This window comes from Bacillus cereus group sp. MYBKT111-2, assembly GCF_051915205.1.
In the GTDB taxonomy this organism is placed as follows: Bacteria; Bacillota; Bacilli; order Bacillales; family Bacillaceae_G; genus Bacillus_A; species Bacillus_A paranthracis.
In genome coordinates this window covers 1-56,476 of the sequence record NZ_JBQAEG010000012.1, presented here as the reverse complement: position 1 = coordinate 56,476, position 56,476 = coordinate 1, and the positions used below count along the sequence as shown (strand labels likewise).

Here is a 56,476-nt window from a genome sequence, read left to right as displayed (position 1 = left end):
ATTTTTATAATTCATTATCGCATATTCGTTAAAAAGAGATTATTATATTTTTGTAGAATGGAATGATGGAGGATTGTATGAAGAGACTGTATGGCAAGTTAGTAGGGGTTATCGTTGCAATCGGCTTACTAGCAGGATGCGAAAGTTCTATGAAGAGTGTGAAAGAAAAAGAAGTGTGTAAAACAGACGAAGAATGTGTGGAAATAGGAGATAAGAAACTTCAAAAAGTATATGAAAAAATAGATGGATTATCTGAGCTTGAAGCAGTAGAAGATTATGAAATAGAAGAGCATGAAAGTGCGGATATGAAAGAGGCAGAGCAGAAAAAAGAAGATGATGATGAAAATTATTTCTTTTTAGCTTCTTATTATATTGATGGTGATGAAATTGTAGATCCTTATTTTGAAAAAATAGAACGGAAACGTTTAAATAAAGTATTTGCTGAAGAGAAAGAAGCGAAAGAAGAGGTGCTACAACAACGTCAAGATAGAGGGTATCATGAAGATTTATGGGATATGTATCGCACGCTTATTCCAGCTAAATATCGCGGGAATATAACAGAATTTGATTTAATAACGGATGGTTATGACGGTGTTGTTGCTCACGTTATGCCTAGTATAGAGAATCCGAAAGAATGGACTCTTAGCTTAGATACGCTTGATTCTGCGGTAAATATTGATGAAGTGATGAAAACATTAATTCATGAGACGGCTCACGTGTTAACGCTCGGGCATAAGCAAATACCAGTAGATGAAAACTATGTAAAGGATTTTGAAGAGGATAAAGATATTTCGACGTACCGAAATAAATGTGGAAATCTTTTCTTACAAGAGGGATGTGCGGAGGAAAACTCTTATATTAATCAATTTTATAATTCTTTCTGGAAGTCTATTGAGCAGGAGTGGACAGAAAAGAAAGTAGAAGAAAGTGAAGAAACGCAAATTGAATTTTTTAAAGAAAAGCATGATGAGTTTGTCTCACAGTATGGAACGACAAATGTAGCGGAAGATATTGCAGATACGTTTACAGCGTTTATTTTACAAGACTCAAAAAAGGTGAAAGAAGGAACGGAGTTAAAATATAAAAAAATCGCCTTTTTCTATCAATTCCCCGAGCTTGTAAAAATGAGAGCGGAAGTGTTGTCGGGATTATATGATATTTCGAAAACGATTGAACAACAAAGTGGAAACTAATGTGAGTTATATATGTTAGTTAAGAAAACGTAAAGAATTTTAGTTCTTTGCGTTTTTTATGTTGATAAAATTGAAAATTCTGTCTTTTTATCAAAAAGAAGAAGGAACTATCACTATAAAATAGAATTAGTATAAAAATGTCACAATTTAGACACAATTATAATGCGCGTGTTATAGGGGCTATAAGTTTACTCTAGAGGAGGTAATGAAACGTATGAAAACGATTCTTGCTGTTGCTGGTCTCATTTGGGTAATGTCTCACGGTTTTCCGATTTTTGAAGGGGAGCAAATTCGTAGTGCATTGGATAAAAAGTTTAGTGATTATCATGTAATAGATCGAAAAGATAATGTCGTTACAGTACGTGTGAAAGATTGTTTCCATACAGTTACGGTTGCGGATGGAAACGTTAAAAATGAAACAAAGATGTGTGATAAAAAGTAAAAGAAAGAAGCTGACTATAGTCTATCGCTCTAAGTCAGCTTCTTTTTCGTTTCCCAATTAGAAGTTTTTCAAATGCCTCAACAAACACATACATAAGTGTTGCGAGGACGCATGTGAGTAGTACGCTTAGTAAGACAAGTGTGAAATTAAATACTTGGAATCCGTAGCTAATTAAGTAGCCAAGGCCTTGTTTAGAGACGAGAAGTTCGCCGAATATAACACCGACCCACGATAATCCAACGTTCACTTTTAACGTTGAAATAATGGCTGGGAAAGATGCAGGGAGAACGACTTGTTTATAACATTGCCATTTATTTGCGCCAAATGTGTCCATCACTTTTATATAGTTAGAATCGACTTCTTGGAATGCGCTGTAAATAACGAGAATGGTAATGATGATAGAAATGATTACTCCCATTGCAATTGACGAAGAAATATTTGGGCCGAAGATTACAATGATAATTGGCCCAAGTGCCACTTTTGGCATGGCGTTTAGGACGACGAGATATGGATCAAGTACGCGGGCGAGAAGTGGTAGCCACCAAAGGAAAGTAGCGATAATGGCTCCGAGCACTGTTCCAAGAATGAAGCCTACTCCCGTTTCAAGTAATGTCGTCCATATGTGGACCCAAAGCGAACCGTCCATCCATTTATTAAGGAAGAGATCCCAAATGCTTGAAGGAGAGCTAAAGAGTAAAGGGTCAATCCATTCTTTTTTGCTAGCGATTTCCCATAGTGCAAAGAAAAGAATGAGCAGTAAAAGCTGCAAAGAGCGTGCTAACCATGCGCGCCTGCGTTCTTTTTTCCGAAACTGTTCATGTAGTTGCTTTATATTATCCAAGACGCTCCAGCTCCTTCCATATATTTTGGAAGAGGGATGGGAAGTCATGGTGATGGCGTGATTCTAACGGTGATAAGGAACGGATGCTTTCTGGGACGATAAATGTTTTTGCAATTTTTCCGGGATTCGCTTGTAGTAAATAAATACGATCACTCATCGCAATTGCTTCTTCAATATCATGCGTAACGAGTAGTGAAGTTTTCTTATATGTGTGTAGTAAGCTGAAAACGAGATCTTCTAGTTTCAATTTCGTTTGATAATCGAGCGCCGAAAAAGGTTCATCTAGCAATAAAATTTTTGGATCGGTCGCTAATGTTCGAACGAGGGCGGCACGTTGACGCATACCACCGGATAGTTCACGAGGGTATTGCTGCTCTACATCATGTAGACCGACTTGCTTTAAAAGCTGTAAAGTATGTTCTTTCGTCTGTTCATCATAAATGTTTCGGATATGAAGTCCAAGCATAATATTTTCTTCAATTGTCTTCCAAGGGAACAAGTAGTCTTGCTGCAACATGTACCCCATAGATGAAGTTTTCGTTGTAATGGGCTCACCATCTAAAAAGACGATACCTTCAATTGGATCAAGCAGCCCGGCAATAATGGAGAGGAGTGTCGTTTTGCCACAACCACTTGGACCGAGTATCGAAATGAATTCGCCTTCTTCCACTTGTAAACTCATATCTTCAAGAATCAATTTGGCATTCTCTTTTGCGAAAAAGCAGTGAGAAACGTTACGTATTTGTAAAAAGCTCATACACTTCGCCTCTATTTCTTAATAACGCTCTCGGCAATTTTCGTATTGACGAGCGCTTCATGTGGAACTTCTTTTTGTAATTCGCCAGCGTCTTTCATAATCGTTTGGAGCTGTTTCCATTCTTCAGCATCTAATAGCGGATTTGTCGCATAAGAATGTTGCTTTTTATACCGTTCAATTACTTTTACTGTAATGTCTTTTGAAGTGTCTTTAAATAACGGAGAAACGGCATCAGCAATTTCTTCTGGGCTATGAGTATCAACCCATTGTTGTGCTTTATAGAGCGCCCGTGTGAATTTTTCAGCAGCAGCTTTATCTTTCTTTAAGAAACTTTCTTTTGCCATGAACGATGTATACGGAACAGTACCAGATTCATTTCCGAACGAAGCGACGATATATCCTTTTCCTTCTTTTTCGAATATACTTGCAGTCGGTTCAAAGAGTTGGACAAATTCTCCCGTACCAGATGCGTAGGCATTTGCAATATTAGCAAATTCGATGTTTTGAATTAAGTTTGTATCTTTGTGAGGGTCAATGCCATTTTTCTTTAAAACGTATTCTCCAACCATTTGCGGCATACCGCCTTTACGCTGTCCTAAAAACGTAACACCTTTTACGTCATTCCAATTAAAAGAGTCTAATTTTTTACGCGAAACTAAAAATGTTCCATCTGTTTGTGTAAGTTGTGCGAAGTTAATGACGGGGTCTTTTGCGCCTTGTTGATGAACGTAAATAGATGTTTCAGAACCGACGAGAGCAATATCAATCCCGCCAGATAATAAGGCAGTCATCGTTTTATCTCCTCCAGCTGTTGTTTGGAGGTCAACATGTAATCCCTCATCTTTAAAAAATCCTTTTTCAATCCCGACATATAACGGGGCATAGAAGAGAGAGTGGGTAACTTCGCCGACGCGAACATTTTGAGTTTGTTCTTTCGTGTCTTCTTTTTTACTACTGCAAGCAGCAAGTGTGAAGACAGCTAGTAACATGATACAAAAAACAGCTATTAATTTTTTCACTATATAACACCTCCTAGAAGTCACTCTACAAGCATGATATGTAGGTAAGTGCCCACATGTGAGTGTAGATAGCAGGAATTTTTTTGGTGATAAAGAAGTACAAATATAAGGGGTGATAAAATGGAGTACGAATATGATGATAGCGTACATTTACATCTTGACTATTTCGGAACAGAATGTGATATGGAATCGATTGCTTATAAACGGAAGAATGAAGACGTGTGGGATGTATATTTTAATTTTGGAGCATATGGTCTTCAGAAAGATGGGATCGAGACGGGTAAATTTATGGACGAATATGCTGGCTATTACGTTTTTTCTGTACATGCTCGTGATCTTAGTTGGGAATTTGGAAGTGCTCAATTTGAAGAGTGGGTTTTGAAAAATCATATCGTAGAAAAATCGCTGCAAAAATAAGGAGGAATTTTGTGGTCGATTTTCTCATTTTCTTATTCATTTTTGTAGTGGGATTTTTTATTATGCAAGTGCTCATTTACCGATTTGCAAAGAAAAACATCCAAAAATATACAAAAACAAAATGGATTCATATGTGGCTAGAGATGAATATGAAAAAGGGTCCGAGATTAGATTTTTTTGATTTTGTAGTTATTGTACTCGTATGTATCGTATGGAAAATATGGCTGTTTCCTTTTATATAATACACATGCTAATGATTTTTTCTTTTATCATAAAATAACGAAAAGAACCTGTCTTGTGGCGGGTTCTTTTCGTTATAGTAATAGTTGTAAAAATTTGCATTTATAAGTGAAATAGTGAGTAGTATTGTGAAAGATATTTTGACAAATACAGAAACATATACATACGGAATTAAAGTGTGATTACAGAATGGACAAATTGGCTGTGTGCAAAGTGTGGGGTAATAAGAAAGAGGTCGTCCACCGTTGGACGACCTCTTTCTTATTATGCTTGGTTCGTGCGGAAGAATGGAAGCTTCTGCACAATGTGAATTAATCCGTATGCAAGAATTAAGCACATAAGAGGATTAATGAAAAATCCATAGCGATTAATTGCTAAGAATAAGTTTGAGAAGATAATGTAAATAATAGAACTTGCTACTAGCATCATAACGCGTTTATGTTTAAATGAATTTAGCATGAAGCAGAAGCTGCTCAAGAATGTACCGATGATAAACACTCTATGACATAGTTGCATAAAGTTGTGAATACGGTATTGGTCTACAGCAGGAGCTGTTTTGAATAATTCAATTGTTTTACCGACAGTGAACCAAGAGAACCAATAAGTGAAGTCCGTCTTAAAGCCGTTCTTGATTAATTCTTTTGCGTATGCCCCTTTGTCATCTAAGCCTTTGGCTCTCATTTCATTTACTATATTTTCATATCCAATTTTATTAAATGGATCAGCACCCGCAATTAGTGGATCAGCACCTTGGGTTGAGAATAAAATAAATTGGTTGAGTGCTAAATAGTTACGAACAACCCATGCACCAATAATAAAGAAAGGCCCGATAAACCATAACAATCCGATTCGAATGGAGTCTTTAAATCCATATGTAAATAACACAACAAGAACAGGAATGAGCATCATTGGAGCTGGATTTGGACGGAACATAAGTAAAATTGAAACGACAATTCCAAACCATATATGGAATTTCACTTTATTGTATTTCCATGCGAGAACAAATACATATACACATAACGCTAATAAGAATATGGATGGAACTTCTGTTAGCAATGTACGGAAGTATGTATAGTTACTTGGATAAATAGCATATAAAATACTTGCAACAATTCCATAGATGTTTTTTTCGAACAATTCTTTTCCTATTAAGAATACTAATAGCACTGTGCATAGGTTCATAATCATGTTAATAACAGTTGCTACGTAATAGTAAGGAATTGATGTAATATCAGAAATAATCATAGCGCCAGCTAATAGTAATGGCTGACCTGGTGTGATATATGCATTTTTTCCTGGAACTTCACTAGGTTCTAAATACACATAACCAAATACACCATGTTTTAATAGTTGTTCAGCTGTTAACGAATAGTTAAAGGCATCATTTGCACCATATGTTACTTTGACTAACTCTCCATCTAATCCTGGCTGTTTTACTAAACAAAAAACGTGCAACAGGAAAGAAAGCGCCAAAATTGCATATACCGCTTTAGGCAAACTCTTAAACTTAGTAAGCAAAAATGAGCAACTCCTTTTTTATTAATTCTTTCGTATTTTCATGTGAAATCTTTAATAGTATTAAGGATTTCCAAAACATAGTTATTATATCATAAAGTGGAATGCTGAAATTAAGTTTTTCAAGAATGAGTAATTTGTATGCCATAATTTAACTGTTTACTAAGGGAATATTAAGACAATACATTTATGATAGAATCAAGTATGCAGAAGAAATATGTCATATATGTTATTTTAATAGAAATAGTTCTTTCGATGCGGGGGAAATTAAGACATAGAAACGAGGGAATGAATTGAAGTATGGTTCTACACTTTTTGATCTTCCAAAAAGAAATATATTAATTTCTAGCATTATAAGTAGTATGGTGACTTTATTAGTAATAACTATGCTGTTTATGCTTTTAAAGGTTTTTAATTTAGACATAATGAAAGCTCATTTAAATCAAAATCTTGTTTTAATTGTTATGATGATTTTAATATGGGGCATAACATTTTATATTTCACATTTTAATAAAAAAGAGATGTCTACACTTAGGGCATCCCTACGAGTGCATTTTGTATTATTTTTACTAGCTCATACAGTAGCGTTATTTTATATTGTCATGCAAGTTAATATGAGTTTTATAGAGGCAATGAATTGGATTTACTTGTATAACATGCAGTTTATATTAAGTTTTGTAGTAATTTATGCAATATACATTCTTGTTTATAATTTAATAGGCAAGGTTTTTCTAAGTATGATTTTAACGAGCTGTACGTTAGTCATTTTAGGTATTGTGAATTATTTAAAGCTTATTTTTAGAGGTGATCCGCTGTATCCTTCTGATTTCACACAAATTATGCATATGCAATCTGTTATACCGATGGTGATGGACTATTTTAGCTGGAGTTATATTTTTGTCATTATCTTAAGTATCGTGGCTTGTATTGTAGCAGGGATATATATGAGAAGGTATATTCAAAATGTAAAGACTCATCTAGGAATAAGAGCCTTATTAGTAGTAGGATCTATTTTTGTTCTATATGCGTACGGTAATTTTGCGAACACATTTATGAATAAAGTATTTCAAAAATCAGGTGTAGATTTTGTTTTGTGGGATCAAAATGAGAACTATGCTTCAAATGGTTTTGTACTTGGGTTTATTAGCAATTTAGATACAACAGTTATGGAAAAACCCAAAAATTATTCTAAAGAAAATATGCTTCAAATAGCAAACGATATAAAAAAACAATATAGTGGAAATATAGGGAGCCAAAAGAAAAAAGAGAAACCGAATATTATTTTTGTAATGAGTGAATCGTTTTGGGATCCGACGAAAGCAACTAACCTTTCTTTTAGTGAAGATCCTGTACCAAATTTACATCATTATATAGAAAACTTTCCTGGTGGACAAACTATTTCTCCTACATTTGGGGGAAATACGGCGAACGTTGAATTTGAGGCATTAACGAGTTATTCAATGAGTTTGTTAAAGCCAGGTTCTATACCATATCAGCAGGTTATTACAAATAAGAAAGAAATTCCATCAATCCCTACGGCGTTGAAAAAAGAAGGGTATTACACAAGTGCAATTCATTCATTTGGTCGCACATTCTTTAAACGTGATGATGTATATAAGGTGTTAGGATTTGATAAATTTAATGCAGCTGATACGATGGAAAATGTAGATGTTGATGGAGATTATATTAGTGATTTAGCGATGAGTAAAGAGATAATTGCTGAGTTAGAGAAACAAAAACAACCTACATTTATTCATGCAGTTACGATGCAAAATCATTTTCCATTTACAGAGGGCCGATTTGGTGAAAACCTAATAGAAATTAGCGGGCTAGAAAATGAAGAATCAAAGGGAGAATTAGAAACGTATACAGAAGGGGTAAGACGTTCAGATGAGGCCCTTCAATATTTAATAGAGCAACTAGATAATTTAGATAGACCTACATTATTAGTATTCTTTGGAGATCATCTTCCATCATTAGGAACAAATAAATCTTTTTATAAAGAGAATGGGTATATAACGAATGAAAAAACACCGAGCGAACGTTTAGCGATGGCCCAAACGCCGCTATTAATGTACGCAAACTTTGATATGCCAAATGATAATTTAGGTGTAGTAAGTCCAATTTATTTTTCTAATCTTATTTTTGATTATGCAGGATTAAATAAATCTTTATTTTATCAATTTTTATCGGGATTTTACAAGGAAATACCGGTGCTTAGAGATGAATTAAAAGTTGATAAAAATGGAGAAGTAATCAATGATTTAACAAAGAAACAAAAAGAAATGTTAGAGCAATATAAAATGCTTCAGTATGATTTACTTGTTGGAAATCAATATAGTAAAGATATCCTCTTTAAATAAAGTGAAACTTTAATCAGTGGGGGTTTTCTTCATCCCCCACTGATTATTAGCCTTCACCAATCGGACTTTTATGGGCAGCCCGACCCCCACCTAACTTCTTTGCTTTGCTGAATTTTGAGGTGGGGGTCTTACTGCCCGTTAAAGCGGGATAAAAGAAACAAAAAGAACTTGTATAACGATACAAGTTCTTTTTTATAGTATTTAACGGGGTAACCAGACAAGCTGGGTTTAGGGAGTATTACCTGTACATTTAGTATAAATGAAAATATAATCGTTTTATCAGTTGATTTGTGAGAAATGTGTGAATTTTAACGTTTTTGAAAACTACGTTCCTATCGATACGATTTGGCATAGGTTTTTATGAATGCAAAAACTTTATAAGATCTTCGTTTACTTCATCCGCTAGGAGTGTAGGATTTCGTTCTATTAAGACACCAAACTTTCCTTCATTCTTACGTGTGAAAGATTGTAGTTACTTATTCCTCATCAATTCCCCGTAAAAGCCCGATTAGTGAGGGATAGTTAATTTACCACTTATATAAAATCTCTCCCACATAATATACGTATTATTGTTTATAATTTTTATGATTACATATCGTCTGAAAATATTAAAACGTTGGGATGATTTTCCTCAAATGTTCGATTTATCTTTGTTTGTATAAGAAAATCATTTATTATAATAAATGGTATTCTTCGAGATATTATGTTGAAGGGGTGTTGAAGTGAAAGAAAGTTTTCTATCATATAAAGAAGAAGAAAGGAATGCCAAAATCCTTTTGTGGGTGCTATACGTCATTGTTGTTTCATACCAAATTTTCTATGCAATCGTATTAGAAAATAAATCACTAACGGATAAGGGACATAGCATACTATGGCAAGTTATTTGCGGAACTGCAATACTCGGTATGAATGTATATTTAATAAAAAAAGAGAAAGTGAATTTTGTGAAATATGCATGTGTATTTGCATACATAGGAATAGAAATTGCTAACATATTTTCGTATATGCTTTATAATGAGGCGGCATTTGATGGGGGAAATATAGTAGAAATTATTCTTATCTTCTTTGTACCTATATTTTTAAATAAAAAATATTTTGTGTTTGTACTTTCAACTATTGTAGGGAAATATGTAATTTACTTATTTGTATTAAAAGAAGTAAAAGGATTTATGTTCCTCATTATGTATACACTCGTATTAATAGCAGCATACATCATTTTAAATCGATTTATACAATACCTTTCAGCGGTAAAGGAAAGTATTAAGATTGCTAGTGAATCACAAAAATTAGCAGTAATCGGAAAGATGGCAGCGACAGTGGGACATGAAATTAAAAATCCACTTGCTTCATTGAAAGGGTTTACGCAATTACAACGAGAGAAGCATGAAGAGGACCCTATTTATAAACAGATGATTTTTGAAATAGAAAATATGAATAATATGATAAGTGAATTGATGGAAGTTGCTACATGTAAACCTTCTATTTATAAGAAACATAATATAGGTGAAATTGTATTACAAGCAGTAACAATTCTTCGAGAAAAAATGAATGAATCTAGTATCCAGCTTATTTCTAATATCGAAGAAAAGATGATAGAAATTGAATGTGATGAGCGGAAAATGCGAGGAGTTTTTCTATATGTCATAAAAAATGCTCTGGAGGCAATGGAGCAAGGTGGCACATTAGAGTTACGGTTAGAAAATAAAGGACAAGATTATGTAATGCTAAGTGTAATCGATAATGGTTACGGTATTAAGAAAGAGAATGTGGCTCGTGTTACAGAAGCTTTTTATACAACAAAACAAGATAAAATTGGTTTGGGACTTACGGTAGCAGATCGAATTGTCAACGAACACCTTGGTACGTTACATATTTCAAGTGAAAGAGATAAGGGAACGAGAATAGATATTATTCTTCCAAAAAAGTGTGGAAATAATGAAATCCAATTGAGAGAAAAGCTAGGAGTTACCATATGAATAAAGACGGTATATTTAAAAATGAAGAAATGAAGGCGCTGAAAATATATTTAAGTTTATTTTTCATTATATTTTTTGTATACGATCTTGCCTACGAATTTATTGTACCTTTAATAGGAGGAGAGCAAGAAGGAGTAGGACAATTTGAAGATGGTTTAGGTTTATGGCTTTATTTTCTGATGGTGGTTTTATTTTGCATTGGAATATACTTTATGAAATGGAAAAATCCATTTGCAGTAAAGTATATTATTCTAATTGGGTATAATCTATTAGATTTTATCCATAATATTATGATTTACTACGGTAGTGATACTGAGTTTGATGGTGGGAATATAGTAGAAGGATTTTTTATTTTATTTGCCCCACTTTTTGTGAATAAAAGATATTTTTGGTTAGTTCCGAGCATACTTGTTGGAAAATATGCTCTTATAGGAATCATGATTCACTCATCACTCGTTTTAATTCCGATGGCATTATATAGCGTATTTACTATCATATGTTGGATTATGTTTTTAAGGTTCCAATCTTACGTTCGTACGCTTGAGATGATGAATAAAGAAATACAACAAACAGAAAAGTTAGCAACTGTTGGAAAAATGGCTACAGTTATTGGTTCCAAAATTAAAAGACCTTTAGCTAATTTAGATAAATTTGTAAATAAGCAAGCAGTTAAATATCCAGAGGATAAAATATATAGTGATATTATGAAACAAGAAGTAGAACGAATTCATACAATCGCTACAGAACTTAGTGGATTTGAGAAATCTAAATCAATAGAATCAGAAGTTCATAATATAGAAGAAATTATCGCTTATGTTATTCGAGTTATGGGGAAGCCTGCTTTAAATCAAGGTGTGCACATACAAGGTATTTATAGTAAAGACATACCATCGATTACATGCGATGAAAAACGATTAAAACAAGTGTTTTTTAATTTAATTAAAAATGCGATTGAAGCAATGTCAGTTGGCGGAACGATTACGATTAAAGTGACTGTAGAAGATGCAATCATTGTTCAAGTTAAGGATGAAGGTTGCGGCATTCCAAAAGACAAAATCCCGAAGCTAAATGAAGCCTTTTACACAACAAAAGAAACGGGAACAGGTTTAGGTTTAGTAGTTACAGAAAAAATTATTAAAGATCACAACGGTAAAATGAGTTTTGAAAGTGAAGTTGGGGTTGGAACGACGGTGAAGGTTATGTTGCCGATACAATAAAAAATGTATTTTAAAAAGGGAAATCATTTATTTGAGAGTGATTTCCCTTTTTTGTGAATAAAAATCCGGAAGTGTTTACACTATTGGTGCATTATGTATAATTACGAATCTAAGATATGGGTATTTTTATGGTGGTAATATAGAGTGAGTTTGTTAGTTGTTGACCTAAATTATTGAGGCTTTTTCTGTTGAATAAATTATTTTTAAGAGAGAACTAAATATTTGTGATTAGAAAAACAGAATATACAGCACTGGTAGTAATTCCAGGATTAATATAAAGGGATATAGCATCTCCTCTCGAAACGAGGTTTCCGGTTGTAATGCTACTCCAAGTTACAGTAGCTGGACCTACAGCTGAAGTAGGATTAAATACTTGAAGTTACCCCGATCCAGTAATTTTGTCAGTAGTAGACTACTTATTTTGAAAATGTAGTATTTAATGAGATGAGAAAATCATCTGTTTTCTTAATAAAATAATCTGGTTGTACAGTAAATGTAGCAGATTGATAGTTTGGTAACCATTGTACGCCAATCGTTCGTACATCTGCCTGTTTTCCAGCAAGTATGTCAGCATCACTATCCCCAATAAAAATTGCTTCGTTTGCATTTACATGTAATGTATTTAATACAAGAAGAATACCTTCAGGATCAGGTTTTGGCTTCATTACATCATCTCCAGCTACTATACAGTCGAAGAAAGAAACTAATCCTAATACTTTTAGAGAAATGTCCAGGCTTCTTCTTGCTTTTCCAGTTACGATAGCTAACTGAAACCCTTGTTTTTTTAAATGTATTAAAAGGTCTACTATTTCATGATTTTGCTCTACGTAATCATGATGCTTTTCTTCATAACATTCATAGTATCTTTCAACTGCTACTTCTTTTTCTTCAGAGAGTAAGTTCTCATGGATAATACCAATTTCACTTGGGCCAAACATAGAAAGAATCTCTGCTTCAGTAATTTCTTTATTATCAAATTGCCAAAAAACGTTTTGAAACGAGTAATAACATAAAGGTAAAGTATCAGCTAGTGTGCCATCAAAATCAAAAATAATTGTACGTAGCATTTTCTCACTCCTGTTTTAAGTTATTTTAAGGTTTATTTAAGGATTTATGTTGTGATATACTTAAAATAACTTAAAAGTACTTAAAAGTAAATAAAAATGGGTGAGAGTATGAATCAAGAGGAACGTTTAATAAAAATAATGGAGTATTTGAATGAACATAGGACGATGAGTTTGAAGATAATGTGTGAGCTATTTCAAGTCTCCAGAGATACAGCAAGAAGAGATATTGTAAAGTTAACAAATGAAACAACAATAGTGCGAACCCATGGTGGTGTAGCTTTATCATCTTTCCACCATAAAATATCGGATTATGTAAATCGTGAGGAAAAAGAAATTGAATATAAGATATCTATTGGAAAGCGAGCTGCTTCTTTTGTAGAAGATAATGAAGTGATTTATCTTGATGTTTCAACAACTGTTAACTGTATGGCTTCATTTTTGACAGCAAGTAACATAACGGTTGTTACAAATTCAATTGATACAGTAAATCATTTAATGGATATGGAGAATGTAAATATTCATATTTTAGGTGGAGAATTAAATAAACACTCACGTTATATGACGGGTTTTTCTGCAATGGAGAAACTAAAAGATTATCATTTTGATAAGGTTTTTATTGGATCACCCGGTCTTACAGAAGATGGTGTCTATTATGCGTATGAGGAAGATATTCATTTTAAGCGTCAAATTGTTAAACAAACAAATGAAGTGTTTTTACTTGCTGATGAGACAAAAATGAATCAACGTCAAAACTTTAAGGCGCTGTCATTAGAATCGATAGATACAATTATTACGAATGATGCTATACCTGGCGATTTAGAAAGAGTAGTGAAAGAATATGGAATTGAGCTAATCGTTGGAGTGAAGTAAAGGGGGACGTAAAAATGAAGGGGATTATATTTGATATTGACGGAACGATGTTAGATACGGAAAAAGCAGTTTTATATTCATTACAGAGAACGTTGCGAGATGAAGGGATGAATTATTCATTAGAAAAGCTACATTTTGCATTAGGTATTCCTGGTATGGCTACGTTACAAGAAATTGGTGTGGAAAATATGAAAGCAGTTCATGAGAAATGGATACGTAATATGGCAGATTTTAAGAATGAAATTACAGTATTTAAAGGAATTGCGGAAGTGATTGAAATAGTATCTTCATATAAGATTCGAACTGGTATTGTGACTTCAAAAACACGTCAAGAGTTTATCGATGATTTCCAGCCATTTGGATTACATTCATATTTTGAACACTCTATTTGTGTGGAAGATACAATGAAACATAAACCACATCCAGAGCCACTTGTGACATGTCTAAAAAGATTGAATATAGAGGCACAAGAAGCGATATACATAGGTGACTCAGTATATGACTTACAATGCGCAAAACAAGCGGGAGCAAAATTTGGTTTAGCCTTATGGGGAGCAAAGACAAGGAAAGGATTCGAAGAGGCTGATTATATTTTTCAAACGCCTCATGAAATTTTAAGTTTAGTAAAAAGAGATAGCTAATTTAGCTACCTCTTTAAAAATTTATAACCACCATTTTTCCTGTGGAATCAAAGTAACATCCACTTCAAAATTTTCTTTAAACCAATTATACATCAATGTTTCTTTCACTAAATATTCAGAGGCAGAGTGTGATACACCGATGAGTGACATATTCGTTTCTTTTACGTAATCCATAATGAGCGAGTATTTCTGTTTACCGTAATCATTGTCGATATGGCAATGGATTTCCCCAGTAATATATGCTTCAGCACCTTTTGCTTCTGCTTCTTTCATGAGAGACACGACATCACCACATCCTGCAATAATTGCAATTTTTTTGATAGAATTATGTTGTTTACCTTCGAAGTCTGTATAAGGAATATGGAAGAGATTTTTTAGACGCTTTTGGAGTGCTTCTGTGGATGTTTCATCTATTTCACAAATAAGGCCAACTGGCTCTTGTTCTGGACCTTCATATGCAAAGCCGTCAACTACATGAGCATGTAAAGATTTTGCAATTGAAATGCTCGTTCCATGCGTTTGATGAATATCCATTGGTCCGTGACATGTATATATAGAAAGTTGTTTTTCTTTTATTGCTTGCAAATATTTTTCAGGTATTGGAATAAAACCACGACCTGATTTTCCAAGTGGATCACCGCATTCCATTACAAGTGGGTGGTGCATAAAAAGTAAATCACCAGATGTGGACTGTGAAATGAATGTTTCAAGAACGTCATTTGTAGGAAAAACAGCTAAAAATACTTTATTTACAGTTTCAGCTCCTCGTATCATAAGACCGTTAAATAGCTCTACAAAATTGGTTTCGAAAAATTGTTGCCACGGAAAGTGGATAGGATCATATACAGATGGGATAAATCGACTAAAGGCACTATCTTTTCCATATTTTTTGATTTGGAACAAATGATTGAGTGATTGTTCTATTTCTTTTAAAGCTGGCATGTTATGTTATCCTCCTTGAACTAATTAGATGTTTTTGTTCTTCACAGCGAAATAAGAAGCGGTTAGGAAACAAATAAAACCTAAAATCCAACCAATAGAAGGAGAATAAGGAAGTATATGTTGTAATATCATACCGCTAGAAATAAAAAAGCTACCGAGTAGACCTAGGAAGATGGGGTATCGCAGTAATTTGAGCATGAGTGATACAACCTCCTTTACTACATACATTGTATATTGTTCGTAATTTTCTGTATATATTTTTAAAGAAAAATGGTGGTACAATATATGAAGGATACGAGAAGAGAGGATGAAGATTAGAGTATGTACGTTACTGTAACAGAAGCAGCATATAAAAAGATTATGGATACGATTCCAAATGAAGCGAAATATATAAAGTTATTTTACGATAATGAAGGTTGCGGTTGTGTAATGAGCGGAATTATCGATTTAGTAGCTGTAGCAGAAAAAGATGAGCGCGATGTGGATATCGAATCTAGCACAATGAATTTTATCGCAGATCGCACAAAGCTTGTATTTATGGATGATAAATTAACAGTTGATTGGCATGAAGGTGGAGGGACGTTTCAGCTGAAGAGCCCGAGCCAATTTTATAATCCAAATATGAAGTTACACGTTCGAGTGTAGTAAAGAAAAGGTGGTTCCAAAACGTATTTTGGAGCCACCTTTTTTAGTGTATAAGTCGCTATATTTAAAAAATCGCTGATATAATTCGAGTTGCGCCGATATATTTTGAAAATCGCCGATATAATCAGAGTTGCGCTAATATATTCAGAAAATCGCTGATATAATTTCATGCCCCAAAACGTTTCATACAATAAAAAGATTTTTTCACATAATGAAATGTACATATGATTGAATTTTCTGTATAATCTTATTTGCGGAGGGGATACGCATGAGAAGATGGGGAATTGAGTTATTAATTTTAGCAGTCGTTATCATTTGGGGGATTAATTTTACGATTGCGAAATATGGACTTTTAGAATTTACAGCAATTGAGTTTACTGCACTTCGGATGATATCGGCGGCACCGCTTATGTTACTCCTTACATTTTTTATTGAAAAGTCGGTTTATATGGAGAGAAAAGATATACCTAGATTAATCATCGTTAGCGTTGTAGGTATTGTACTGTATCAAACGTTATTTATGGAAACTGTTAAATATACATCCGCTACAAATGCCTCTTTACTCATTTCTATTTCACCTATTTTTACAACTGTATTTGCGATTATCTTAAAACAAGAAAAGTTTTCTTCTCGAAAGCTTATCGGTTCGATTATTGCCTTTTGTGGTGCAGCCTTAGTTTTAGTAGCAGGGCATTCACTGGCTAGTTCTTTTTACGGGAATGGGATTGGACTCATTACATCAATATGTTGGGGGCTTTATCCTGTTTTAGCTGGTCCATTAATTAAAAAATATTCAGCGCTACGTGTTACCGCATGGTCAGCACTAGTTGGCGCGATTCCACTCTTGCTTTTAAGTGGACCATACGTATTTATAATGCCATTTCATATTACACATGGAATAACACTATTCGCTTTACTATATTCTATTTTCTTTGTAACAGTATTTGGTTTAGTAATGTGGTATGTTGGTGTTCAAAAAATTGGAGCATCACATACGATGGTATATATGTATATAACGCCACTTGTAGCTGTTTTATTTGCAGCTGTATGGGCAAATGAATACGTATCGTTTCAACAAATAATCGGTGGAATTATTATTTTCTTCGGTTTATGGTTTGTGAAATCGGAGAAAGTAAACATTCATTCTACTGCGGGGGAACCTATATCAAAATAGGAAAACAGATCACCTATGATCTGCTTTCCTATTTTTTTATTTTTGGTAAGAAGATGAGAAATAAGATCGCAGTAATAAGTGGAATTAAGTTTAAAAATGGAATACGGAAGAGTGTAATAAGAATAATACCCGGAAGAAGGACACCGAGGACAGCGTAGAAAATACTATGGTTTTTCGTGTACCAATACAATGAAAGTCCAATAAGTGCAGGGATAATAAGGTGAATGAGAGCCATTAAAAAATAAATCATTAGACGCCCCCTTTATTTGTGTACTTATTACATCATATCCGTATGTTCATAGATTGATATCAATTTTTTCATAAATGGACGAAAAATGTTTGAAAAAACGTCACAAATTATGGGGGGGATGATCTTTGAAATCTTGTATAATATTATTTTCTAAAAATATTTAAACAACATAAACATACCGTTTATGTTGTTTTTAATTTGAGTGAAATGAATGTAAGTAGTATAGACTTGAAAAAATTTATTGTTGGATAGATAAAAATTACGGAAGAGGAGAACATCATGATTAGTATGTCATTAAGGTCGTTTAAAATTCAATCGTATTATATACTAGGTATTCTTTTACTAGGCTGGATGGTAACGCCGTTTTCAGCACATTTTTTAGGTGCAGGAATTGGACTTATCGTAAGTATGTATTGCGTTTGGCTTTTAGGGAGACGAATTGAGAAGCTTGGAGATAGTATCGTAAAGAAAACGAAAGCGCCGACGCTCGGTATGTTTAATCGTTTTGCCGCTGCTATTTTAGGCGCTATTATTATGTACGAAATTGAGCACCATATGGTGATGTGGGCATTTGCAGTAGGGATTATGGGCGGTTATTTCTTAATTGTTGTGAATTTAGGATACTATAGTATGAAAGATGAGAAAGAATTAACAAAGAGCTAAAAAGATAAAAAGCTTCTTTTTAGATGGGATAGATGATCCAGCCATGGCTAGAAGCGGTCAGAGCCTGTTTTACCCCATGCGATGTGAAACCAGAGATATGTAGCGAGTAGAGATATAATTTATATATTCGAAGCCGTGATTTGTCTGTGTGAAAATGGATTTACTCTGGAATAAGGGATACGATAATGGATAGTATAACAGGAAGCGAAACATTGCATAAAATACAGGTTTTTGCTTCCGATAAGTTAACATGAAATTACGTATTAGTATGACTTTTATGTTCTTTAAAAAAGTTGGATATAATACAAAAAACTATTCCGGTAATTAGAATAATATATTTTATCGTTTCACTTGTATGCTCAAATAAATTAACGTTAAGCATTACAAGTCCCCAAAACATTTGAATCGCTCCATAACTGAATAAAATTTTTCCTGTACGAGAAAAATTTTTCATAGGTTTCACCCCTTCCTATATATGTAAATTATATCATGAAAAACTAAAAACAAATAACTATAAAGTGAAAATTATGTAAATTAACAAACGAAGTCACAGATGAAGAGAGTAACGTTTCACTTTATATAAGATATAGAAAGAAGCTTACGTAAAAAACGTAAGCTTCTTTTTTATGTAAGTGTGTGTAACCGTTAAGCCGCATTGGGTTTTGTCGGTGAGTACGCGAAACTTTACGGTTACACGACACTTATTCATATGAGTAAAGGGTTATTCCAACAGAAAGTTTGCGCTTAAGCGATTGGACCGCCTAAGTTAATAATGTCTTCAGATACGCTGTCGAACTTTTTGAAGTTAGCTTTGAATTCATTTGCAAGTTCGATTGCTTTTGCTTTATAAGCAGCTTTATCAGCCCAAGTTTGTTCAGGCATTAACACTTCGTCAGGTACACCTGGTACGTGAAGTGGAACTTCAAGACCGAAGATGTCATGTTTAGCTGTTTCAGTTTTCGCAAGTTCACCGCTTAATGCTGCTTGAATCATTGCACGAGTGTAACCTAAGTTCATACGTTTACCAACGCCGTATTCGCCACCAGTCCAGCCAGTGTTTACTAAGAATACTTTCGCATCGTGTTTCTCAATTTTTTCACCAAGCATTTCAGCATAGCGAGATGCATCAAGTGGTAAGAATGGTGAACCGAAGCAAGTTGAGAATGTTGCTTGCGGAGATGTAACACCGCGCTCTGTTCCTGCTAGTTTACTAGTGTAACCACTTAAGAAGTGATACATAGCTTGTTCTTTTGATAACTTACTGATTGGAGGCAATACGCCAGATGCATCAGCAGTTAAGAAGATAATTGTATTTGGGTGTCCTGCAACACTTGGTAGTACGATATTGTCAATCGCATGCATAGGGTATGCAGCACGAGTATTTTCTGTTAAAGTAGTATCGTTATAGTCTGCGATACGCGTTTGGTCATTAATGATAACGTTTTCTAAAACAGATCCAAATGTGATTGCATCGAAAATTTGTGGTTCTTTCTCGTGAGAAAGGTTTACACATTTCGCGTAGCAACCGCCTTCAATATTGAATACACCGTTATCAGACCAACCGTGCTCATCATCACCGATTAATTTACGGTTTGGATCAGCAGATAATGTTGTTTTACCTGTTCCAGATAAACCGAAGAATAATGCTACATCGCCTTCTTCACCTACGTTTGCAGAGCAATGCATAGAAAGGATATCTTGTTCAGGTAATAAGAAGTTCATAATAGAGAAGATTGATTTTTTCATTTCTCCAGCGTATTCTGTACCACCAATTAGTACGATACGTTTTTCGAATGAAACCATAATGAATGCTTCAGAGTTTGTACCGTCAACAGCTGGATCAGCTTTGAAATTCGGTGCAGAAACAATTGTGAACTCTGATTCATGAGTTGTTAATTCTTCTTCAGTTGGACGAATGAATAGTTGATGTACAAATAAATTGTGCCATGCATATTCATTAATAACTTGAATTGGTAGGCGGTAATTGCGGTCAGCGCCTGCAAATCCTTTGAAGACGAATAACTCTTCTTTCTCTTTTAAGTATTCTAAAACTTTCGTATATAATTTATTAAAATGTTCTTCAGAAATCGGTTGGTTCACTGCTCCCCAAGCAATTTTGTCAGCAACCGATGCTTCTTTCACAATAAATTTATCTTTAGGAGAACGTCCTGTATATTTTCCAGTTGAAGCAGAAACGGCACCAGTCGAAGTTAATTTCCCTTCATTTCGCATTAATACTTTTTCCACTAATTGCGGAACACTTAGTTGAATCTGTGCATTGCTTCCGTTCAATAATTCGTGTAAACCAATTTGGACATTCACAGTACTCATATTTATATACCATCCTTTTCATTTAATGAAATATTTCTCGTAATCCCCAACAAGAGTATAACACAATTATATAAATAATGTATACTATTTATTTCTTTTTGTTTGTGTGAATACATTATTTCCTTATTAATATTTCATTTTAGGCGCATTGAGAAAAACTTTCACGAAAATGTGAATATTAATTGACAAATGAATATCATTTCTTTAGTATAGGTTGGGACGGATACTCTCTTATCCCGAGCTGGCGGAGGGACAGGCCCGATGAAGCCCAGCAACCTCACTTGTATTGGTAAACACAAGTGAATAGGTGCTAAAACCTGTGCGAGGCTACAGGTCTCGAACGATAAGAGCGAAGGGCAAAAAGCAGTATGCAAGTAGCAAATTAAACCTTTCCTCTCTATTATGTAGGAAAGGTTTTTCTGTATGCTTGTGTGGGAGAATAAATGTATGTCGCAATCTGTGGCAAATTAAGGATGAGTTCCGTACAATATATACAATTACTGTAGGGAGGTTTACCACATGACAAAAAAACGTCATCTGTTCACATCTGAGTCTGTAACTGAAGGACATCCAGATAAAATTTGTGACCAAATTTCTGATTCAATTTTAGATGCGATCTTATCAAAAGACGCAAATGCACGTGTAGCTTGTGAAACAACTGTAACAACTGGTTTAGTATTGGTAGCGGGGGAAATTACGACTTCTACTTACGTAGATATTCCAAAAATCGTTCGTGAAACAATTCAAGGCATTGGTTACACACGCGCAAAATACGGATTCGATGCAGAAACTTGTGCAGTTTTAACATCTATCGATGAGCAATCTGCTGACATCGCTATGGGTGTTGACCAAGCGCTAGAAGCACGCGAAGGTCAAATGACTGACGCTGAGATTGAGGCAATTGGTGCAGGAGACCAAGGTTTAATGTTTGGTTTCGCATGTAATGAAACACAAGAGTTAATGCCACTTCCAATCTCGCTTGCTCACAAATTAGCTCGCCGTTTAACTGAAGTACGTAAAAATGATACATTATCATACCTACGTCCGGACGGAAAAACGCAAGTTACAGTTGAGTATGATGAAAATGGTAAACCAGTACGTGTTGATACTATCGTAATTTCTACACAACATCACCCAGATGTTACATGGGAAGAAATCGATCGCGACTTAAAAGAGCACGTAATTAAAGCTGTAGTACCAGCAGAATTAATCGATGGAGAAACAAAATTCTTCATTAACCCAACTGGCCGCTTCGTAATTGGTGGACCACAAGGTGATGCTGGTTTAACAGGACGTAAAATCATCGTTGATACTTACGGTGGATACGCTCGCCACGGTGGCGGTGCATTCTCTGGTAAAGATGCAACAAAAGTTGACCGTTCTGCAGCATATGCAGCTCGTTATGTTGCGAAAAACATCGTAGCAGCTGGTCTTGCTGAAAAAGCAGAAGTACAACTTGCATACGCAATCGGTGTAGCACAACCAGTATCAATTTCAGTTGATACATTCGGCACTGGTAAAGTATCTGAAGACGTACTAGTAGAACTAGTTCGTAACAACTTCGATCTTCGCCCAGCTGGTATTATTAAAATGCTAGACTTACGTCGCCCAATTTACAAACAAACAGCAGCTTACGGCCACTTCGGACGTACTGATGTAGATCTAACATGGGAACGTACAGACAAAGCTGCAGCTTTAAAAGAGCAAGCTGGTCTATAATATATGAAAAAAAGCTTTGCGCAGTGAGCGCAAAGCTTTTTTTATTTCGTTTTACTTATCATTTGAATGCATGATTTGCAATACACTTCGCCTTCTAGCTCAATATACTTTTTTATATTCGTCATACCATTTGCCGGAAGCGGCATATGAATCCATGCTTTTTCATATGTTTGTATTTCTTTTTGGCATGATTTACAAACAGTTGGCTTTTTTTGAAACATGTGAAATCACCCTTTCATTTGACGTGCTTTACCCGCGCAAAAGGCACTGCTTAGTAAAAATAGTGTTGCGCATATAATACTTACTAATGTAGCGTATGGAATTGCGCCTTTTAGAGAAAAGCCGACAGTGATGGAAGCGATAAATAAGAGGATGAATGTTGTTGTTAATTTTTTGTATAGTTCCATAATAGGTAGACCTCCAATTTATTTTTTAGTACAAGTTTTAAAATTGAATTCTATGTATGTAGAAAATATAAAGAGTAGCTAAAGGTGTGTAGTCTAAGGAGTATAAGAAAGTGCACTTTCCTTTTTGTGGGTTATTATACTTATATTGTATCATGGCGCATTGTTGGCTTCATACATAATTGTGTAAAGATATGTATGATAAAATGAAGAAAAGTCTTTAAGAAAGGAAAGATGAAAAAATGAGCGTAACCGAACATAAAAAACAAGCGCCAAAAGAAGTGCGCTGCAAGATCATAACGATTTCTGATACACGTACAGAAGAGACAGATAAGAGCGGACAACTATTACATGAACTATTAAAAGAAGCAGGCCATACAGTGACATCTTATGAAATTGTAAAAGATGATAAAGAAAGTATTCAGCAAGCGGTGTTAGCTGGTTATCATAAGGAAGATGTAGATGTTGTATTAACAAATGGCGGAACTGGTATTACGAAACGTGATGTCACAATTGAAGCAGTATCAGCGTTATTACATAAAGAAATTGTTGGATTTGGTGAGTTGTTCCGCATGATTAGTTATTTAGAAGATATCGGAAGTAGCGCCATGTTAAGTAGAGCGATCGGCGGCACAATTGGGCGCAAAGTAGTCTTTTCAATGCCAGGGTCTAGCGGAGCGGTTCGTCTTGCGATGAATAAATTAATTTTACCGGAATTAGGTCATATTACATTTGAGCTGCATCGCCAATGAGTAAATGGGCTGGAATTGTATTGGCAGGCGGTATGTCGAGTAGATTCGGTGAGCCGAAAGCGTTAGCGAGCTGGCAAGGGAGTACGTTTATTGAGCATATTTTGAAATTGATGACAAGTGCGCTCCAAGAAGTTGTAGTCATTAGTCACTCCGATATAAAAGAGCGAGTAGAGCAACTCGTACAAGTTCCTGTTATAGAAGATATTCCGCATTATAAAGGAAACGGCCCACTTGCTGGAATTGTATCAGGAATGGAATACATAGAAGCTGATTGGTACGCTATTATGCCATGTGATGCGCCAAATGTTTCGCATGAGTGGTTTACCATTTTATTAGAGCAAACAAGCAATGAATATGATGCGGTTGTACCTATTATTAATGGAAGAAAACAACCGTTACTTGCAGCGTACCATAACCGCGTGAAAGAAAAGATTTATGCTTTGCTTCAAGAAGAAAAAAGAAGTATGGGTCAGCTTTTATCACAATGTAATGTGAAATATATTGCTGGTGAAGATGTACAAGCAAATGCGGATTGGTTTATAAATGTGAATACGAAAGAAGAATATGTGCAGGCTCAAAAAGACCTTTCAAATGAATGAAAGGTTTTTTTGTATACAGAAATTGGGGAACAATTACTGTATAAAGGTATGTGAGTAAGTTGATTTTAAGGGGAATTCTTAAAATCACTATACAGAGTAAAAATACTGTATAACCATATTTTAATTTTTATGGGTTTTTATTACAAGTCTATTTAGTTATGTTTATTTTTGTTATAATGAATATAGGAATAATATAATATTTCACCTTGTGTATCATTTATCCGACTTTAATGGGCAGTAAGATCCCCACCTCAACATTCAGGAAAAGCAAAGAAGTTAGGTGGGGGATCAACTGCCCATAAAAGTCCGATTGGTGAGGGCTGATAATCAGTGGGGGATGAAGAAAACCCCCACTGATTAAAGTTTCACTTTATTTAAGTAAATTTTACAATTGTATAATAAACTCCCTTCGTTTTTTGAAGGGAGTTTTTCTATTTAAGCAAGCAACTCTGATTCGTTATGCTGAAGGACTTCTTCATATTGGTTAAGCAAGCCACGAAAGATCTCATCCCAGCTTTTTGATTTCACATAAGATAAAGCTGCTATTCCCATCTGCTCCAGTTTTTCTTCATTTTGCAATAAAGAATAAATGGATGATAGAAATGCGTCCTCATTTTTGGGCGGACAAAGAACTCCCGTTTTTCCATCCGTAATAATATTTTTAACCCCGCCACTATTTGCACCGATGACAGGTGTGCCGCATGCAAGCGATTCAAGTACAACATTTCCAAATGTTTCAGTAGCTGATGGAAATACCATCATGTTAGAACAAGCATATGCTTCAGCTAAATCTTTTCCTTGTAAATATCCAGTAAAAGTAATATTTGTGCTCGGAACAGATTCACGCAAATTTTTTGCTAGCGGACCGTCTCCCGCGATGAGCCAATGAATGTCGTTTCGATTATGCGTCGTTTTCACGATAAGGTGTTGCAACGTATCAATATCTTTTTCAGGAGCAATCCGTCCAACATAGGAAAGGACATACTTCGCTGTAATATTATATTTTTTTCGGAATAGGTCTGTATTGTAAGATGGATGAAAGAGTGTGCAATCTACACCACGTCCCCATATGGAGAGGGCCTGAAAGCCTTTATTTTTTAGTTGGTGTAACGTTTCAAAGGAAGGAACGAAATTTTTTTGCATATGACTATGAAACCATTTTAAATAGTTCCAAAGCATATGAGAGAGAAATTCGATTTTGTAATAGCGTAAATAAGCATCGAAATCAGTATGATAAGAACCGACAACTGGGATGTTTAACTTTTTGGCATAATACAATCCACAAAGTCCCATGTTGAAAGGTGTAGCAATGTGAATCATGTCAGGTTTAAAGGAAAGAAGTTCTCGTTTAATGCGCGGAGTAGGAAAAGAAAAGCGGCATTCTGGATATAATATTGTTAACGGGATACTTCTCATCTTGTTCACATTCGCTACGAAATCATCTTCAGCTGTATGCTGAGGGGCGAAAACAGAATAGGCGATCTTTTCTTTCTGAAAATAACGTGTTAATCGTTCTAATGTTTTCGCAACCCCGTTGACTTGTGGTGTAAAAGTATCGGTAAAAATGGCGACTCTCATCATATCACTCCTTTATGTGAAAAGTGGGATGAATTGATAAAAAGAGATGATGCCAGAGCAAGTGCCGAGGCACATACCGACGAATACATCAGACGGATAGTGAAGCCCTAAATAAATACGAGAAATACCAACGCATAATGCTAACGGTAATAGAAAAACAAGTAAGTTTGGATTATAGCAAATAAATGGAATAAAGACAGAGAAAACGGCTGTTGTATGACCAGATGGGAAAGAGTGGTCTTGTAATGGATGAACTGGATATTTTGCATCCTGAATTGTTAAATAAGGACGTTTTCGTGGATACCATCTTTTTAATATTTGCACAGGAATATGGCTAATTGCTAACGAAATAGCAGTTGCAATTGCAGCTTGATGCAAAGTTCCACTTGCGAAAATTAAAAAGAACAGTGTGAGTGCGATAGAGAAAGTCGCGCCACCGATATGAGTAATATTGCTGAAAAAGATATTTAATGTTTTTTGATCAAAGTAGCGGTTAATTCCTCTAAAAATGTAACATTCTATTTTATATAATCCACTGACCTTCATGAAAATTCTCCTCCCTCATCTACATATATATGGAGATATTAGCTTTTATTTTAATAAGATTTTGTTGAGGGAGTAATAATGTTTTGTAAAGAAAAAGTTAGATTTTATATAAAAAAACTGCCAGTATTATGGCAGCAGTAAAATCATTTTTGTAGTGATTTATAATATTGACCTTTTTCAACGTATTGCGTGCGAATTCGCTCCATGTCTTTACGGTCTTCTTCTGTTAACTCACGAACGACTTTCGCTGGACGACCGAAAGCTAGCGTGTTCGGCGGAATTTTCTTTCCTTGTGAAACGAGGCTTCCAGCACCGATAAAGGCTCCTTCGCCAATTTCAGCACCATCTAATATAATAGATCCCATTCCAATTAAAGCGTCTTTTTTTATATGACAGCTATGTAAAATCACTTGATGTCCAACTGTAACATCGTCTTCTAAAATAAGAGGATATTGCGGGCTTTGATGAAGTGTACATTGGTCTTGTACATTTACCCGGTCTCCAATAATTGTCGGTGACACATCACCACGTATGACTGTATTAAACCAAATACTTGATTCCTCGCCAATTGTCACATCACCAGTAATGGTTACGTAGTCAGCGATAAAAGCACTACTCGCAATTTTCGGATTTTTTTCTTTGTAAGGATATATCATGTAAAGCCTTCCTTTCCTAGAGACTAGTTTCAGTGTATCAAATTATGAGAAAGAGTGAAATGGAGGAGAGCCGTATGTGGAATTATGAAGCTGAGCAAGCAAAGGCTGTCATCGTTATTGTGCACGGCGCAATGGAATATCACGGACGTTATGAAGCTGTTGCGGAAATGTGGAATCATATCGGCTATCACGTCGTGATGGGGGACCTTCCGTCACATGGAACGACTTCAAGAAATAGAGGACATATTGATTCGTTTGATGAATACATAGAGGAAGTTAAATTATGGGTGAAAGAGGCAAGAAAGTATCGGTTACCTATTTTTCTATTTGGTCATAGTATGGGTGGTCTTATTGTCATTCGTATGATGCAAGAGACGAAGAGAGAAGATGTGGACGGCATTATTTTAAGTTCGCCATGTTTAGGTGTATTAGCTGGACCTTCTGCACCGCTTCAAGCTGCCTCAAAAATATTAAATATTATCGCTCCGAAGTTACAATTTGCAACGAATCTTACAGTGGAAATGTCAACGCGTAATCATGAGGTGAGAGATGCGATGGAGAACGATTCATTGTTCTTGCGCAAAGTATCAGTACGTTGGTATAGTGAATTGATTAAGTCTATTGAAATCGCTCATAAAAAAATAGATGATTTTCCAGATGTTCCGCTCTTGCTAATGCAAGCATGTGAGGATAAACTTGTAGATAAAACACGTGTCCGCACTTGGTTTAATAATGTTAAAATAAGTGATAAGGCTTTTAAAGAATGGCCGAATTGTTATCATGAGTTATTAAATGAGTATGAGCGTGATGAAATTTTGAATTATATTCAGTCATTTACTGAAATACGCATCAATAACATAATAGAAACAAATAAGTAAATTATTTGTACATTGAATAGAGGAGATGAAGGAAGAAGTGAACGTACCGAGTAATCCCATAACGCTCATGGCGAAAGTATACCGTGATGTGTTTCCGGTTGTACACCATGAGCTAGCGATGTGGAAAGAGCGTGCCTACCATATTCCGAATGATGAGCTTCATAGTCAGGCAATCGCAAGTATTGAGCATAAAACGTTTCATTGCGAAGGCGGTGGCATTTTAGCACTATTAGCAAATGAACACCGTGAGGAATGTATTCGTTTTATCGTCGCATATCAAACGATTAGTGACTACTTAGATAATTTATGTGATCGCAGTACATCACTTGATCCGAATGATTTTGCCGCACTGCATGAATCTATGTTAATGGCATTATCACCTGAAGTAGAAGGTGGCGGTAATTATTATCGCTATCGTGATGATCAAGATGATGGTGGTTATTTAGATGAACTTGTTGAAACATGCCAAGATGTTTTAAAGAAAACGAAGCACTATGACAAAATTGCTCCTATTCTTCATGAACTTGCTTGTTATTATTGTGATCTGCAAATTCATAAACATGTGAAATTAGAAGAAAGAGAACCAAGATTACAAACATGGTTTGAAGCACATAAAGAAAACTTACCGGAGATGAGTTGGTTTGAATTTTCAGCATGTGCCGGTTCTACGCTTGGAATCTTCTGTCTTGTCGCATATGCCTTTCATGATGAATTACATGATGAAGATATTGCGAAAATTAGACAAGGATATTTTCCTTACGTACAAGGACTTCATATCTTACTTGATTATTTTATTGATCAAGAAGAAGACCGCATCGGCGGGGATTTGAATTTCTGTAGTTATTATGAAAACGAGCAAGTGATATTAGATCGTATGAAACATTTTGTAGAAGAAGCAGAGAAGAGCATTGGTGATTTGCCTCATGCGAAGTTTCATCGTCTCATAAGCCGAGGATTACTTGGTATTTATTTATCAGACCAAAAAGTATCAGCACAAAAGAATATGCACAAAATGGCACGTCGCATTGTAAAATACGGTGGTCTCACTTCACGATTCTTCTATTGGAACGGGAAGATGTACCGAAAGAAAACGGCGCAGTGATAAAGAAAACCACTCATGTAGAGTGGTTTTTTGTTATAATATGGTAAATGCGGTGGCAGAAATGAAGCAATTGTTTCAAAAGCTATATGACCATATTGAGGTTACATTACTCGTGCTACTCTCCATTTCATTTGTAACTGGAATGTATATGATGATGAATAAAGCCGGTGGTCCTACAACGATGGATTATGTAGCTCAAGTTATTATTGTATTGATTATTATAGTAGATATTGTCTTTTTAATAAGTGGTAGAAAAAAAGAAAATAGTAAATAAAAAAGCATTTGTACAAGGGAGTACAAATGCTTTTTTACTATGAGCGTATTTTTGAAAATACATATATAAGAAGTTCAATCACAAAAATAGCTAAAACAGATAGTCCGAATAAAGGCATGACAGCGCCTAGTATAACCATCATGATAAAGAAAACGAGTATGCTTTTCTTATCTCTTTGCTTTGGCGGTGCTGCTAATTTTCCTTTCGGCTTTCTTGCTAGCCACATTTTTATTCCGTAATAAATAAGAAGTAATAAAGATAATGTCGTTAGTAAGCATAATATTTTATTTGGCCATCCGAATAAATGACCTTCGTGAAGCGGGATACCGTAAGTGAACCATTGCGCAAGTAATCCATAATCACGATAGTCCGTTTTGGAAATGAGCTCTCCGCTATATTGATCAAAATAAGCTGTTATTTCTTCATTTGGTGCAACATGCATACCTGTAATACCGGAACCGCTTGATTTCGAAACAGTGAACACACCTTTTGGATCAGCTGGTAGTGAAATAACATACGGTTTCTTTATTTTAATTCCGTTTCGCAATTCATCGACAGAAATTGCTTTTGGCTCATTCGAATTCGATTCAGGAGGTGCTTCTTTTCTAGTTGCCCACGGCAATTCTTTTACCTTCGATTCAGGCGGTGCCATATACAACTTTGGATATCCGAGTGATTCATTTGACGATGCAATTTTATAAATTTGGTTACCCATAAATCCTGACCATGGCAATCCAGATGCAACTAACAAAACGAGAGGAATTGTAAATATAATACCGATAATAGAATGACGTCGTTTTGCTTTCTCTCGCTTATTGGATGCCGGTGTGTTTTTGAATCGGCGTATACTCATGTACAACCCAGTTACAATTAAAAAGATTGTCCAACATGCCGCAAGTTCTACAGTATAGTTGACGACAGTGCCACCAACTAAAAGAGAACTATGTAATTCCCTCATTATATTGGCAAACGTTTCACTTGCGTTTTGATCCCCAACAATTTGATTATTACTATCTAAATACACATATTTTTGTTGCCCAGTATACTCATTTGTAATCGTAAGTCTCGTATTATAATCCCCATTAAACTCACTAATTTTCGCCACACTATAATGTGGATATTTTTTCTCTGTTAAGGAAATAGAATCAGCCATCGAAATAGATTCTGTTTGAGCACTCTTCCCAAAATATAAATCTTTATAGATGAAATCCTCAACCTCTTCCCGAAATAAATACCCAATTCCGCTCAGTGACAACGTAATAAGAAGCGGCGTAATAAAAAGCCCAGCATAAAAATGCCAACGCCAAAAAATGTAATGAAGCGAACGATTTACTTTCATGCTCTTAGTTCCCCTAACCTTCCCTATATGAATAACTACTTATTTAATATAGCGAGATTAAGTGTGGATACTTTGAAAGAATTGTGAAGAAAGTTAAAAGTTTTGGGGATTTTTATCGGCGAGACATACAATACGCAATGCAAAGCTTAGTTGAATGAATCAGCTCTTCATTTCCTTTTTGTAGCCTAATTTGAAGTGCTTTTTGAAAACAAGTAAGGGCGGTTTGGAAGTCACCTTCATCTAATTTACTTTTTCCGTAATGTTGGTAGAAAAAATCTTCATAAGCGGGTAAGTCTGGCAGTGTTTGTAGAAGTTCGGCAAAGATTGTATTTGCAGCAGAAAAATTTCTTTCCCAATGATATGTATGTGCGAGGCGAAGTTTGTTAATAAAGAGCCCTTGGATGTTGTCTGTTTGTGTGTAATATTCAATGGCCTTCTGTAAGTAATACTTACTGTCAGAAAGGTTGCCAGTGATTCGTTCATAAACACCGATTAATCCGCAGTTTTTCCCATATAACGGTCCTTCATGTAAATGCTCTTTCAAAAGTACAATCCCTTGCTTCATTTCAGCAAGGGATATAGGTTTTTCTCTAAGGTTTTCATCAAACGTGTATCCCATTTCAAAAGGTATATTCATTGGGACCCCCTTATAGTTTCTACATACATCCTAACAACCGCTTTCGCAAGACATTGAGAGGAATCAACAAAATCCTCAATCGCCACCACATTCAAATCAGTACATGCAATAATTGCCGTATCAACTTCCTCTCTCAATTGTAAAACGAGCGCATTCCACAATTCGTGAGCTTTTTCAATCTCTCCAGATTTAATACAAGTAATAATTTGATTAATCATTTCCTGCCATGTTTCATGATGAATGTATTCTATATTCCGCTTTGCAATCCCATCTTGGTAAATACCAGCTTGAACAGTTGCTTCTGTTGCGAGAAGAGCGACTCTTTTTGCAGTTTCAGGAATTGCTTGTAACGTTTCATCGACTATATTTAAAATCGGAACAGAAAGAGAACGCTGTAACTCTTCAAAATAAAGATGCGCTGTATTGCACGGCATAGCGATAAAGCTTGTGCCAGTACTCTCGAGTTTTTGTGCTCCTTCAATAATCGCTTTTTTCATCGCTTCATGATCAAGAGGGCGATCCATGTAAAACGGTGTTGGGCACGAATAGATCATCATATGAGGAAAGTCCATATCATGCTTTGCTCCGTATATTGTTTGGCACTCTGCTACAACTGTATCAACGAATGGTCCAGTTGATTTTGGCCCCATTCCTGCTAGTATTCCGATCATTGTTTCGTCTCCTTCAATATGTAATTAAAAACGTTTTTTGCGAACGATAAAAAGAAATAAGGTAAATAATAAAAATGAATATACGATAGCCCAAGCTGTGAGCCATAGCGTGTGAGTCAGTATATTATAGTTGTATTTTCCAAGCATTAGAAAGCTTTCGACAGGTGGTAAAAACCATAGTAAATCTTTTTTAAATTGGATAGAAGCAATCGTTATAAGCAATATAAATGTAAGGCTAAGCCAAGCAGTGCCTGCTTTTTGAATTATATTTCTAGTAAATAATGTTGCGATTGAAATTCCTAGTATAGAGAAAGACATGTGAGCGAGAAATCCGACTAGAAATAAAGAAACTGTTATTTTTTCATTAAACATTTGCAAAATAATTGGGTAGATTACGGATATAAAAGATAACACAGTACAAATGAGAAGAGCCGTAATGTATTTACCAACGTATAGTGCGGAAATATTATTTGTGTGAGAAATCGTAATTTGCTCTTGTATAGGGTCTTCCGTATGAAAAATTGTGATTGTAATCCAGGCAGATAATAAATAAAGCGCAAGTGCTGTTTCTAAATATGTCGGTACAATAGGAGTCGGTTTATATGCATATACAAAAAGTAAGCTCATGAAGTACATCGCAATAGGAGGGACGTACTTATACGATTTTGTATAGTCGAGAAAGTGATAACGAATAAGAGCAAACATAATAAACCTTCTTTCGATTTAAAAGTTAGGTTGTAGCAGTGTGATAGATGCTTTTTTATGCAATAAAAACTGAAGCATTTCGTTTGTATATTCTTTTTCAATTTGTAATTGAATAAGGTTTTGATTTGAATTGTGTGCAACGTGTATAAAACCGGATTGTTTTTGTAGTTCTATCGCTGAAAATGTTTCGTGAACAATTGCTTCAATATAGACTTGTTCTGCTCCTTTTTGTGCAGAGATATTTTCTGTGATTGTATGATTTGCTAACGTCACAATTCTATCGGCGAAGTTTTCTAATAGTTGTTTTTCGTGACATGTAAATAATACGGATATACCTTGTTGTTTTAATGAGAGTAAAATATGTTCCAATTCTTGCTGAGAGTTCGGATCGAGTCCAGAAAGCGGTTCGTCTAAAATTAATAAATGGACGTCCGTAAGTAATGCTTGCATAATACCGGTTTTTTGTTTCATACCTTTTGAAAAGTTTCGTATAACGGAATGTCTTGCATGAAGTAAATGAAACCTTTCAAGAAGCAGCGGAATTTTATCTTTTACATATTTTGTTGATAAACCGTGAATGCGGCCGAGATGAAATAGATAACCCTCTAATGTAAAACGAATCCCTTCAGGAAAATGTTCAGGTACATAGCCGATTTGTATATGTTCTTTCCTTTGAATTGTCCCCGCCGTATGTGAAATAAAGCCTGCAATTATTTTGAGTAGAGTACTTTTCCAGTCCCGTTCCCGCCAATAATGGCGAGTGCTTCTCCTTCTGGAATGGATAAATCAATGTTGTCTAGTATAAGTGATTTGCCATACTTCTTTTGAATTCCCTTTAGTTCTACTAGCAAAGTTCTATCCTTCTTTCTTTAAATAGTGTATATATCCATTATATAGGAGAATAACAAAAAGACGTGCAGTGAGTGCACGTCTTTTTTTGTTATGTTTTGTCGATAAGTCGATATAGTGTGTCGAATCGTCGATATATCGAAAAAATCGTTGATATATTCTAAGTTACGATAGATATAATTGAAAAATCGTCGATATATTTATCGCTTCTCAATCGCCACAATAAATGGCGGGTTATTTTGTTGGTTAATGAAGCCGTAGCGCAGTACGTGTGCTTGTTTTTGGTCTAATTCTTCGGCAAATTTGAGAACAGCGTCCCGTTCTACTTGTCCTTCTGGATGTCCGTGGTAAATAACAAGGACGATGATACCTTCAGGTGCCATTACTTCTAATAATTGTTCGATTGCTGAGATTGTTGAGTTCGGTTTTGTAACGATATGCTTGTCTCCGCCTGGAAGGTAACCTAAGTTGAAAATTGCGCCTGTTACTTTACCTTTTGCATCTTCTGGTAATACGGATAGAAGTGTATCGTGACTATCGTGAACTAAAACAGTACGTTCGAAAAGTTCTTTTTCTTTTAGACGAGTTGTTGAGCTTTCAATTGCCTCTTTTTGAATATCAAATCCAAATACTTTTCCGTTATCGCCAACGATTTCAGCTAGAAAGCATGTGTCATGCCCGTTTCCTAAAGTTGCATCTACAGCGTAATCGCCTTCTTTTACTGCCGTTTGCAAGAGAGTGCGAGCAAACGGTAATACACGTTCTAATTTCATTTTTGTTTCTCCTCATTTGCATATTTTCCTTGCCAGCTTCCGCGGCGTACAAATTCTGCATCGATGGAATTTAATACTTCCCATTTATTTAAGCTCCACATTGGACCAATCATTAAATCAGGTGGACCGTCACCTGTGATGCGGTGCACAATTACGTCCTCTGGAATGATTTCAAGTTGATCAACAACGAGACTTACGTAATCCTCAAGAGAAAGGAACTCGAGTTGTCCTTTTTCATATTGCTTTACCATTGGCGTTCCTTTTAATAAGTGAAGTAAGTGGATTTTAATTCCTTGTACGTCAAGCTTCGCTACTTCACGAGCTGTTTCCATCATCATGTCGTAATCTTCAAGTGGAAGGCCGTTAATAATATGAGAGCAAACTCGAATACCATGCTTACGTAATTTATTTACGCCTTCAACGTAAGAAGGATAATCGTGAGCGCGGTTAATAAGGTTTGCAGTTCGTTCATGAACAGTTTGTAGTCCGAGTTCAACCCAAAGATATGTGCGTTTATTTAAGTCCGCTAAATATGCAACGACATCGTCCGGTAAACAATCTGGACGAGTTGCGATAGAAAGACCGACAACGTCTTTTTCAGCTAGAAGCGGTTCGAATTTCTCTTTTAATACTTCAAGTGGTGCGTGTGTATTTGTATACGCTTGGAAATACGCAATGCATTTTCCATCTTTCCACTTTGAGCGCATTTTTTCTTTCATTTCATGATATTGCGTTATAACATCATCGCGGCGATCGCCAGCGAAGTCACCAGATCCAGCAGCACTGCAAAATGTACAACCGCCATAAGCAACTGTACCGTCACGGTTCGGGCAATCGAAGCCAGCATCTAATGAAACTTTAAAGATTTTTTCACCAAATTCATTTCGTAAATGGTAATTCCATGTATGATAACGTTTATTGTCGTTCGTATATGGAAAAGGGTTTTGAACCTTCATTACTTTCCCTCCTAAGCCGAGTCAAAATGAAACAAAATCCATTATAACATACTCATAAGGTTCATATGGAAGGGACACACTAAAGGGGAATTGAAGCAAGGAGGGACAATTATGGCAGAGCGTCAATCACTTGAATCGTATATTACACAAGCAGAACAAGCGGTGGAATATGCGAAAGAACAATTAGACCAAGGCATGAGACAAGAGCATTACAATACGATGGAGTATTCGGATGCGCAGTTACAATTAGAACAAGCATATAACGATTTACAAACGATGCAACAACATGCGAATGATGAGCAACGTGAGCAATTAAATAGAGCACGTATGGCAATTCGCCAATTGCAACATCAAATGATTATTACACCGCACTAATAAGGAGTGAATGTAATGGCGAAACGTTCAGATCAAAATAACCCAGAGCAAAAAACGCAAAATGGACATAACGCTGAGTTTTCGAATGAGCTTGATCCAGTTGTTCAAGTGAAACAGCGTAACAGTAAAAAAGGACAACCTCAAAGATCGAAACAATCAGAGTAGACCAGGTCGCAATATGACCTGGTTTTATTTTGTTATATGACAAGAATGTAAGATTTCTGTAAGGTTTGTCGATAGTTGCGAGCCGTTTTCTCCAGTAGAGTAAGGAAGGGTTAAATTTTATACAAGGAGTTGCTTTATGGGGAACAATATGACAAACAAACGAATTGATGAGTTAGATTACATTCGTGGCTTCGCATTACTGGGGATTATTTTAGTAAATATTCTTGCACTACTTAACATTAAAATTCCAGATCCTAATACAGTGGATGCTAGCTATCAAAGGTTTCTATACTTATTTGTAGAAGGTCGTTTCTTCTCAATCTTCTCATTCTTATTTGGAGTGGGATTCTATATCTTTATCTCTAGAGCAATTGCAAAGGGGAAAAATGGATATGTTTTATTTTTACGCCGCTTAGTTGCACTATTTATTTTCGGTTTGATTCATCAAATGTTTCAATCTGGAGAAGCATTAACGTTATATGCAATTTGCGGGTTGATCGCTTTACCATTTTATAAAGTGAAAAAACAAGTGAACTTAGTTATTGGTCTTATTTTAACAATTGCCTTTAGCGTAATGGGTGCTAAGGAACTATTGCCACTTGGCTTAATTTTATTAGGGCTTGCTGCAGGGCAATATCGTGCATTTGAAAATCTTGCGCAAAATATAAAGAAAGTCGCTATTTTTACAGGTATTATGTTTGTTTTAAGTGTCGTAGCTGTATGGTATCAATACGGGCACGTGCCTGCTGATCCATTTGTAAATATGATACTAATGAATGAGGACGGAACAATGGATGCTGCAAGCCAATTTTTAAAAATTGGTGTTACAGTTGGCCCAATTATTTCAGCTTTCTATGTTGGAGCATTAATTTTACTACTTCAATTAAAACCAGTTCAAACATTGTTAGCACCACTGAAATATTATGGCCGTATGGCATTAACAAATTATATCGGACAAACTGCAATGATTTTAATTGCAGGCAGTGTATGTAACTTTGCAGGAAATTTAACTTACATGCAGACGTTATATGTGTGTATTGCAATTTATGCAATTCAAATTGTGTTTAGTGTGATTTGGATGAAAATCTTTAAAATGGGTCCATTAGAATGGATTTGGCGTGTTATTACGTATTGGACGGTAACGCCTTTAAAGAAATAAAGTGAAACTTTAATCAGTGGGGGGTTCTTACTGCCCATTAAAGTGGGATAAAGAGAGAAGTGGGCTGTTCCTTTTGTGGAACAGCTTATTTTTATTGTCAGCTTTTGTCGATAAGTCGATATATTAAAAAAATCGCTGATAAAAGTGGGAGAATCGCCGATATATTAAAAAAATCGCTGATAAAAGTGGGAGAATCGCCGATATATTAAAAAAATCGCTGATAAAAGTAGGAGAATCGTCGATATATTTGAAAAATCGCCGATATAATTTCAGTTACCGATTCACTATTTCACTAGTATTAATAGCCAAGCTTACAAGTACACCTTTTTTATCTTACAAAAGTGTAAGGTAATTGTAATGTTAACAAATAGCAGTTCATCTCCAAAAGGCGCAAAATAGGTAATGGAAAAACAAGCGTAGGAGGATATATATGACGAAACCAGTTGTAGACGTGAAAAACGTTCAAAAAGTGTACGGTAAAAAAGGTGAGAACCAATCACACGCATTAAAAGGTGTATCATTCTCAATTCAAGAGGGTGAGTTTGTTGGGATTATGGGACCATCTGGTTCTGGTAAAACGACATTATTAAATGTAATTTCAACGCTAGATAAAGCAACGGGCGGCGTTGTTGAAATTGCGGGAACGGATATTACAAAAATGAAGCAAGGTGAGCTTTCAGATTTCCGTTCACAAAAGTTAGGATTCATCTTCCAAGACTTTAACTTACTAGAGAACTTATCTATTTATGAAAACATTGCACTTCCACTTTCTCTTCAAGGTGTCTCGTCACGAAATATTGGACCAAAAGTAGAAAAAGTAGCGGATATGTTAGGAATTACAGAAATTCTTCAAAAGTATCCATCTGAAGTATCTGGTGGACAAAAGCAACGTTCAGCAGCGGCACGTGCATTAGTACATGAACCGGCAATTATTTTAGGGGACGAGCCAACAGGAGCGCTTGATTCTAAAAATGCAACGAGTTTACTTGATGCGATGACAAACTTAAATAAAGATCAAGGCGTATCTATTATGATGGTCACACATGATCCATACAGTGCAAGTTACTGTCAACGTATTTTATTCATTCAAGATGGTGAGCTATATAAAGAAATTCACCGCGGTGGTACGCGTGAAGAGTTCTATAAAGAAATTTTAGATGTACTTGCAGATTTAGGTACACAAAAAGCGTAAGAAAGGAGGTTCTAGTACATGTTATTCAAACTTTCCATGTCAGGACTAAAAAGTAAGCTGAAAGATTATATAGTCTTACTTGTCGGTCTTGTCATGTCTATCTCAATTTTTTATATGTTTCAAACGTTAGCGCTGAATAAAGCATTTATCGAATCTAACTCAGTTATTCAATCAATTGGATTCGTATTCCAAGCAGGTTCATTTTTACTAGCAATCATAACCTTCTTCTATATTTTATATGCGAACTCTTTCTTATTATCTCTTCGTCAAAAAGAGTTTGGTATGTATATGATGTTAGGAGCAAAAAAGCATAAAGTTACATTACTTATGTTTATTGAAACGATAGTATTAGGTGCTGCATCTCTTGCGATTGGTATTACAGTTGGTGTAGGACTTGCAGAAGGTATCGGGCAGTTATTAATGAAACAATTAGAATTTGCTGGTGAAGGCTATAAAGCATTTTACCTGCCATCTATGACTGTTACTTGTATTTTCTTCTTTGCATTATTTGTACTATCAGCAATTATGAATAGTATTAAGTTATCACGTATTTCTGTACTGCAACTTGTACATGCAGATGCACAAACAGAGCGTGTTGCAGTAAAAGGAAAAATGACAGGTTTAGTTGCATTCCTAGCGGTTATTTTATTAGGAATTGGTTATGCATCAATGATTTACATGGAAAAACTAAGAGAAATGGGAATCCTTATTGCATTAATTACAACAACAGCTGGTACTTACATGCTATTTGGATCACTTCTTCCAGTCATTATTAAAAAGTTAAAAAGTAATAAAAAACGTAGTGAAAAAGGACTTAACGCTTTTACATTTGCACAATTAAACTTCCGTATTAATAGCTTAACAAAGGTGCTTGCGACAGTAGCAATGTTAGTTGCTCTTGGGGCCGGTGCCATTTCAGGTGGTATGGCGTTTAAAAATAACGTTATAAAAATGGTTGATGGTTTCGTAATATATGATTCAGTAGTTCATAATCCAACTGCTGAAGAAAAGAAAATTTTAGACGGTATTACATTTAAAGAGAAAAGCGAATATCGTTACAAAGTCGATGATAAATACGTTTACTATGTAAAAGAAGATTTAGAGAAAAATCGTCCTTTAGTAAAAGATATGACAAATATGAAGTCGATGAAGGATTTAGTAAAAACGAAAAAAGTTTCAGAGGAACTACCAGTGGGTGCAGTTTCTAGAGAAATGAATGAAAAAGATGCGAGTGCTAAAGAACTTCCACAAGAATGGGACGAGGCTTTCAGAACAATCCAGCCATTTTACGTGCATGAAGATCATGCAATTAAAATTGTAGATCAAAAAATGTACGATACTGTAAATGGTAAAGAAGGAATTGTATTTACTGGAAAAACAGATGATTTTGAAGCACATAAAAAAGAATGGAAAAAACTTGACGAGTTGCAGCTAGATAAATATAAAAATGTAAAAGCTGAAAGATTAGATAGTAAATATCAAGCTTACGACATGTTCTATGGCGTTGCGAGCGGAACAGTGTTTATGGGATTCTTCCTTGGAATTGCTTTCTTAGCAATGATGGCAAGTTGTTTAATGTTCAAAATTCTTTCTGGTGCATCAAAAGATATTACGCGTTATCAAATGCTTCGTAAAATCGGGGTGCGCCGTGAATTATTAACGAAATCCATTTATAAAGAGTTATTCTTAGTCTTCCTATTCCCAGCAATTGTAGGTATTGCTCACGTATTAGTTGGTATGAATATTTTCGGATTTATTTTAATCGATCCGTACTTCCGTATTTGGGTACCAATCGTAATTTTCGTAGTTATTTATGCGATTTATTACTTCATTACAGTTCAATTGTATAAAGGAATTGTTCTTCCGAAAGAAGATTAATAAAAACCGAGCGAAATTGCTCGGTTTTTATTATTTTCAGAAAAAACACTTTAATGTTACTGAAATATATAATATAATGTAAATAAGTAACATAATATAAAAGTAGAAGCAGCTGGATAAGGAAAGGAGGAATCCGATCTGTAGAAAGAGGCTGAACTTGTATCTCCTATTATTCCTACCCCTACTGTATTTGCACAATTATAAATTTCCAAACCTAAAAGTATATTGTAAAAATAATGGATAATACATGGAAATCTCATAGCGTGATAAGGTAAAATGGACAACATGATGAGAAAATTACCGTTCATAAGATGAGGAGAATACATGTATGGAAGTTGTAGAGGCATTAAAAGATATAAGCCAAATTGAGGCTATGAAAAAGTATTTAAAAGAGCACTCACAGCGAGATTATCTTTTATTTGTTATTGGAATTAACACAGGATTAAAAATTACTGAGCTACTTAGTATGAAATTTGAAGAGGTATTAAATGAAGATGGAACTGTTAAAGAGTTTTATTCTCTTCCTGTGAAAGATGAAAAGTTTAAACAAGATATTTATTTAAATACAAAAGTAAAAGAAGCACTTTTAGAGTACGTACAATCTATTGATGTGAAAAGAGAAAACTACGTATTTCAATCTAATAAAACGAAAAATTCAATTACACGTCAACAAGCGTATCGTGTCATTCATAATGCTGCTGAAGCGGTTGGGATTGTTGGTAAAATCGGAACAAACTCAATGAGAAAAACGTTTGGATTTCATGCATACAAAAGAGGGATAGCGATTGCACTATTGCAAAAGCATTTTCATCACGCAACGCCATCAGAGACGCTCAAGTATTTAGGAATCTCAAAAGATGAAGAATTTAAAACCGAGATTGATGTTGATTTGTAAAAGCCGTAACTAAAAACTTTAGGAGGCGGGAATATGAATATTCGAGAGAGTGAATTACCGGGCATTGGATGTAAGTTTGAAGTAATTACAAAAGGTAATGAAAAGCTGGTTATTGTTATTCATGATGATGGCCGAAGAGAAATGTATCATTTTGATGCAGATCATGATGAAAGTATTTCAAGCATTTCTCTTCGTGATTCTGAAGCGAGACAAATTGCGGCTATATTAGGCGGAATGGTATATAGACCGCAAGCTTTAGACACAATTGAGATGGCTTTTGAAGGACTATCAATTGAATGGTTTAAGGTGGAAAATAACGCACCAGTCGTACAAAAAACAATTGGTAGCTTACATGTCAGAAAAACATATAACGTAACGATTATTGCTATTTTAAAAAAGAATATGAAGAAATTCTTTAATCCAGGTCCAGACTCTATTATTGAAGCTGGCGATATGCTCGTGTTATCGGGCGCGAGACATGAAGTGAAAAGAATTATTAATGAATTGCTTTCAGCAGGAGGTGATTCATAATCGATGGATACTTTAATCTTTGAAGTTGGAACTGCGTTAGTATTAGTAGCTTTTGCAGCTATCCTCGCTGCAAAGTTAAAGTTTTCGATTATTCCGTTTCTCATTATACTCGGTATGTTAGTGGGGCCTCATGCCCCAGATCTAGGACTTATCGATTTAAGGTTTATTGAAAGCGGAGAAGTTATTTCCTTCCTCGGCCGTGTTGGCGTCATATTCCTCCTATTCTATTTAGGCTTAGAATTCTCAATAAAAAAATTAATTAAATCAGGAAAGTCGATTGCTTTTGGGGGGACTGTTCACATATCACTTAATTTCTTATTAGGTTTGCTTTATGGATATGTGGTGGGATTCCCCTTATTAGAGACGTTAATTATTGCTGGAATCATTACAATTTCATCAAGTGCAATTGTTGCAAAAGTCATTGTTGATTTAAGAAGATCTGGTAATAAAGAGACGGAGCTGATTTTAGGAATCATTATGTTTGATGATATCTTTTTAGCGGTATATTTATCAGTCGTTTCAGGATTAGTGCTCGGTGGGGCAACATCATTTGTAGGTGCACTTACATCGGTGTTAATCGCAGTAGGGTATATGCTACTATTCTTTGTAATCGCTAGAAAAGCTACGCCGTTTTTAAATAAAATATTAGATATTTCCTCAAATGAAATTTTTATTATCGTAATATTCGCTATTTTATTCTTCGTAGCAGGATTTTCAGAAACGATTCATGTCGCTGAGGCAATTGGAGCGTTATTGTTAGGACTCGTCTTTTCTGAAACAGAGCATAGTGATCGGATTGAGAAGCTCGTCGTCCCATTCCGTGATTTCTTTGGAGCCATATTCTTTTTCAGCTTCGGTTTAAGTATAGATCCGTTTTCGCTTGGAGGAGCAGTGTGGTTGGCATTAGGAGCAGTTTTCATTACTCTAATCGGTAATTTTACTGCTGGAATGATTGCGGGACATAAAGCCGGGTTATCCCATAAGGCTTCTACGAATATAGGTTTAACGCTCGTATCACGCGGGGAATTTTCTATTATTGTAGCGAATATCGGCATTGCGGGTGGCTTAATGGCAGCGATTAAACCGTTCTCTGCACTGTACGTTTTAATATTGGCATCGTTAGGACCGTTACTAACGAAAGAGTCCGGGAGAATATACTCTCTACTAGATAAAGTATTTAAATGGAGTGCGAAAGAACGTGCAAAGCGAGAAAAAGAAGTTGGGTAATATATAAAGGGGCTGCATGAAATTCATGCAGCCCCTTTATATATTGTTACTGTTGTCATTTTTTGTCGGTAAGTCGATATATTTTAATAATCGCTGATATATTTTTAGTTGCGCCGATATAATCCAAGAAGCAATCAATATAATTGCATTTACCGCAAAATCATTATCTGAATTTCATCAACTATTAATCAGTTGCCTTCCTATTTAAAAACGACTACAATTTTACTGTTATAGATGAACGAAAAAATAGAATAGGAGGGGAGACTATGCCAAGGAAAGTATGGCTATTAGTAGCTGGGATGATTATTAATGTCACAGGTGCTTCTTTTTTATGGCCTTTTAATACAATTTATTTGCATGATCACCTAGGAAAATCTTTATCTGTGGCCGGAATGGTATTAATGATCAACTCGCTTACTGGTGTAATCGGAAACTTGCTCGGCGGTGTTTTATTTGATAAATGGGGCGGTTATAAATCAACTTTAGTAGGAATTGTGATTACACTCGTATCGATTTTAGGTCTTGTGTTCTTCCACGGTTGGCCTTTATACGTTGTGTGGCTAGCGTTAATCGGTTTTGGTTCTGGAATGGTCTTCCCATCGATGTACGCGATGGTTGGTACGGTTTGGCCAGAGGGCGGAAGACGAGCATTTAATGCGATGTATGTTGGACAAAATGTTGGGATTGCAATCGGAACAGCATGTGGTGGATTAGTTGCATCGTATCGTTTTGACTATATTTTCTTAGCAAACTTTATTTTATACTTTGTTTTCTTTCTGATTGCTTTTATTGGATTCCGTGGTATGGAAGACAAAAAAGAGCCAGGAGTGCAAAAAGAAACCGAAACGAAAAAAGGTTGGTCGCTTACACCTGGATTCAAAGCACTTCTTATCGTATGTGTAGCATATGCTTTATGCTGGGTTACATACGTACAGTGGCAAGGGGCGATCGCAACACATATGCAAGAATTAAACATTAGCCTTCGTCACTATAGTTTATTATGGACGATAAACGGAGCGATGATCGTTTGTGCACAGCCGCTAGTTAGTATGCTAATTCGCTGGATGAAACGTTCTTTAAAACAACAAATTATCATCGGAATCATCATTTTTGCGGCGTCATTCATTGTATTAAGTCAAGCGCAGCAATTTACGATGTTCCTTGTTGCGATGGTAACACTAACAATTGGTGAGTTATTCGTATGGCCAGCAGTTCCAACGATTGCAAATATACTTGCGCCAAAAGATAAGTTAGGGTTTTATCAAGGTGTTGTAAATAGTGCGGCGACTGTAGGGAAAATGTTCGGGCCAGTCGTTGGCGGAGCAATTGTTGATTTATATAATATGGAAGTATTGTTTATAGCAATCATGGTAATGCTTGTAGTAGCGCTTATCGCAACGAGTATTTATGATAAACGAGTAAAAGTAGAAGAAACAGTTGAAGAAAAAATTGCAGTTTAGTTTGACGGAACATGTTCACATGTTTTAGAATATATTTAAATAAAACAACCTTTAGAACAAGGGAGATAGCTCGGCTGTCTTAAGACGAATTCGTTAGTTATTAAAAGTAACGATTAACCGAGAAGCCCCGCTTTAAGTAAGCTCTTTAGAGATACTAAGCGAAGGGTAGTTCACTTAACTCATATTTGTAATAACAGTGAGAAGGAGTAGTAGTAATAGAAGCTGGTTTAGAGAGTTGACGGTAGGTGCAAGTCAATCCACGTTTCGTTATGAACTCGCCTTTGAGTTGCAGTTGTGAAACTAATAGTAGCAATTGCCGTTAATCCACGTTACGGATCTAAGCGAATGTATATTTGTACATTAATTTAGGGTGGTACCGCGGGAATCTATAACCTCTCGTCCCTTTCTAGGGATGAGAGGTTTTTTGTATTTTGGGCGGTGAAAATAAATAGAATTTCAAGGAGGGTATCTCATGAGCTTTAATCATCAAGAAATTGAGAAGAAGTGGCAAGGGTACTGGGAAGAGAATAAAACATTCCGTACGCCAGATGAGACAGAAAAACCAAAATTTTATGCACTAGATATGTTCCCATATCCATCAGGTGCAGGTCTACACGTAGGACATCCAGAAGGTTATACAGCGACGGATATTTTATCTCGTATGAAGCGTATGCAAGGATATAACGTTCTTCATCCAATGGGATGGGATGCATTCGGTCTTCCAGCAGAACAATATGCACTTGATACTGGAAACAGCCCAGCTGAATTTACAGAGCATAATATTAATACGTTCCGTAACCAAATTAAATCATTAGGTTTCTCTTACGATTGGGACCGTGAAGTAAATACAACAGATCCAAACTACTACAAGTGGACACAATGGATCTTCCTAAAACTATTTGAAAAAGGCTTAGCTTACGTTGATGAAGTACCTGTAAACTGGTGCCCAGCACTTGGTACAGTACTTGCAAACGAAGAGATCATCGATGGTAAGAGTGAGCGCGGTGGACATCCAGTTGAACGTCGTCCGATGAGACAGTGGATGTTAAAAATTACAGCTTACGGAGATCGTCTATTAGAAGATCTAGATGAGCTTGATTGGCCAGAAAGCTTAAAAGATATGCAACGTAACTGGATCGGTCGTTCTGAAGGTGCAGAAGTACACTTCAACATCGATGGTACAGACGAGAAGTTCACAGTTTTCACAACGCGTCCTGATACATTATTCGGTGCAAGCTACTGTGTACTTGCTCCGGAACATGCACTTGTTGCTGATATTACAACTGCTGAACAAAAAGAAGCTGTAGAAGCTTACATTAATTCTGTAAAAATGAAGAGTGACCTAGAGCGTACAGAACTTGCGAAAGAGAAAACTGGTGTATTCACTGGTGCTTACGCAGTTAACCCAGTAAATGGTGAGAAATTACCAATCTGGATCGCGGATTACGTTCTTGCAACTTACGGAACAGGTGCTGTAATGGCAGTTCCAGCTCATGATGAGCGTGACTATGAATTCGCATCAACGTTCAATCTTCCAATGAAGGAAGTTGTAAAAGGCGGAGACATTACGAAAGAAGCATACACAGGTGATGGTGCACACGTAAACTCAGCATTCCTTGATGGATTAAATAAAGAAGAAGCAATCGCAAAAATGATTGAATGGCTTGAAGTAACGAGCGCAGGAAATCAAAAAGTAACGTACCGTCTACGTGACTGGTTATTCAGCCGTCAACGTTACTGGGGTGAGCCAATTCCAGTAATCCACTGGGAAGATGGCACAATGACAGCTGTGAAAGAAGAAGAATTACCACTAGTTCTTCCGAAAACAGAAAACATCCGTCCTTCAGGTACTGGTGAATCACCACTTGCTAACATTGACGAGTGGGTAAATGTTGTTGATCCTGAGACTGGGAAAAAAGGTCGTCGTGAAACGAATACAATGCCACAATGGGCTGGTAGCTGCTGGTATTACCTACGTTACATCGATCCAAACAACAGCGAAGCACTTGTGGATCCTGAAAAAGTAAAACAATGGCTTCCAGTTGATATTTATATCGGCGGAGCAGAGCATGCTGTACTTCACTTACTATATGCTCGTTTCTGGCATAAAGTATTATACGATATCGGTGTAGTTCCAACGAAAGAGCCGTTCCAACAATTATTCAACCAAGGTATGATTTTAGGTGAAAACAACGAGAAAATGAGTAAATCAAAAGGTAACGTTGTAAACCCTGATGATATCGTAGCAAGCCACGGTGCAGATACACTTCGTCTATACGAAATGTTCATGGGACCATTAGATGCTTCAATCGCTTGGTCTGAAAATGGTCTTGACGGAGCTCGTCGTTTCCTAGACCGCGTATGGCGCCTATTCGTTCAAGATAACGGTGAACTAAGTGAGAAAATTACTGATGCACCAAATAAAGAGCTTGAAAAAGCTTACCACCAAACAGTGAAGAAAGTAACAGAAGACTATGCAGAGCTTCGCTTCAACACAGCGATTTCTCAAATGATGGTATTCATCAACGATGCATACAAAGCTGAAACACTTCCGAAAGAATATGTAGAAGGTTTCGTAAAAATGATTGCACCAGTTGCACCTCACATCGGGGAAGAGCTATGGAGCAAACTTGGATACAATGAAACAATCACATATGCAAGCTGGCCAACATTTGATGAGTCTAAACTTGTAGAAGATGAAGTTGAAATCGTTGTTCAAGTTATGGGTAAAGTTCGCGCAAAACTAACAATGAGTAAAGACGCATCAAAAGAAGAAATGGAACAACTTGCACTTGAAGCAATTAAGGACCAAATTGAAGGGAAAACAGTTCGTAAAGTAATTGTAGTTCCTGGAAAACTTGTTAACGTTGTTGCAAACTAATGTATTCTAAATAAAAGCTCAGAGTATGTATACTCTGAGCTTTTTTGTGTAGAAAATAATTTCTGGATCACCTTAGTCTAAGTTTTCAATTATTTCACTACGTACAAATAAAAGAGCGGAATTCCAATACAGACAAACACCTATTTATTATTTCACTACGTACAAATAAAAGAGCGGAATTCCAATACAGACAAACACCTATTTTTCTATAGGAAATATGATAAAAAAGGTAGGCTAAATTGAGTAGAAGAGGTGAAAGGAATGAAAGGGATGGACAATAATGCACCACACGGATTTTTCGGAGGTGGATCGGATAGTTATGAACAAATGATGTTAATGGGAGGCGGACAACAAGGATATGGCGGAATTCCGAGCTGGATGGGTGGAACACCTGGAGGTTTTTCAACATCAGTAGCTGGCGTACAAACAGGAATCCCAACATTTGTAGGCGGAGCAGCGGGAGGAGTACCAGTAGGCGTACCAACTGCATTTCCATCTTTCGTTGGAGGCGTACAAACAGGATTTCCGGTACCAGGAGTAGGTGTTGTGGCAGGAGGGATAGGTGGTTTTCCACAAGTTGTTCATGATCATCACGGACACCACCATCAAGGTCACCAAGGTCATCATGGACACCATCACCACCAAGGTCATCATGGACACCATCATCACCAAGGTCATCATGGACACCATCACCACCAAGGTCATCATGGACATCATCAACAACAAGTACATCACCACGGCCACCATCATATACATCCACAGGCTGTTCTTTATCAAACTCACCAAGGCCACCATGGACACCATCACCATCAAGGTCACCAAGGTCACCAAGGTCATCATGGACACCACGGCCACCAAGGTCACCAAGGTCATCAAGGTCACCAAGGCCACCAAGGTCACCAAGGTCACCAAGGTCACCAAGGCCACCAAGGTCACCAAGGTCACCAAGGTCACCAAGGTCACCAAGGTCATCAAGGTTACCAAGGCCAACAACACCAACAACACCAACAATACCAACAATACCAACAGTATCAACAACAATCTTCTCCTTGGACAGGTGGAATTGGAGCAGGAGCAGCGGGAGCAGCGGCAGGAGCGGCTAGTATTAGTGGAGCAGCAGGGCACGCTGGACACGTGGGACATTAATGATTGCCAGAAAAAAAGACATAATAAAAAACTGCTAGGAAATCCTAGCAGTTTTTTTCAGCTTCTTGGCGTTGACGTTCGATTTCAGCACGAAGTTGTGGTTCTGGTGCTTGCCAGCCCTCTGGTTTTAGAATTTTGCCGTCACCTTCGCGGAATCGAGGTTTCCCGTCAGGGAATAGTTTTGCCATGTTTGCGTTATTTACAATTTCGAATCCTTTATCAGGACGTACGCCCATTTCGGCAAACGTGCCGAATGCAAAGTAAATAAGATCAATCAGTGCATCATATTGATCTTCAACAGTCGTTGCTTCTAAAAATTCTTCTAGCTCTTCTTGCATAAAACTCGCACGGATTTTTGCACGTTCTTCTGTTAATTTTGTTGGAGTATTTGTCACAGGATGTCCGAATACTTCATGCATTTTTGCAACAAGTTCGTACCCTTTATCTAAACCTTTTTCGTTTGTCATGTTGTTTCATCCTTTCTCGCTTAGTGCCGAATCCCATTGTAACATAAGGTGATTATGAAATGAAAAGGGACTGTTTAAAAGTTGCATCTTTTAGTTAAGATAGGGAAATATTATATCGACTAAACGAAAAAACATAATCCATTAATAAAAGAAAGCCATCCCGGAATATTTTTGGGACGGCCCTGCTCGTTATTTTTCTTCTTTTATTAAAATGGATAAAATAAGGTCGATGCCAAACATACCAACGAGCAACATTGGTATAACGACAAGTAAATAACGTGTGAAGGAAACATTTTTTAAGTATGTATGAGCAAATAAAAAGACGCCGAGAAATAAAATACCATTTAAAATAGGCTTTACTAATTTTTTAGACATAAGCTCCCCCATAAACATCTTCTCTCTCTATCTAAAATAAAAACTCCTCTTTCCGTTGTATCATGCCGGGAAGAGGAGTTCAATCATTTCTCATTCAATTACACCAGAATTTGTAATATTTACAGTGTATTTTATAGTAATTGGAACATCTTTGTACATTTTTCTCCACTCTTCTAATTTGAATGGACGATAATGGTGTTTATATTTTGCCCCTAGCCCGAGGGGATCGACGTTTAAAGATTTTAACTGCTTAATTAACTTAGCAGCTTGTTTATCTAATTGTTTTTGAATATCTTTTTTAATGTTTTTTGTGTTTTTATTATTTTCTAAGTTAATTTGTTTTGATAGTTCTTGAATACGTGCATCAAGATGAACGTGAATGAAAAAAGAAGGCTTCCCATTTTTAATCTTTATATCGTAAGTTGGAACAGAACGAATATTATTAACCACTACGTACGCAGAATCCGTTTTAAATTCATGTGAATCTAATTTATGTTTCTCTAATAGTCCTTTAAAAATGAACATGTCTTTTTCCACGATTTTACCGATATATTTATCTTTTTTAAAAAGACCAATTCCGGTGATTTTTATTTTATCACCATGCTTCTTTAAAATGGGAATATAGTAGTCTTGTCCTTCTTGATAATAACGGAATGCTCCTACATGTAGGTTATCCGTTGGTAAAGGACCGGTCTCCATATTATGTTCTAGCAATTTTTTTATATAAATTGCAATGTTATATGAAGTCGAATATTTACCTTTTAAAAGTTCAGTACCATTCCCCTCTAATAAACCAACATATAAAGCATTCCCTATGTTTACATCTCGAAGTAACGTGTCGAATGAAGTAGCCATTCCTGTTTTAGCAAGTTTTATCGTATATAGAGCGACACGCATTTGTCCGCTAGCAAAAGGTTGAGAAGACTCTAACGATGTGTCTGCTCTTACTTGTTTTACCGCATTTGCGCTGCCTTCAAAAACTTGAACTTTATTTCCTTTTTTCTGAATGGGGCAAACGAATGTCACTTTTACTTTATTATCTTTTGCAACATCAAATACTGTTCCCTGAATAAGTTGTACATCATCGATAATATTTTTTTGTAAACATCCCGTTAGACTGAAGAATGTTATACAAGAAATAAGTATTAATTTGCTTATGCTTTTGATTTTTTCCATTTTCTTTTCACCCACACAATGATAAATAGGATTGGGATGTATACATAAATGAGCCAAAAACTAACTTTTGCTGCATTACTAATAAAATTGTTAATATCATGCCTATTTGTTAAAAGTTGTGAAACAATGAGCGTGATAAAGATAAAAGCAATTAAAATACCTCTTTGTTTTACACGGAATATTTCGTGAGTTGCTCTCATTGACGCCCATAAAGGGAGGATAAAACTTGAAATAATAACGAGTGCATAGCCTGAAATTGCAATATATTCGAGTCTTTCTATAAACGGTAATTGAATGACTTGAGTCATAGAAAGTTGGGGCCATATCGTTTTTAATAATTGTTTTTCACTAAAAAATGCAAAGGCTAAAAGGGTGCTAAATACATATAGAAGATTTGAAAATAGTGCTCCGTATTGAGCAAATTTATGAGACTGCATAGGTTTTTTTACAAACGGATAAATCATGAGGTAAACCTCAAAACCAGTCATACTGTAGATTGACGTTTGAGCAGATTTTAAAATATCTGAAAAAGAATGTGTGAATATAGGTAGTAAATTATCCCAATGTGAATATTTCAAAACGAATAAGCTTAGAAATAAATATCCTAATGTACCACCAATAGAGATGACGCAAATACCGGTAATTACACGAAATCCAGAAGAGATAATGTAATAGCTAACTAAGCACAAAAAGAGTGTTAACATAAAGGTGGAAGCGGTAGGAAACATCCATACTTGAATAATTTCAACATACGTTCGAATAACCGAAATACTGACGATTAAAAAATAAGCTGCAAAGATGATATTAAAGACATTCCCTATCAATTTTCCAAATGTTTGCCTTTGTAAATCAATTAAATTTCCATTTGTTTCTTTTAATAAAAAATACATCATCCATATAAGAAGATGGATACAGAGCCCTGTGATTACAACGCCCATCCATCCGTCGTATCCAGCGGCCTTTGCGGTGATTCGAGCGAAGCCGAGAACGCCAGCACCGAACTGTGCACCGTGAATTAAGAAGAAAACGAAGACAGGAGATATTTGATATTTTTCTTGAACTTTACTCATCGAATGCACCTCATTTCTTAATCATCAAAGTCTGATCTATGTTTTGTTGAAATTCCTTTCGCTGCTTTTTTTACATGTTGTGGCCTTGCTTGTACATCCCGTGTATCAATCATTGTTAAAGGAAAACGGATCCAAGAATCTTTAACAGATTGTTGTCTTGTTGGGTAGAACAAAGCGTACGGCTTGCGTAAAGAAGTAAGTCTAAATAGGTGCGTAAATAAGAAGATAAATCCAAGTGAAATCCCGAAAAGTCCTCCTATTTCTGCAAATATGAGAAACGGGAAACGTAGTAATCGAACCGCATTACCCATTTTATAAATAGGTGTAATAAAGGAAGCGAGTGCTGATAAGGCAACGATAATTAATAAAATATTACTCGTTAAACCAGCTTGTACAGATGCTTGCCCGATTACGATACCGCCTACAATACCGAGCGTTTGACCAACTTTCATCGGTAACCTTGCCCCAGCTTCTCTCAGTAAATCGATTGCGAGTTCTAAAAAGAGTGCTTCAATTAAAGGCGGGAATGGTACTTGCGCCCTTGATAAAATTAAAGTTTCAAGTAAATCACTCGGAATGAGTTCATAATGATAATTTAAAACTGCAACGTATAACGGTGTAGCGCATATCGAGAATAAAACGGCAATAAGACGTAAAACCCTTGAGAATGTAGCGTATAGCCAAGAGACGTTGTAGTCTTCTGGTGAAATGAAAAAATCGAAATAAGATACAGGTGTTAGTAAAACACTTGGAGAACCGTCCACAAAAATAGCGATTTTCCCATCGATTAGTGCTTTTGTAACTCTATCAGTGCGTTCTGTATTGATATAGAGAGGGAAAATCGACTTTTCTCCCATCAATTCTTGTAAATAAGCACTATCATTAATTTGATCATATTCAAGAGCACGTAAAGACTCCTCTAGAAAATCAACATTATCTTTTTCAGCAAGGTTGTCTAAATACATCATGACAACTTTTGTTTTGGAAAACTCACCGATAATCATCTCTTTTGTTTGTAAATCTAAAACAGGAAGACGTTTTCGTACTAAATTTATGTTTGTATCAATATCCTCTACAAAACCTTCTTGCGGACCAATAACAGTCGATTCGTTTAAAGGAGGAGTTGGTGCACGATAATTATCAATTGCAATATTTGCGAGCATACATTTTTGATCTTGTTGATTTACTTGAACAATCGCATGCCCCTTTAAAACCATGTCCTCAATTTTTTGTAAATCGTTCGTAATTGTAATGCCGCTCATCGGAATATGTTCCTTCAGCTCTTCTAGTGATGCGTTAGGTCGTTCTAAAAGAGTGGGCATTAAATATTTTTGTAATTTCTCTCCATCAAGCGAAGGACGATAGTAAGAAATCCAATAAGGCATCGTTTCGTCATCGGATGTATGATAATTCACAAAATCACTAGACTTTTTCAGCTTCTCTATTAAATCTTGTAAAGAATGAATACGATCTTTTTCTGGTTTCGAAAAATCATAAATACTATTACCTTTAGAATTTTGTTGCTTATCCTGATTCGAGCCGTCTTGCTTAGATTGTTGTTGTTGATCCTGATCGGAGTCGTTCTGCTTAGAATGCTTCTGTTGCCCTTGATTGGAGTCGTCTTGCTTAGAGTGTTGCTGTTGACCCTGATCGGAGTCGTTCTGCTTAGAATGCTTCTGTTGCCCTTGATTGGAGTCGTCTTGCTTAGAGTGTTGCTGTTGATCCTGATCGGAGTCGTTCTGCTTAGAATGCTTCTGTTGCCCTTGATTGGAGTCGTCTTGCTTAGAGTGCTTCTGTTGCCCTTGATTGGAGTCATCTTGCTTAGAATGCTTCTGTTGCTCTTGAGAAGATTCATCTTGTTTAGCACTTTGTTGCTGATCTTGATTCGATTGATTTTGCTGATTATCTTGAGAAGATTCCTTGTGTTCCTCTTTTTTTTGCTCGCTATTGTTACCTTTATTATGTTTCGTACTTCTAGTCTGTTCTTTGTTGTCGTCCTCTTGATTGGTAGGTTTTTGCTCCGAATTATCTGTTTCGTTTTTCTCTGTTGTATTTGATTTTTTTTTCTTACGTAGCCAATTCCAAATCATATGTATGCCCTCTTTAATTGTGTAATATAGTGCTATTTTGTGGCTAATTTTGTATATTATTCATTTATTTATGAAAAGAAGAAGGAGATGGGTTTGCATAGAAAAAATCTTTTAGTAAGCAGTTCATACTATGACGAGAAGAGGGCGAGTCTGTGAAAATTGTAAAAAAGGAGAAGTTTATTTTAAAGGAGTTTACATTTGAAAATGGTAGGACAATTCCTGTTCAAATGGGGTATGAGACGTATGGTACTTTAAATAGAGAGAGATCCAATGTGATTTTGATTTGTCATTATTTTAGTGCAACTAGTCACGCGGCAGGAAAATATACAGCGCATGATGAGGAGTCTGGCTGGTGGGATGGTTTAATTGGACCGGGAAAAGCAATTGATACAAATCAATACTTTGTTATATGCACTGATAATCTTTGTAATGTGCAGGTGAAGAACCCTCATGTAATTACAACGGGACCGAAATCGATTAATCCGAAAACTGGAGATGAATATGCGATGGACTTTCCGGTTTTTACATTTCTTCATGTAGCTCGTATGCAATACGAGTTAATAAAAGATATGGGAATCCCAAGGTTACACGCTGTAATGGGCCCATCAGCTGGCGGGATGATTGCGCAGCAATGGGCTGTTCATTACCCTCATATGGTAGAGCGGATGATTGGTGTTATTACGAACCCGCAAAATCCAATTATTACGTCGGTAAATGTAGCGCAAAATGCAATTGAGGCTATCCGGCTGGATCCAAGTTGGAAGGGCGGGAAATATGGAGAAGAGCAGCCAATGAAGGGGCTTCAGTTAGCAAATAGAATGATGTTTATGAACGCGTTTGATGAGCATTTTTATGAAACAACCTTCCCTCGTAATAGTATAGAAGTAGAACCGTATGAAAAGGTTTCTTTATTAACATCATTTGAGAAAGAGATAAACAAATTGACATATAGAAGTATAGGGTTAGTAGATGCAAATTCGTGGATGTACACTGCGAAAGCAGTTTTATTACATGACATTGCGCATGGATTTTCGTCTTTAGAAGAGGCGCTGTCTAATGTAGAAGCAAATGTACTTATGATTCCGTGTAAACAAGATTTGCTTCAGCCGTCGCGTTATAATTATAAAATGGTAGACCTATTGCAAAAGCAAGGGAAGTATGCAGAAGTATATGAGATAGAAAGTATAAATGGGCATATGGCGGGAGTATTTGATATTCATTTATTTGAAAAGAAAGTGTATGAGTTTTTAAATCGGAAAGTATCTAGTTTTGCGTAGAAAATAAATGATGTGAAAAAGGTGCAATGTATGTAGTAGGCACCTTTTTTCACATGATTTGTAGGCGGAAAATATATGTGGCAATTGCTATACCGAAGAATGCAATACTAAGTAATAGAAATAAGAATGACATTTCTTGTGGTGATTTTATCTTTTTATTATTTTTCATACTAAGTGCAATAATTGCAGCGAGTAAGAACACAATGCTCATAATGAAAAGAAAAAGTGTCATTTTAATCGACTCCCTTCATAAAACAAGTATATTGAGGATACAATGCACGAGTTATGTTTGTAAAGAATAAGTTTTGCGAGAAAATTGAGAAATAAATTCTCCGTTCTTTGCGTTCTTTCTTTCGCGTGCTAAAATTGATGAGGAATGATTATTCAAGGAAGAAACTAAAGGTTTTTATTGTATATAAGGAGGAACGAAATATGACAGAAGTGAAAACAATTACTACAGAAGAAGTACAAGAGCGTTTAGAAAACGGAGAAACGTTATTTTTAGTAGACGTAAGAGAAGATGAAGAAGTAGCAACAGGGAAAATTCCAGAAGCTGTACATATTAAAATGGGGGATATCCCAAATAAAGTAGATTTCTTTGATAAAGAGAATGAATATATCTTTATTTGTCGCTCGGGAATGCGCAGTGAAAATGTATGCCATTATTTAAATGAGCACGGCTTTAAAACAGTGAACATGGTTGGCGGTATGCTTCAATATGAAGGAGAAATTAAATAAGTAGTTTAAAAAACTTGAAACGAGTCTGTTTCAAGTTTTTTTCTTTTGCATACAGTGTACAAAAGGGGGATAGGTAAATGGGGATTAACTTGCGGAAAGTAAAAATTATAAATAATACAGGTGCTGTTAATGTCGGCGATTGTTATGATATCTCACCTTTAGCTGTAGCAAAAGTATATGCAGGTGCTGGGGGATCGAGTGCGGCTATCTTTTTAAATGGAAAAAGACAGCCAGAAGCGGTCATTAGAACATCAGTATTTCTTCCACCATTAGCAACGAGTACACGTACATTAGGTTCATAGAGGAAAGGTAGAGTGTGATTATGCCTGCTCATATAAAAGAGTTTGTTATTGTGAATAACACTGGGAATATATTTACCGGTGATAATTTGAGGGATACTTCATTTACTGCTACGAAATCGTATAGTGGCTCGATGGGGTGCACTTGGATCGACGTTGTTACAGTAATAGGAACGGAGACGAAGCTTTGTTTACAGCCAGGAGATTCGGTGACGACAACATATACAAGGGGTACTCCTGCTGGTACTGTAACAGGAACAAATATGGGGCAAAGTGTAAATGCATCGGGTATAGCACAAGCTGTCCCTAATACAGATAATATGGATTCAGTTGCTGGACTCCCCTAAAATCATAGGGGAGTTTTTTATTTGTAAGAAGAGCTTATGTAGCGTGAAAAGCGGAGTAATTGTTTGAAAAATAGTATTGGAAACTTCTTTGGAAAATACAATTCAAATAGAAGGTGATTTTTTATCCCACTTTAATGGGCAGTAAGATTCCCCCTCAAAATTTAGCGAAAGCAAAGAAGGTAGGTGGGGATCGGGCTACCTATAAAAGTCCGATTGGCGAGGGCTGATTAAAGTTTCACTTTATGTGAAGCATATTTTGTAATTGTATTTTGCTGTTGAAGGTGGTGGGAGTAGTGGAAGGAAATGATGAAAATTTAAAAATAAAAAGGTCGATACATTCTAATTTTAAGTTATCACCAGATCTTGTTGGTCCTACTTTTCCTCCAGTGCCAACTGGAATGACAGGGACGACAGGGCCGACGGGGAGTACCGGAGCAACCGGAAGCACGGGATCAACGGGAGTAACAGGCCCAACCGGAAATACAGGAGTAACGGGAAGTACGGGAGCGACAGGAAATACAGGGGCAACGGGAGTAACAGGCCCAACTGGAAATACAGGATCAACGGGAGATACGGGTCCAACGGGAAGTACCGGATCGACGGGGAACACAGGTCCAACGGGAAGTACGGGAGCGACAGGAAGTACCGGATCGACGGGGAACACAGGTCCAACGGGAAGTACGGGATCAACGGGAAGTATGGGAGTAACAGGAGTAACAGGCCCAAC

General features: G+C 36.1%; 60 protein-coding genes, 3 pseudogenes, 1 riboswitch and 1 other annotated feature. Of the genes and pseudogenes, 35 read left to right on the top strand and 28 right to left on the bottom strand.

Annotation, left to right across the window (positions count from 1 at the left end; genetic code table 11):
* Positions 1-77 precede the first annotated feature (77 nt).
* Both ACTFNE_RS24395 and ACTFNE_RS24390 read left to right on the top strand, forming a co-directional pair.
* Positions 78-1,193, top strand: a complete 1,116-nt coding sequence (locus ACTFNE_RS24395; protein ID WP_270705673.1) for a recombinase family protein — start codon at positions 78-80, stop codon at positions 1,191-1,193.
* Positions 1,194-1,407: 214 nt separating this feature from the next.
* On the top strand, positions 1,408-1,635 hold the full coding sequence (locus ACTFNE_RS24390; RefSeq protein WP_000849111.1) for a hypothetical protein: 228 nt from the start codon (positions 1,408-1,410) through the stop codon (positions 1,633-1,635).
* Between the two features lie 34 nt (positions 1,636-1,669).
* On the opposite strand, the gene ACTFNE_RS24385 is transcribed toward ACTFNE_RS24390, so the two are convergent.
* Genes ACTFNE_RS24385 through ACTFNE_RS24375 form a run of 3 tightly spaced genes read right to left on the bottom strand, consistent with a single transcriptional unit; the run spans position 1,670 to position 4,252 of the window.
* Positions 1,670-2,476, bottom strand: a complete 807-nt coding sequence (locus tag ACTFNE_RS24385; protein ID WP_000368785.1) for an ABC transporter permease — start codon at positions 2,474-2,476, stop codon at positions 1,670-1,672.
* A complete protein-coding gene (locus tag ACTFNE_RS24380; protein WP_046198246.1) occupies positions 2,469-3,233 on the bottom strand; it encodes an ABC transporter ATP-binding protein in 765 nt (254 codons plus the stop codon). Before ACTFNE_RS24380 ends, ACTFNE_RS24385 begins: the two co-directional genes overlap by 8 nt.
* A gap of 11 nt (positions 3,234-3,244) precedes the next feature.
* The gene (locus ACTFNE_RS24375) at positions 3,245-4,252 is read right to left on the bottom strand and encodes an ABC transporter substrate-binding protein (protein ID WP_046198245.1); all 1,008 of its coding nucleotides are present in this window, start codon (positions 4,250-4,252) and stop codon (positions 3,245-3,247) included.
* Positions 4,253-4,372: 120 nt separating this feature from the next.
* Between ACTFNE_RS24375 and ACTFNE_RS24370 the strand changes: the two genes are divergently transcribed.
* The 3 genes and pseudogenes from ACTFNE_RS24370 to ACTFNE_RS24360 form a co-directional block, all read left to right on the top strand.
* Complete coding sequence (locus ACTFNE_RS24370) at positions 4,373-4,669, top strand: DUF3986 family protein (RefSeq protein ID WP_000455572.1); 297 nt, start codon at positions 4,373-4,375, stop codon at positions 4,667-4,669.
* Between the two features lie 11 nt (positions 4,670-4,680).
* Positions 4,681-4,911 carry a hypothetical protein gene (locus tag ACTFNE_RS24365; protein WP_000227427.1) on the top strand — a complete coding sequence of 77 codons (231 nt, stop codon included), beginning with the start codon at positions 4,681-4,683 and terminating at the stop codon, positions 4,909-4,911.
* A gap of 105 nt (positions 4,912-5,016) precedes the next feature.
* Positions 5,017-5,091: pseudogene (locus ACTFNE_RS24360) on the top strand (YwbE family protein); the annotation flags it as partial.
* An 82-nt stretch (positions 5,092-5,173) separates the two neighbouring features.
* Here ACTFNE_RS24360 and ACTFNE_RS24355 read toward each other — a convergent pair.
* Positions 5,174-6,427, bottom strand: coding sequence for a glycosyltransferase family 39 protein (locus ACTFNE_RS24355; RefSeq protein WP_000956217.1), 1,254 nt, complete (start codon positions 6,425-6,427; stop codon positions 5,174-5,176).
* A 290-nt stretch (positions 6,428-6,717) separates the two neighbouring features.
* Between ACTFNE_RS24355 and ACTFNE_RS24350 the strand changes: the two genes are divergently transcribed.
* The 3 genes from ACTFNE_RS24350 to ACTFNE_RS24340 all read left to right on the top strand — a co-directional run bounded on the left by ACTFNE_RS24350 (position 6,718) and on the right by ACTFNE_RS24340 (position 11,980).
* Positions 6,718-8,787: an LTA synthase family protein gene (locus ACTFNE_RS24350; protein WP_270705676.1), complete on the top strand. Its 2,070-nt coding sequence runs from the start codon at positions 6,718-6,720 to the stop codon at positions 8,785-8,787.
* Positions 8,788-9,509: 722 nt separating this feature from the next.
* Entirely contained in the window at positions 9,510-10,763 is a 1,254-nt protein-coding gene (locus ACTFNE_RS24345) for an ATP-binding protein (protein ID WP_270705678.1), read from the top strand.
* Positions 10,760-11,980: an ATP-binding protein gene (locus ACTFNE_RS24340; RefSeq protein ID WP_061129323.1), complete on the top strand. Its 1,221-nt coding sequence runs from the start codon at positions 10,760-10,762 to the stop codon at positions 11,978-11,980. Before ACTFNE_RS24345 ends, ACTFNE_RS24340 begins: the two co-directional genes overlap by 4 nt.
* Positions 11,981-12,396: 416 nt before the next feature.
* On the opposite strand, the gene ACTFNE_RS24335 is transcribed toward ACTFNE_RS24340, so the two are convergent.
* Positions 12,397-13,047, bottom strand: a complete 651-nt coding sequence (locus ACTFNE_RS24335) for an HAD family hydrolase (protein ID WP_270705680.1) — start codon at positions 13,045-13,047, stop codon at positions 12,397-12,399.
* Between the two features lie 108 nt (positions 13,048-13,155).
* Here ACTFNE_RS24335 and ACTFNE_RS24330 point away from each other — a divergent pair, with 108 nt between their 5' ends.
* Positions 13,156-13,917 (top strand): DeoR/GlpR family DNA-binding transcription regulator, encoded by a 762-nt coding sequence (locus ACTFNE_RS24330; protein ID WP_048551248.1) that lies wholly within the window; start codon positions 13,156-13,158, stop codon positions 13,915-13,917.
* Between the two features lie 14 nt (positions 13,918-13,931).
* Entirely contained in the window at positions 13,932-14,558 is a 627-nt protein-coding gene (locus ACTFNE_RS24325) for an HAD family hydrolase (RefSeq protein WP_000676034.1), read from the top strand.
* 21 nt (positions 14,559-14,579) lie between these two features.
* On the opposite strand, the gene ACTFNE_RS24320 is transcribed toward ACTFNE_RS24325, so the two are convergent.
* Together ACTFNE_RS24320 and ACTFNE_RS24315 are read right to left on the bottom strand one after the other, a co-directional pair.
* Entirely contained in the window at positions 14,580-15,500 is a 921-nt protein-coding gene (locus ACTFNE_RS24320) for a Nif3-like dinuclear metal center hexameric protein (RefSeq protein WP_270705682.1), read from the bottom strand.
* A 24-nt stretch (positions 15,501-15,524) separates the two neighbouring features.
* A complete protein-coding gene (locus ACTFNE_RS24315; protein ID WP_000916136.1) occupies positions 15,525-15,698 on the bottom strand; it encodes a hypothetical protein in 174 nt (57 codons plus the stop codon).
* Between the two features lie 123 nt (positions 15,699-15,821).
* On the opposite strand from ACTFNE_RS24315, the gene ACTFNE_RS24310 reads away from it, so the two are divergent.
* Together ACTFNE_RS24310 and ACTFNE_RS24305 are read left to right on the top strand one after the other, a co-directional pair.
* Positions 15,822-16,145 carry an iron-sulfur cluster biosynthesis family protein gene (locus tag ACTFNE_RS24310; protein WP_000289565.1) on the top strand — a complete coding sequence of 108 codons (324 nt, stop codon included), beginning with the start codon at positions 15,822-15,824 and terminating at the stop codon, positions 16,143-16,145.
* Between the two features lie 268 nt (positions 16,146-16,413).
* Positions 16,414-17,319, top strand: a complete 906-nt coding sequence (locus ACTFNE_RS24305; protein WP_074539860.1) for a DMT family transporter — start codon at positions 16,414-16,416, stop codon at positions 17,317-17,319.
* A 28-nt stretch (positions 17,320-17,347) separates the two neighbouring features.
* Here ACTFNE_RS24305 and ACTFNE_RS24300 read toward each other — a convergent pair whose 3' ends face one another.
* On the bottom strand, positions 17,348-17,569 hold the full coding sequence (locus ACTFNE_RS24300) for a hypothetical protein (protein WP_000639042.1): 222 nt from the start codon (positions 17,567-17,569) through the stop codon (positions 17,348-17,350).
* Between the two features lie 279 nt (positions 17,570-17,848).
* On the opposite strand from ACTFNE_RS24300, the gene ACTFNE_RS24295 reads away from it, so the two are divergent.
* Positions 17,849-18,232 carry an ATP synthase subunit I gene (locus tag ACTFNE_RS24295; RefSeq protein ID WP_000624931.1) on the top strand — a complete coding sequence of 128 codons (384 nt, stop codon included), beginning with the start codon at positions 17,849-17,851 and terminating at the stop codon, positions 18,230-18,232.
* A 256-nt stretch (positions 18,233-18,488) separates the two neighbouring features.
* Here ACTFNE_RS24295 and ACTFNE_RS24290 read toward each other — a convergent pair whose 3' ends face one another.
* Together ACTFNE_RS24290 and pckA are read right to left on the bottom strand one after the other, a co-directional pair.
* Positions 18,489-18,686, bottom strand: coding sequence for a hypothetical protein (locus ACTFNE_RS24290; RefSeq protein WP_000788116.1), 198 nt, complete (start codon positions 18,684-18,686; stop codon positions 18,489-18,491).
* Between the two features lie 290 nt (positions 18,687-18,976).
* Positions 18,977-20,563, bottom strand: a complete 1,587-nt coding sequence (gene pckA / locus ACTFNE_RS24285; RefSeq protein WP_000108804.1) for a phosphoenolpyruvate carboxykinase (ATP) — start codon at positions 20,561-20,563, stop codon at positions 18,977-18,979.
* 228 nt (positions 20,564-20,791) lie between these two features.
* Positions 20,792-20,913, top strand: a riboswitch (SAM riboswitch).
* 169 nt (positions 20,914-21,082) lie between these two features.
* Between pckA and metK the strand changes: the two genes are divergently transcribed.
* Positions 21,083-22,282 carry a methionine adenosyltransferase gene (gene metK, locus ACTFNE_RS24280; protein WP_000163127.1) on the top strand — a complete coding sequence of 400 codons (1,200 nt, stop codon included), beginning with the start codon at positions 21,083-21,085 and terminating at the stop codon, positions 22,280-22,282.
* Between the two features lie 41 nt (positions 22,283-22,323).
* On the opposite strand, the gene ACTFNE_RS24275 is transcribed toward metK, so the two are convergent.
* Positions 22,324-22,503, bottom strand: a complete 180-nt coding sequence (locus tag ACTFNE_RS24275; protein WP_270705685.1) for a hypothetical protein — start codon at positions 22,501-22,503, stop codon at positions 22,324-22,326.
* A gap of 6 nt (positions 22,504-22,509) precedes the next feature.
* The gene (locus ACTFNE_RS24270) at positions 22,510-22,689 is read right to left on the bottom strand and encodes a hypothetical protein (protein WP_000424795.1); all 180 of its coding nucleotides are present in this window, start codon (positions 22,687-22,689) and stop codon (positions 22,510-22,512) included.
* Positions 22,690-22,928: 239 nt separating this feature from the next.
* Here ACTFNE_RS24270 and ACTFNE_RS24265 point away from each other — a divergent pair, with 239 nt between their 5' ends.
* The gene (locus ACTFNE_RS24265) at positions 22,929-23,438 is read left to right on the top strand and encodes a MogA/MoaB family molybdenum cofactor biosynthesis protein (RefSeq protein WP_270705687.1); all 510 of its coding nucleotides are present in this window, start codon (positions 22,929-22,931) and stop codon (positions 23,436-23,438) included.
* Positions 23,435-24,037: a molybdenum cofactor guanylyltransferase gene (locus tag ACTFNE_RS24260; protein ID WP_270705689.1), complete on the top strand. Its 603-nt coding sequence runs from the start codon at positions 23,435-23,437 to the stop codon at positions 24,035-24,037. The genes ACTFNE_RS24265 and ACTFNE_RS24260 overlap by 4 nt, the downstream gene beginning before the upstream one ends.
* Before the next feature lie 435 nt (positions 24,038-24,472).
* Here ACTFNE_RS24260 and ACTFNE_RS24255 read toward each other — a convergent pair whose 3' ends face one another.
* The 3 genes from ACTFNE_RS24255 to ACTFNE_RS24245 all read right to left on the bottom strand — a co-directional run bounded on the left by ACTFNE_RS24255 (position 24,473) and on the right by ACTFNE_RS24245 (position 26,817).
* A complete protein-coding gene (locus ACTFNE_RS24255) occupies positions 24,473-25,615 on the bottom strand; it encodes a glycosyltransferase family 4 protein (protein WP_270705713.1) in 1,143 nt (380 codons plus the stop codon).
* 12 nt (positions 25,616-25,627) lie between these two features.
* Positions 25,628-26,161 carry a phosphatase PAP2 family protein gene (locus ACTFNE_RS24250; RefSeq protein WP_046198235.1) on the bottom strand — a complete coding sequence of 178 codons (534 nt, stop codon included), beginning with the start codon at positions 26,159-26,161 and terminating at the stop codon, positions 25,628-25,630.
* Between the two features lie 143 nt (positions 26,162-26,304).
* Positions 26,305-26,817, bottom strand: a complete 513-nt coding sequence (locus ACTFNE_RS24245; protein ID WP_046198234.1) for a gamma carbonic anhydrase — start codon at positions 26,815-26,817, stop codon at positions 26,305-26,307.
* A gap of 74 nt (positions 26,818-26,891) precedes the next feature.
* Here ACTFNE_RS24245 and ACTFNE_RS24240 point away from each other — a divergent pair, with 74 nt between their 5' ends.
* The 3 genes from ACTFNE_RS24240 to ACTFNE_RS24230 all read left to right on the top strand — a co-directional run bounded on the left by ACTFNE_RS24240 (position 26,892) and on the right by ACTFNE_RS24230 (position 29,071).
* On the top strand, positions 26,892-27,695 hold the full coding sequence (locus ACTFNE_RS24240; RefSeq protein WP_000267442.1) for an alpha/beta hydrolase: 804 nt from the start codon (positions 26,892-26,894) through the stop codon (positions 27,693-27,695).
* 37 nt (positions 27,696-27,732) lie between these two features.
* The gene (locus tag ACTFNE_RS24235; RefSeq protein WP_001102457.1) at positions 27,733-28,797 is read left to right on the top strand and encodes a tetraprenyl-beta-curcumene synthase family protein; all 1,065 of its coding nucleotides are present in this window, start codon (positions 27,733-27,735) and stop codon (positions 28,795-28,797) included.
* A 61-nt stretch (positions 28,798-28,858) separates the two neighbouring features.
* On the top strand, positions 28,859-29,071 hold the full coding sequence (locus tag ACTFNE_RS24230) for a hypothetical protein (protein ID WP_270705716.1): 213 nt from the start codon (positions 28,859-28,861) through the stop codon (positions 29,069-29,071).
* Between the two features lie 37 nt (positions 29,072-29,108).
* Here the strand turns inward: ACTFNE_RS24230 and ACTFNE_RS24225 are convergent, their stop codons facing one another.
* From ACTFNE_RS24225 to ACTFNE_RS24195, 7 genes and pseudogenes are all read right to left on the bottom strand, one after another.
* Positions 29,109-30,410, bottom strand: coding sequence for a PepSY-associated TM helix domain-containing protein (locus ACTFNE_RS24225; protein WP_270705692.1), 1,302 nt, complete (start codon positions 30,408-30,410; stop codon positions 29,109-29,111).
* 112 nt (positions 30,411-30,522) lie between these two features.
* Positions 30,523-31,047, bottom strand: a complete 525-nt coding sequence (locus tag ACTFNE_RS24220) for a hypothetical protein (RefSeq protein WP_270705693.1) — start codon at positions 31,045-31,047, stop codon at positions 30,523-30,525.
* A complete protein-coding gene (locus tag ACTFNE_RS24215) occupies positions 31,044-31,718 on the bottom strand; it encodes an aspartate/glutamate racemase family protein (RefSeq protein WP_270705695.1) in 675 nt (224 codons plus the stop codon). The genes ACTFNE_RS24220 and ACTFNE_RS24215 overlap by 4 nt, the downstream gene beginning before the upstream one ends.
* A 24-nt stretch (positions 31,719-31,742) precedes the next feature.
* Entirely contained in the window at positions 31,743-32,423 is a 681-nt protein-coding gene (locus tag ACTFNE_RS24210; RefSeq protein ID WP_270705696.1) for an ABC transporter permease, read from the bottom strand.
* Positions 32,424-32,441: 18 nt separating this feature from the next.
* Positions 32,442-33,274 (bottom strand): annotated as a pseudogene (locus ACTFNE_RS24205) (ABC transporter ATP-binding protein).
* A gap of 198 nt (positions 33,275-33,472) precedes the next feature.
* The gene (locus tag ACTFNE_RS24200) at positions 33,473-34,045 is read right to left on the bottom strand and encodes a class I SAM-dependent methyltransferase (protein WP_000764489.1); all 573 of its coding nucleotides are present in this window, start codon (positions 34,043-34,045) and stop codon (positions 33,473-33,475) included.
* Positions 34,042-35,001, bottom strand: coding sequence for a TIGR01212 family radical SAM protein (locus ACTFNE_RS24195; protein ID WP_000868018.1), 960 nt, complete (start codon positions 34,999-35,001; stop codon positions 34,042-34,044). Before ACTFNE_RS24195 ends, ACTFNE_RS24200 begins: the two co-directional genes overlap by 4 nt.
* Before the next feature lie 111 nt (positions 35,002-35,112).
* Here ACTFNE_RS24195 and ACTFNE_RS24190 point away from each other — a divergent pair, with 111 nt between their 5' ends.
* The 11 genes from ACTFNE_RS24190 (at position 35,113) to ACTFNE_RS24140 (ending at position 47,910) form a co-directional block, all read left to right on the top strand.
* Positions 35,113-35,376, top strand: coding sequence for a YtzC family protein (locus tag ACTFNE_RS24190; protein WP_000840869.1), 264 nt, complete (start codon positions 35,113-35,115; stop codon positions 35,374-35,376).
* Between the two features lie 15 nt (positions 35,377-35,391).
* A complete protein-coding gene (locus ACTFNE_RS24185; protein WP_001129345.1) occupies positions 35,392-35,541 on the top strand; it encodes a hypothetical protein in 150 nt (49 codons plus the stop codon).
* A 136-nt stretch (positions 35,542-35,677) separates the two neighbouring features.
* Positions 35,678-36,700 carry a DUF418 domain-containing protein gene (locus tag ACTFNE_RS24180; protein WP_270705697.1) on the top strand — a complete coding sequence of 341 codons (1,023 nt, stop codon included), beginning with the start codon at positions 35,678-35,680 and terminating at the stop codon, positions 36,698-36,700.
* A 430-nt stretch (positions 36,701-37,130) separates the two neighbouring features.
* Entirely contained in the window at positions 37,131-37,892 is a 762-nt protein-coding gene (locus ACTFNE_RS24175) for an ABC transporter ATP-binding protein (RefSeq protein ID WP_046198226.1), read from the top strand.
* Between the two features lie 18 nt (positions 37,893-37,910).
* The gene (locus ACTFNE_RS24170) at positions 37,911-39,770 is read left to right on the top strand and encodes an FtsX-like permease family protein (RefSeq protein WP_046198225.1); all 1,860 of its coding nucleotides are present in this window, start codon (positions 37,911-37,913) and stop codon (positions 39,768-39,770) included.
* Between the two features lie 328 nt (positions 39,771-40,098).
* Positions 40,099-40,665, top strand: a complete 567-nt coding sequence (locus ACTFNE_RS24165) for a tyrosine-type recombinase/integrase (protein WP_000454218.1) — start codon at positions 40,099-40,101, stop codon at positions 40,663-40,665.
* Between the two features lie 33 nt (positions 40,666-40,698).
* Positions 40,699-41,196 carry a cation:proton antiporter regulatory subunit gene (locus tag ACTFNE_RS24160; RefSeq protein WP_001026041.1) on the top strand — a complete coding sequence of 166 codons (498 nt, stop codon included), beginning with the start codon at positions 40,699-40,701 and terminating at the stop codon, positions 41,194-41,196.
* 3 nt (positions 41,197-41,199) lie between these two features.
* The gene (locus ACTFNE_RS24155) at positions 41,200-42,423 is read left to right on the top strand and encodes a cation:proton antiporter (protein ID WP_270705699.1); all 1,224 of its coding nucleotides are present in this window, start codon (positions 41,200-41,202) and stop codon (positions 42,421-42,423) included.
* 266 nt (positions 42,424-42,689) lie between these two features.
* On the top strand, positions 42,690-43,883 hold the full coding sequence (locus ACTFNE_RS24150) for an MDR family MFS transporter (protein ID WP_262729694.1): 1,194 nt from the start codon (positions 42,690-42,692) through the stop codon (positions 43,881-43,883).
* 187 nt (positions 43,884-44,070) lie between these two features.
* Positions 44,071-44,290: a binding site (T-box leader), on the top strand.
* Positions 44,291-44,355: 65 nt separating this feature from the next.
* A complete protein-coding gene (leuS, locus tag ACTFNE_RS24145; protein ID WP_087995861.1) occupies positions 44,356-46,764 on the top strand; it encodes a leucine--tRNA ligase in 2,409 nt (802 codons plus the stop codon).
* Between the two features lie 261 nt (positions 46,765-47,025).
* Positions 47,026-47,910: a hypothetical protein gene (locus ACTFNE_RS24140; RefSeq protein ID WP_270705702.1), complete on the top strand. Its 885-nt coding sequence runs from the start codon at positions 47,026-47,028 to the stop codon at positions 47,908-47,910.
* 44 nt (positions 47,911-47,954) lie between these two features.
* Here the strand turns inward: ACTFNE_RS24140 and ACTFNE_RS24135 are convergent, their stop codons facing one another.
* The 5 genes from ACTFNE_RS24135 to ACTFNE_RS24115 all read right to left on the bottom strand — a co-directional run bounded on the left by ACTFNE_RS24135 (position 47,955) and on the right by ACTFNE_RS24115 (position 53,088).
* Positions 47,955-48,377 (bottom strand): hypothetical protein, encoded by a 423-nt coding sequence (locus ACTFNE_RS24135; RefSeq protein ID WP_000180554.1) that lies wholly within the window; start codon positions 48,375-48,377, stop codon positions 47,955-47,957.
* 189 nt (positions 48,378-48,566) lie between these two features.
* Positions 48,567-48,752 (bottom strand): hypothetical protein, encoded by a 186-nt coding sequence (locus ACTFNE_RS24130; protein ID WP_000038782.1) that lies wholly within the window; start codon positions 48,750-48,752, stop codon positions 48,567-48,569.
* Positions 48,753-48,842: 90 nt separating this feature from the next.
* On the bottom strand, positions 48,843-49,928 hold the full coding sequence (locus ACTFNE_RS24125) for a Ger(x)C family spore germination protein (RefSeq protein ID WP_046198221.1): 1,086 nt from the start codon (positions 49,926-49,928) through the stop codon (positions 48,843-48,845).
* On the bottom strand, positions 49,907-50,998 hold the full coding sequence (locus ACTFNE_RS24120; RefSeq protein WP_046198220.1) for a spore germination protein: 1,092 nt from the start codon (positions 50,996-50,998) through the stop codon (positions 49,907-49,909). The genes ACTFNE_RS24125 and ACTFNE_RS24120 overlap by 22 nt, the downstream gene beginning before the upstream one ends.
* A gap of 17 nt (positions 50,999-51,015) precedes the next feature.
* Positions 51,016-53,088 carry a spore germination protein gene (locus ACTFNE_RS24115; protein ID WP_439998411.1) on the bottom strand — a complete coding sequence of 691 codons (2,073 nt, stop codon included), beginning with the start codon at positions 53,086-53,088 and terminating at the stop codon, positions 51,016-51,018.
* A gap of 152 nt (positions 53,089-53,240) precedes the next feature.
* On the opposite strand from ACTFNE_RS24115, the gene ACTFNE_RS24110 reads away from it, so the two are divergent.
* Positions 53,241-54,365 carry an alpha/beta fold hydrolase gene (locus ACTFNE_RS24110; RefSeq protein ID WP_046198219.1) on the top strand — a complete coding sequence of 375 codons (1,125 nt, stop codon included), beginning with the start codon at positions 53,241-53,243 and terminating at the stop codon, positions 54,363-54,365.
* 49 nt (positions 54,366-54,414) lie between these two features.
* Here ACTFNE_RS24110 and ACTFNE_RS24105 read toward each other — a convergent pair whose 3' ends face one another.
* Positions 54,415-54,597 carry a hypothetical protein gene (locus ACTFNE_RS24105; protein WP_000171893.1) on the bottom strand — a complete coding sequence of 61 codons (183 nt, stop codon included), beginning with the start codon at positions 54,595-54,597 and terminating at the stop codon, positions 54,415-54,417.
* 200 nt (positions 54,598-54,797) lie between these two features.
* Between ACTFNE_RS24105 and ACTFNE_RS24100 the strand changes: the two genes are divergently transcribed.
* From ACTFNE_RS24100 to ACTFNE_RS24085, 4 genes and pseudogenes are all read left to right on the top strand, one after another.
* A complete protein-coding gene (locus tag ACTFNE_RS24100) occupies positions 54,798-55,103 on the top strand; it encodes a rhodanese-like domain-containing protein (RefSeq protein WP_046198218.1) in 306 nt (101 codons plus the stop codon).
* Positions 55,104-55,180: 77 nt separating this feature from the next.
* Positions 55,181-55,405 carry a spore germination protein gene (locus ACTFNE_RS24095; protein WP_000512463.1) on the top strand — a complete coding sequence of 75 codons (225 nt, stop codon included), beginning with the start codon at positions 55,181-55,183 and terminating at the stop codon, positions 55,403-55,405.
* Positions 55,406-55,425: 20 nt separating this feature from the next.
* On the top strand, positions 55,426-55,749 hold the full coding sequence (locus tag ACTFNE_RS24090) for a hypothetical protein (RefSeq protein WP_046198217.1): 324 nt from the start codon (positions 55,426-55,428) through the stop codon (positions 55,747-55,749).
* Between the two features lie 293 nt (positions 55,750-56,042).
* A pseudogene (locus ACTFNE_RS24085) lies at positions 56,043-56,476 on the top strand (BclA C-terminal domain-containing protein); the annotation flags it as partial.

Excerpts from the sequence above, each read along its gene's own strand:
- ACTFNE_RS24175 (WP_046198226.1), top strand. The coding sequence starts at position 37,131 with ATGACGAAACCAGTTGTAGACGTGAAAAACGTTCAAAAAGTGTACGGT.
- ACTFNE_RS24140 (WP_270705702.1), top strand. The coding sequence starts at position 47,026 with ATGAAAGGGATGGACAATAATGCACCACACGGATTTTTCGGAGGTGGA.
- ACTFNE_RS24320 (WP_270705682.1), bottom strand. The coding sequence starts at position 15,500 with ATGCCAGCTTTAAAAGAAATAGAACAATCACTCAATCATTTGTTCCAA.
- ACTFNE_RS24290 (WP_000788116.1), bottom strand. The coding sequence starts at position 18,686 with ATGAAAAATTTTTCTCGTACAGGAAAAATTTTATTCAGTTATGGAGCG.
- ACTFNE_RS24135 (WP_000180554.1), bottom strand. The coding sequence starts at position 48,377 with ATGACAAACGAAAAAGGTTTAGATAAAGGGTACGAACTTGTTGCAAAA.
- ACTFNE_RS24315 (WP_000916136.1), bottom strand. The coding sequence starts at position 15,698 with ATGCTCAAATTACTGCGATACCCCATCTTCCTAGGTCTACTCGGTAGC.
- ACTFNE_RS24120 (WP_046198220.1), bottom strand. The coding sequence starts at position 50,998 with ATGAGTAAAGTTCAAGAAAAATATCAAATATCTCCTGTCTTCGTTTTC.
- ACTFNE_RS24310 (WP_000289565.1), top strand. The coding sequence starts at position 15,822 with ATGTACGTTACTGTAACAGAAGCAGCATATAAAAAGATTATGGATACG.
- ACTFNE_RS24180 (WP_270705697.1), top strand. The coding sequence starts at position 35,678 with ATGGGGAACAATATGACAAACAAACGAATTGATGAGTTAGATTACATT.
- ACTFNE_RS24245 (WP_046198234.1), bottom strand. The coding sequence starts at position 26,817 with ATGATATATCCTTACAAAGAAAAAAATCCGAAAATTGCGAGTAGTGCT.
- ACTFNE_RS24340 (WP_061129323.1), top strand. The coding sequence starts at position 10,760 with ATGAATAAAGACGGTATATTTAAAAATGAAGAAATGAAGGCGCTGAAA.
- ACTFNE_RS24130 (WP_000038782.1), bottom strand. The coding sequence starts at position 48,752 with ATGTCTAAAAAATTAGTAAAGCCTATTTTAAATGGTATTTTATTTCTC.
- ACTFNE_RS24270 (WP_000424795.1), bottom strand. The coding sequence starts at position 22,689 with ATGGAACTATACAAAAAATTAACAACAACATTCATCCTCTTATTTATC.
- ACTFNE_RS24255 (WP_270705713.1), bottom strand. The coding sequence starts at position 25,615 with ATGAGAGTCGCCATTTTTACCGATACTTTTACACCACAAGTCAACGGG.
- ACTFNE_RS24370 (WP_000455572.1), top strand. The coding sequence starts at position 4,373 with ATGGAGTACGAATATGATGATAGCGTACATTTACATCTTGACTATTTC.
- ACTFNE_RS24115 (WP_439998411.1), bottom strand. The coding sequence starts at position 53,088 with ATGATTTGGAATTGGCTACGTAAGAAAAAAAAATCAAATACAACAGAG.
- ACTFNE_RS24185 (WP_001129345.1), top strand. The coding sequence starts at position 35,392 with ATGGCGAAACGTTCAGATCAAAATAACCCAGAGCAAAAAACGCAAAAT.
- ACTFNE_RS24095 (WP_000512463.1), top strand. The coding sequence starts at position 55,181 with ATGGGGATTAACTTGCGGAAAGTAAAAATTATAAATAATACAGGTGCT.
- leuS (WP_087995861.1), top strand. The coding sequence starts at position 44,356 with ATGAGCTTTAATCATCAAGAAATTGAGAAGAAGTGGCAAGGGTACTGG.
- ACTFNE_RS24265 (WP_270705687.1), top strand. The coding sequence starts at position 22,929 with ATGAGCGTAACCGAACATAAAAAACAAGCGCCAAAAGAAGTGCGCTGC.
- ACTFNE_RS24190 (WP_000840869.1), top strand. The coding sequence starts at position 35,113 with ATGGCAGAGCGTCAATCACTTGAATCGTATATTACACAAGCAGAACAA.
- ACTFNE_RS24195 (WP_000868018.1), bottom strand. The coding sequence starts at position 35,001 with ATGAAGGTTCAAAACCCTTTTCCATATACGAACGACAATAAACGTTAT.
- ACTFNE_RS24300 (WP_000639042.1), bottom strand. The coding sequence starts at position 17,569 with ATGATTTATTTTTTAATGGCTCTCATTCACCTTATTATCCCTGCACTT.
- ACTFNE_RS24225 (WP_270705692.1), bottom strand. The coding sequence starts at position 30,410 with ATGAAAGTAAATCGTTCGCTTCATTACATTTTTTGGCGTTGGCATTTT.
- ACTFNE_RS24250 (WP_046198235.1), bottom strand. The coding sequence starts at position 26,161 with ATGAAGGTCAGTGGATTATATAAAATAGAATGTTACATTTTTAGAGGA.
- ACTFNE_RS24165 (WP_000454218.1), top strand. The coding sequence starts at position 40,099 with ATGGAAGTTGTAGAGGCATTAAAAGATATAAGCCAAATTGAGGCTATG.
- ACTFNE_RS24260 (WP_270705689.1), top strand. The coding sequence starts at position 23,435 with ATGAGTAAATGGGCTGGAATTGTATTGGCAGGCGGTATGTCGAGTAGA.
- metK (WP_000163127.1), top strand. The coding sequence starts at position 21,083 with ATGACAAAAAAACGTCATCTGTTCACATCTGAGTCTGTAACTGAAGGA.
- ACTFNE_RS24325 (WP_000676034.1), top strand. The coding sequence starts at position 13,932 with ATGAAGGGGATTATATTTGATATTGACGGAACGATGTTAGATACGGAA.
- ACTFNE_RS24380 (WP_046198246.1), bottom strand. The coding sequence starts at position 3,233 with ATGAGCTTTTTACAAATACGTAACGTTTCTCACTGCTTTTTCGCAAAA.
- pckA (WP_000108804.1), bottom strand. The coding sequence starts at position 20,563 with ATGAGTACTGTGAATGTCCAAATTGGTTTACACGAATTATTGAACGGA.
- ACTFNE_RS24200 (WP_000764489.1), bottom strand. The coding sequence starts at position 34,045 with ATGAAATTAGAACGTGTATTACCGTTTGCTCGCACTCTCTTGCAAACG.
- ACTFNE_RS24150 (WP_262729694.1), top strand. The coding sequence starts at position 42,690 with ATGCCAAGGAAAGTATGGCTATTAGTAGCTGGGATGATTATTAATGTC.
- ACTFNE_RS24215 (WP_270705695.1), bottom strand. The coding sequence starts at position 31,718 with ATGATCGGAATACTAGCAGGAATGGGGCCAAAATCAACTGGACCATTC.
- ACTFNE_RS24090 (WP_046198217.1), top strand. The coding sequence starts at position 55,426 with ATGCCTGCTCATATAAAAGAGTTTGTTATTGTGAATAACACTGGGAAT.
- ACTFNE_RS24330 (WP_048551248.1), top strand. The coding sequence starts at position 13,156 with ATGAATCAAGAGGAACGTTTAATAAAAATAATGGAGTATTTGAATGAA.
- ACTFNE_RS24155 (WP_270705699.1), top strand. The coding sequence starts at position 41,200 with ATGGATACTTTAATCTTTGAAGTTGGAACTGCGTTAGTATTAGTAGCT.
- ACTFNE_RS24240 (WP_000267442.1), top strand. The coding sequence starts at position 26,892 with ATGTGGAATTATGAAGCTGAGCAAGCAAAGGCTGTCATCGTTATTGTG.
- ACTFNE_RS24100 (WP_046198218.1), top strand. The coding sequence starts at position 54,798 with ATGACAGAAGTGAAAACAATTACTACAGAAGAAGTACAAGAGCGTTTA.
- ACTFNE_RS24275 (WP_270705685.1), bottom strand. The coding sequence starts at position 22,503 with ATGTTTCAAAAAAAGCCAACTGTTTGTAAATCATGCCAAAAAGAAATA.
- ACTFNE_RS24295 (WP_000624931.1), top strand. The coding sequence starts at position 17,849 with ATGATTAGTATGTCATTAAGGTCGTTTAAAATTCAATCGTATTATATA.
- ACTFNE_RS24230 (WP_270705716.1), top strand. The coding sequence starts at position 28,859 with ATGAAGCAATTGTTTCAAAAGCTATATGACCATATTGAGGTTACATTA.
- ACTFNE_RS24335 (WP_270705680.1), bottom strand. The coding sequence starts at position 13,047 with ATGCTACGTACAATTATTTTTGATTTTGATGGCACACTAGCTGATACT.
- ACTFNE_RS24160 (WP_001026041.1), top strand. The coding sequence starts at position 40,699 with ATGAATATTCGAGAGAGTGAATTACCGGGCATTGGATGTAAGTTTGAA.
- ACTFNE_RS24170 (WP_046198225.1), top strand. The coding sequence starts at position 37,911 with ATGTTATTCAAACTTTCCATGTCAGGACTAAAAAGTAAGCTGAAAGAT.
- ACTFNE_RS24105 (WP_000171893.1), bottom strand. The coding sequence starts at position 54,597 with ATGACACTTTTTCTTTTCATTATGAGCATTGTGTTCTTACTCGCTGCA.
- ACTFNE_RS24125 (WP_046198221.1), bottom strand. The coding sequence starts at position 49,928 with ATGGAAAAAATCAAAAGCATAAGCAAATTAATACTTATTTCTTGTATA.
- ACTFNE_RS24390 (WP_000849111.1), top strand. The coding sequence starts at position 1,408 with ATGAAAACGATTCTTGCTGTTGCTGGTCTCATTTGGGTAATGTCTCAC.
- ACTFNE_RS24305 (WP_074539860.1), top strand. The coding sequence starts at position 16,414 with ATGAGAAGATGGGGAATTGAGTTATTAATTTTAGCAGTCGTTATCATT.
- ACTFNE_RS24395 (WP_270705673.1), top strand. The coding sequence starts at position 78 with ATGAAGAGACTGTATGGCAAGTTAGTAGGGGTTATCGTTGCAATCGGC.
- ACTFNE_RS24210 (WP_270705696.1), bottom strand. The coding sequence starts at position 32,423 with ATGTTTGCTCTTATTCGTTATCACTTTCTCGACTATACAAAATCGTAT.
- ACTFNE_RS24220 (WP_270705693.1), bottom strand. The coding sequence starts at position 31,047 with ATGAATATACCTTTTGAAATGGGATACACGTTTGATGAAAACCTTAGA.